The following is a 47,520-nucleotide window of genomic DNA, read 5'->3' on the forward strand; positions in this document are numbered from 1 at the left end:
CATCGATTTCAATCAGGCGCGTGACCAGGCGTCCGTCTTCTTCCAGGGTGAGGATGCGGCAGTACACCACCTGTAACAAACTGAGGCTGTGCCTGGCTATGGTTTTGAGAATCGTATCCAGCCGGTTGGTCTGATTCAACAGACGGCTGAGGTTGAAAAGGTCGGCAAAATGCTCGTTTGCCTCCGGAGCGGAGGGCGCCCCGGCAAGAACCTGATTTTGCCCGAGATACTGGTGCAATGCCATGGAAAAATCTCCCGCGATGTGCCTTTCCAACCCCACCTCGCTCCCCATCAGCGCTGTGGGTCAACCGAGAAAATGCGCAGGGCGCTCACCTGCATGGCAAAATCCGCCAGATCGCTGGCTTGAATGGCGGCAAGTTGCTGTTGTTCCTCGCCCTGCAGATGAAAAGCCTCTCCGCCGAAACCGCTGGCAATGGCTTGCGCCGGGTTGCTCAAAAGCAGTCGGCGAAACTGTGGACTGATCACCGCCGCGGTCAGCAGGCGGCTCAGTTCCTGTTCAGGATGCGTTCGAGAAGGTCCGGTCAGATTGCTTTCCTGAAATGAAGTGACCATGCCTCATCCTTCCTGAGCGGCAACCGGTGAAGCAGAAACCCGGGGAACAGCAGACGGACGGTCAGCCAGCGCCCACAAAGCGCGGATGCCCCCCAGCGCCACCAGTACATCCCCCGGGCTGAATGCCGCCCGATTCCACCCGTAATGGATAAAGAAAATATCCGAAAGAAACCACAGACGGGTTTGAAACACTGGCAGGACGATGTCTTTCCCGGTGCCCAGACGCGCCCCGATTTGCCATGAGTCGGGAGACACGTGCGGAAGCACCCGCTGAACCATCTCCGGGGAGATGGGCATCCAACCGCCGTTGAGGAGAATCACCAGCAGGTTGGATGCCAGCCCCAGTGCCAGCAGTGGAAAACCGGGCCTGGAAACATTTGCCAGGGCGAAGAGAAGCAGCCCGATCTGCGATGAAATTAAAGCCAGAGATGCCCAGAAATCCGGAATCTCGAAGCGGGTGGGAAGCACAAAAGCGAACAACTGTGGCAGGAACGCCACGAAGAGCAAGCCCATCCAGCGCACCTCGAAGGGATGCAGTTCGCGGCGCAGAATCAGCCCGCGCAGTACTGCCGCCGCCAGACCCACCGAAAACGCTCCGAGCAGGATCATGGCAATGCCCTAGTGGAAGAATCCACCTGCATCTTCCGGAGCGCCAGCGCCCAGGATGAAGAGCACCAGCATCAGGGCGAACACGACCAGCCGCACTTTGCGGCTATCAGCAAACAGGGAAACGAGCGTGGACATGGTTTACCTCCCATCAAAAAGTTCTATTTTCATCGTAGCAGGGGGGAGGCATCAAAACAGGCATCAAAACGGTCGTTAATTTGGCAAAATGGGAACTTTCTAATGTTTAATTTCTTAATTTAATTCCTATTTTTAATGGGAAACCCCCGTCTGGATCGGCAGGAAGCACAAAAAAATCCCGCAAGCCCAAGCCTGCGGGATCAATAACAAAGCAATACTTCCTCACCCTCCGGCGGATGCCGTTCCACCGGAAGTCGGGAATGCATTCGTCTAACGTCTTTTCAGGACTGGAAGAACACCTTGCGCGGTTGCCAGGCGTTTTCCTCAGGAACATACTCCAGCAAAGCCACCAGTTCGCCCAGCACGCTGACGGCGCGCACCATGTTGCCCGGCACCGGTTCTTCAGCAGGGATGCGGTGTCCATGGCGCACTTCGTTGACCTGTTCATCGGTCAGTTCCAGCGCAGGCCAGTCTGCCAGCGCCTCAGCAGCGGGGATGAGGTACTGGTACCAGGTGCCGTCCTGGAAGGCTTCGCGCAGTTTGCGCAGGGGAACGGCATCGCGCAGGGTAAAACGCCCGCTTTTGGTACGGCGCAAGCCTACCAGATGCGCACCACACCCCAGCGCCTGCCCCAGATCGTGCGCCAGCGATCGCACATACGTGCCCGATGAGCAGTAGATGTCAATCACCGCTTCGGGCGGCGCCCATTCGAGCAATTCCAGGCTGTACACCTTGATTTTACGCGGCGCCAGATCTACCTCTTCACCTTCACGCGCCATCTCATAGGCTCTCCGACCCTGCACTTTGATGGCTGAGTAGGGCGGCGGCACCTGTTCAATCTCGCCCACAAACTGCTGAAGGGCTTGCGCGAACTGCTCTTCGGTGATGCTCTCCACCGGCACCGAACCTGAACCGGTGACCCGCCCATCGGCATCGTAGGTATCGGTGCTTGAACCCAGGCGGATAATTGCCTGATAGCGCTTATCAGAAGCCGAGACATACTCGCTCAGACGCACCGCCGGACCGATGAGAACGACCAGCACACCTGAAGCGCGCGGGTCCAGCGTGCCGGTGTGCCCGGCACGGCGAATATTGGTACCTTTGCGGATAATCTGCACCACATCGTGCGAGGTCATGCCGACCGGTTTATCCACAACCAGCACCCCCGAAACCGTATTGCGAACGTCCATCGGGTTTTCCATCATGTCACTTCACTCCCCAGTTTTCAGACACCCTCTGTCCATAAATTTTTCCGCATACAGGTCAAAAAGGCACACTGTCCTTTTTATTGTCCATTCGATTTCATCATTTCTCTGGCGCTCTGGAGCAATTGCTCGGTTGCCGCCAGCACCCGCTCACAGACCTCTTCGACGGTGCCGGGAATCTCCGCTCCAGCCGCCGCCGGATGCCCGCCGCCGCCAAACTGCACCGCCAGCGCAGACACGTCAATGCCCGGGCGCGACCGCCATGAGACCTTGACCCTGCCCTCTTTCTGTTCATTGAACAGCACCACAATGTCACATTCGGTGGAAGAGAGGAAGTTGATTAAGTCGGCGTCATCGTTGCCGTTGTAGCCGGTGGCTTCGCGGTCCTGCTGATACAGCACCGTCCAGAACAGTCCGTTTTTCCGCTGTAAACGTTCCAGCCCAAAGCCCCAGAAACGCACGGCTTCAAAAGATTTAAGGAGCAGAGCCGCACGGTAAAGTTCCGGCAAGTCTGCCCCCCTGTCCATTAAATCTGCCGCCAGTCTCAACGCTTTGGATGTCGTGTTGGATGTTCGAAATCCTATTGTATCCGTAATAATTCCGGCAAGCAAGGCAGATGCGGCATCTTTTTCCAGCGGGAAACCCCAAACAGGCAGTTGCTCTGCCAGAATGGCGGCAGTTGCCACTGCGCTGGGGTCCACCCAGTTGAGGCGAGCAAAGCGGGTGTTGGTGATGTGATGATCAATGTTGACGTCCACCGGCACGCCTTCGGGCAGTCCAGCGGTGCGCGGGATGTCAGACGAATCCAGCACCACCAGCAAATCCGCCTCCTGGTCGGCTGTGCGCACAATCTGCCGGCTGCCGGGCAAAAAGCGCAGGGGTTGCGGCACGCCGTCGGGCAGGATCATCTGTACCTGTTTTCCGGCAGACTGTAAACTCAACCCCAGTCCCAGCATCGAGCCAATGGCATCGCCATCCGGGCGGATGTGGGTGAGGATGCGGACACGGTGGGCGTCATGGAGGGCTTGTGCGGGGGAGTCGCACCGGTCCAGTCCGTTCATGCCTCCTCGTCTTCATCCTCCACAGGGGGTGTGGCAGGGGCGGCAGGCGCAGGGCTTTCCTGCTCCCGCAAAGATGCCAGCAAACGCTCGATGTGATCTGCCCGTTCGGGGGTCACATCCCAGTGAAAGCGCAGGCGCGGGAAAGTGCGCAGTTCGATGTTCGCCGCCAGAGCGCTGCGCAGGAATCCAGCGGCATGGCGCAAGCCCTCCAGCACTTCCTCTTTGCGCACCTGACCTTCCACCGCCGAGACAAAAATATCGGCGTATGCCAGTTCTCGATCAACCTTCACACCGGTCACCGAAATACCCGACAGACGCGGGTCGGCGACTTCGCGCACCAGGATTTCCGATAAATCCTCGCGAATGCGGTCTTCAATCCGTTTCAAGCGAATTTTCGAGGGCATAATGACCTACCTCTATCCACAGCGCAGGAGAAAATCACGCACTCTTTTCAATGATGTAGCACTCAATGACGTCGCCGGGCTGAATATCATTGAAGTTGCGGATGCCAATCCCGCACTCGTATCCGGCGCGCACTTCGCGCACATCGTCCTTTTGAATCTTCAGCGAGGCTATCTCGCCATCGAACAACTGTTTGCCGTTGCGGAACACCCGCACCTTGCCGTTGCGGCGGATTTCGCCTTCCGTCACCCGACATCCGGCGACATTGCCCACTTTAGTAATGGTAAAAACCGCCAGCACGCTGGCTTTGCCCACCACCACCTCACGGGTTGCCGGTTCGAGCATGCCTTTGAGGGCTTTCTCCAGATCTTCGGTCAGACGGTAGATGATATCGTACAGGCGGATGGATACACCCTCGGCTTCTGCCAGACGGCGGGCGCTGGGTTCTGCCTGCACGTTGAAGCCCAGGATGATGGCTTTGGAAGCGCTCGCCAGCAGGACGTCGTTATCGGTGACGTTGCCCGCTTCGGCGTGCAGGATGTTGACTTTAATTTCACCCTTGGGCAAATCGTTGATGGAGTTAATGATCGGCTCCAGCGACCCCTGTACGTCCACCTTGAGGATGAGACGGAGTTCCTTTTCCTCGCCCGCCTGCACCCGCGAGAAGAGTTCCTCAAGGGTGGCTTTGGGCACACGGGCGGCTTTCTGCGCCGCTTCCATCTTGCGCTGTTCCACTACAGCGCGGGCTTCACGCTCACTGGCATAACGGGTGAACAGTTCACCCACCTCAGGCACCTCGCTTAAGCCCATCACCTGCACCGGCGTGGAAGGACCTGCCGAGCGAATCTTGCGCCCGCGAAAGTCGAACATGGCGCGCAGTTTACCGTAGGCTGTTCCGGCAACAATGATATCGCCCACCTCCAGCGTGCCGTTCTGCACCAGCAGGGTGGCGACCGGACCGCGGCTCTTATCCACCTGGGCTTCCACCACCGTGCCAATCACCTTGCCTTTGGGGTTGGCGCGGATATCAATCCCCTCGGCAGTAAGCAGGATGGCTTCCATCAGATCTTCCAGTCCAATGCGCTGTTTGGCAGAAACAGGCACGACCAGGGTATTGCCACCCCACTCGTCAGGGACGAGATCCAGTTCGGCTAACTGGCGTTTGACAAAGTCGGGGTTGGCATCGGGACGATCAATCTTGTTGAGCGCCACCACAATGGGCACCCGCGCGGCGCGGGCATGGGCAATGGCTTCACGGGTCTGCGGCATCACGCCGTCGTTGGCGGCAACCACCAGAATGACAATATCGGCGCCCTGCGCGCCGCGTGCCCGCATGGCGGTAAAGGCGGCGTGACCGGGGGTATCCAGAAAGGTAATCAGGCGCCCTTTATGCTCCACCTGATAAGCGCCAATGTGCTGGGTAATGCCACCGGCTTCGCCTTCGGCAACGTTGGTGTTGCGGATGGCATCCAGCAGGGTGGTTTTACCGTGATCCACGTGACCCAGGATGGTGACCACCGGAGGGCGAGGAATGAGGTTTTCGGGCTTTTCGGCGAGGATAGTGCGCCGCCACAGAGGAATTTCGCCGGTTTCGGTTTTTTCCTCTTCAACCATGCTCTCGGCAACGACTTCAAAGCCCAGTTCCGAGACCACGATGGCGGCAGTGTCGAAATCAATCTGCTGGTTGATGTTTGCCATCACCCCGTTGGACATCAGGATCTTGATCACCTGAATAGGGCTGGATTCGGTACGCTGTGCCAGTTCACGCACGGTAATGCTCATGGGAAGTTCGATCTTCTTGCGCCCGTTGTCACTCATGTTCACCTCCTTGATAATCACACTCAATCCCCATTTGCGGGGCTTACACACTGCGGCGTTGTCCGGGAGGCAACCTGTATGCAGGACGCACAGGAAGATCAAACCTTCATGGCATCATGTCATTCCCCTGTTGTCCTGGATGGCTTTCGGAGGATTCTTCCTCCTGCGGGAGTTGCGCCACATATGCCAGCAACTGCTCCCGGTCTTCACCGCTCAATTCGGTTTTCAGGGCATGTGCCAGCGCCCCTTTGAGAGCGCGTTCCCAGCACGAGCGTAAGGCGTGAACGTAAGCCCCCCGTCCCGCCGCTTTTCCGGTGGGATCGAGGCGCACCCCCTGCGCCGTGCGGACTACCCGTACCAGTTCCCGCTTGGCGAGAACCTGCCGGCACCCCACACAGGTGCGCTGAGGCACATGCTTTACCCGTTGAACCGTTTTCTTTGTCACCTCTACGTTCTTCTTTTCATCGGGCTGGTCTCCCAGCCCGGAAAATCCGAATTACTCCCAGTCCCAGTCTTCCCCGCGCTTGTGCTTCTTGCGGATGAAGGACACATCGCGATCGGGGTCGTACTCCACAAAGCGGGAGCCTTTTTTCTTCTTCTTGGATTTCTTGCCCTTCTTATCGGTAGATGTCTCTTCTTCCTCTTCATCTACCACGTCCACAGGCACATCCGCACGCAGGGTGAAGAGTTCATCAAAGGAGAGTTCCTCCGTTTCCTCTTCCGCCACCGGTGCCGCCGCCATCTCCGGCTGGCTGACCGCCTCGACCGTTTCCACTGGCAAAGCCATTTCCGGCTCCGCCACGGTTTCATCCGTCACAGGTTCAACAGCCATCTGGACGGGTGCTACCTCTGCAGATGGGGCAACCGCTTCGGGTTCTTCCTGAGGCTGTGCCGTGACCACGGTACGCTCAACCAGGGCAGTGATCTCGCTCATCGCCTTTGGACCAATTCCCTGCAGTTTGAGGATTTGATCGGGGTCGAGTTTCATCTGCATGACTACTTCGCCCACGGTGGAGAAGCCGCCTTCCTGCAAGAGGTAAGCGACATGCTCGGGCAGACCGCTGTCGAGGATGCTGGTCTGGAAGGCTTCGGCAGGGATGGAAGCGCGGATGGACTGAACGCGGTTGTCTTCCTCTGCCTTTTTCTCCATGGCGCGGCGGCTGGCACGGCGCTGGACGCGATCCACAAACTGCGCCATGCGGTCGTATTCTTCGGAAGAGAGCGGACGCCCTTCGGCTTTGCGCGCCAGCAGTCCGCTGACGGCTTCTGCGGCTTCGCGTTCCACTTCGGCAATCTGCGCGTATTCGGGGTCGGTCTGCAGGCGATGCAGGGCTTCAGCAGCGGCTTCGGTCAGGCTCTTGATGTCAATGCGCCAGCCGGTAAGTTTGGCGGCAAGGCGGGCATTCTGACCATCGCGCCCGATGGCAAGGCTCAACTGATCCTCGGGGACAACCACCGTGGCAGTCTTGCTAACCGAGGACCTGTCGTCCAGATACACGCCGGTTACCCGCGCCGGGCTGAGCGCTTTGGCGATGTACACCGCCGGGTCGGCGTTCCATTCAATCACATCAATTTTCTCATCATGCAATTCGCGCACAATGGCCTGGATGCGCACACCGCGGATGCCCACGCAGGCACCCACAGGGTCAATGCCGGGCTGAGTGGCAGAGACAGCAACCTTGGCGCGCTCGCCGGGTTCACGGGCGATAGAACGAATCTCCACAATGCCGTGGTAAATTTCGGGCACTTCGGTCTCCAGCAGGCGGCGCAGGAAATTGCGGTGCGTGCGCGAGAGGATGATTTGCGGACCGCGCGGCGAGTCTTTCACCTCGGCAATCAACGCACGGACGCGGTCATGCACGCGGAAACGCTCACCGGGGATCATCTCTTTGCGCGGCATCGTGCCTTCGGCGCGCATCTCCAGCCCGATGGTCAAGCCCTGGGCATTGACCGCCTGTACCACGCCGCTGACGATCTCGCCAACCTGTCTGGCGTAGTGATTCAACTGCATCTGGCGTTCGGCATCGCGAATGCGCTGCTGGATGACCTGACGGGCAGTCTGCGCAGCCACACGACCGAAATCGCGCGGGGTGCTTTCCACCACAATCATATCGCCCAACTGCACGTTGGGGTTATAGCGGCGGGCTTCTTCGAGGCTGACTTCGGTCAGCGGCTCGCGTACCTGCTCGACGACTTCCTTCTCCGCGTAGATGGTCACCTTACCTGTATCCAGATCGACTTTGGCTTCCACCTGCTGCGCATTCGAGGCATTGACCGCCCGGCGGTACGCCGAAACCATCGCCGACTCCAGCGCTTTGAGAATCACATCGCGCGGCAGTTGCTTTTCTTCCAGCACTTCATTGAAAGCCAGTACAAACTCGTTCTTCATCGCTCTTACTCTTACTCCAAAATGAACCGGTTACAACAAGAAAAGTGGGGGTTGCCCACTTTTCAACGATGCCAATATGGGTGCGACTTGCGTTCTCATTTTAACACACTCTTTTTGGGGATGCAAGTCTTTCATCGCGGGTTGTCAGCCCAAAGTTAAAATGTGTCCCTTTTTTCGTGCTACAATCTTGAACATGAAAGGGAAGTGGAAATACACCCGTGCGGTCAACCCACGTCTGTTGCGGGATGAACCCATGCGCCGCTGTACCCTGGGTGAGTGCCGCGCAGCCTGCTGTCTCCATGGGGTGTGGCTGGCAGTGGAAGAACGCGATGACCTTCTGGAACATGCCGCGCTGATTGCTCCGCACATGCCAACCACTCTGCAAGACCCGGTGGTGTGGTTCCGCGGCGAGGAAAGCATCGACCCTTACGCCCCTTCCGGAAGGGTGATTCACAGCAACGTCTTACCCATGCCGGAGCATTACGGCGGCACGGCTTGCGTGTTTCTGCGCGAGGATCACCGATGCGCCCTGCAGGTGGCGGGCGAGGCGGCAGGCTTTCACCCCTGGCGTTTCAAACCTTTTTATTGCATTCTGCACCCGCTGGACCTGGACGAACAGGGACGCATCACCCTGGACGAGACCCCCGCCATGCTGGCAGAAGAAGGCTCGTGCCTGCGCCCCGCCGAAACGCTCATCCCGCTGACACAGACCTTTGAACCCGAACTGACCCATTTACTGGGCGAACTGCCCTCACACAACTCATCTGTATAATGGAGGTGAAACCATGCCCGTGTTATACACCACGCTGGGAACGCTTTCCGCCCCGCCGGAGGGCATCATCCTGCCCCATGAGCATATTTTTGTCGATTTGCGGCCGCTGGACACTCCCGACCACGGTCAGGCAAAGACCGAAGACGTGGTAGCCCTGATGGCGCCCGAACTGGAGCGCGCCCGCGCCGCCGGAATCGCCGTGCTGGTAGAGTGCACCCCCGAAGGCGTTGGCAGGCATGTGGAGCATGTTCTGGCGGTTTCGCAGGCAGTGAATTTTCCCATTCTGGTTCCCACCGGCATCTACCGGGAGCCGTGGGTGCCGGCGTGGGCGCATCACGCCGATGAAGGCATCCTGCAATCCTGGATGATGGGCGATCTGGAGGTTGGCGTGGGCAACACCGGTGTGCGCGCCGCCTTCATCAAGTTGAGCATGGGGGACGACGGCATCACGCCGGTGGAGCGCAAGATTCTGCGCGCCGCCGCGCGGGCAGGCGCAAAGACCGGAGCCGCCATTGGCAGTCACACCATCCGCGGGCGGGTGGTGCTGGAGCAAATGGACGAACTGGAAGCCTGCGGCTTCGACCCGCACCGCTTCATCTCCATCCATGCTCAGGCAGAACCCGATTTCTCCCTCAACCTGGAGGTAGCCCGCCGCGGTGCGTGGATCGAATACGACGGCATCGGCTGGAGCGAGGACGAGGCGTACATCCGCCGCATCCTCGACATGCTGGATGCGGGCTTCGAGTCGCAGATTCTGCTCAGCATGGATCGCGGGTGGTACGACTGCGCCCAACCCGGCGGCGGCACGCCTCATCCGTTCACCTATCTGGTGGAGGAGTTCCTGCCCAGACTGCGTACCGCCGGGGTAGATGAAGCCACCCTGCGCCGGTTGACGGTGGACAATCCCTTCCGCGCCTTTGCCCGATAAGCCCTGCGCCAGCAAGGCATTCCGGCAAACCAGCCGGTTGTGCACAGGGCTCCTCCTTGCGAATCAATACGCTCCCGATGGATCAATTAAATGAAAACCCATTGGGAGCGTGGTTTATGGCTCTCTTCACCTTGAACATCAGCCTTCACCGCTCATCCGGCAACGTTTCAGAAAAGCGTAGAGGGCGTTTTCCTGAGTCAAAAAACCGGGGTCTCCAAAAGGCTAAAAATCGCGCAGTAACACCGCTTCCGGTCCGCGTTTAATTTCCCACGGATAGACAATGTATGCATCGGTGATGGCGGCGTAGTAGTCGGGGCGTAAAGTGCCGAACAGACTGCGGTAAGGGTTGAAGTGCAGGACACAGGTATAGGCAATGCCCCCGCTGGCGGTGACGCGGTTCTTCACCGCCGTCATGGTGCGTCCCGAACCCCAAACATCATCCACCACCAGAATGCGCCGCTCGCGCAGGAGACTTTCATCGGGGAACTGTAAGAACTTGGGCCATGCCAGCAAACGCGCCCGTTCGCGCTGTTTTTCGGCTTCCAGTTCATTGGGAAAATCCACCGCGGCAATGAAGATGTCGTTCACCTTCAGGGCTTCTGCCAGCATCCCCCCGGGCACCAGCCCGCCGTGTGTGATGAGCAGAAGTGCGTGAAACTCCACTTCAAATTGAGGGATAAGATGGTCAATCAGTTGATCAACGTCGTTCCAGGTAAGAATCTCGCGGCGCATGCCATCAGCCTGTCAGATAAATTCGGTTCTTCAATTATATAGCAAAAGCGGCTCAAACGAGCCTTTCTGCGAACCTTCTCTCGCAGGAAAAGTATAATGAAAAAGGAAACCACAGGGTCAGGGGAGCCACCCCCCTGTCGGTAGCGGGAGGAACCCATGAGCGAACTGCATCCGTATGCGCTGTTTTCCCTGCAGGAGAAGGTTGCGGTGATTACCGGCGGAGCGGGCGGGCTGGGAAGCGCCATGGTGCGGGTACTGGCGCGCGCCGGCGCCCGGGTAATCATCCTCAACCGTACGCTGGAGAAAGCCGAGCGTCTTGCCAGAGACGTGCGCAAAGAAGGCGGCAAGGCACTGGCGCTGCGCTGTGACGCGCTGCGCCCCGAAGTGCTGCGGGTGGCGCGCCAGCGCATTGTGGAGACCTTCGGGCGGGTGGATATCCTCATCAACGCCGTCGGGGGTAACCGCCCTGCCGCCACCACCGCCCCCGATCAGCCCTTCTTCCGCCTCTCGCCTGCGGCGATGAAAGCCGTCCTTGACCTGAACCTGCTGGGCACCATTTACCCCTGTCAGGTGTTCGGCGAACGTATGGCAGAACAGGGAAGCGGGGTCATCCTCAACATCACCTCGATGGCGGCGCTGCGTCCGCTGACCCGCGTGGTGGCATATTCTGCCGCCAAAGCCGCGGTGGCAAACTTCACCCAGTGGCTGGCTGTGACCATGGCGCGGGAGTACTCCCCCGCCATCCGCGTCAATGCGCTGGCACCGGGCTTTTTCGTCACCGGGCAGAACCGCTTTCTGCTGGTAGACGAAAACGGCGAACCCACCCCGCGCGGCAGGGATGTGCTGGCGCACACCCCCATGGGACGCTTTGGCGAACCGGAAGACCTCGCCGGAGCGGTGCTCTTTCTCGTCTCCGATGCCTCGCGCTTCGTCACCGGCACAGTGGTGACGGTAGATGGGGGCTTCAGCGCTTTCGCCGGAGTGTAAAACGGGTATAATCAACCCGAAAAGAAAGTACACTGGGAGGCTGTATATGACTCTGGCAAATATTGGTGTGATTGGACTGGGCGTGATGGGACGCAACCTTGTGCTGAACATGGAGCGCAACGGTTTCACCGTGGCAGTCTTTAACAAAACCACTTCCAGAATGCACGAGTTCCTTCAGGGCGATGCCGCCGGTAAGCGCATTGTGGGGTATGAAACCATTGCCGACCTGGTGAAAGGGCTGGAGCGCCCGCGGCGCATCCTGCTGATGGTGACGGCAGGTGCGCCGGTGGACGCCATGATTGCCGAACTCAAACCCCTGCTCGAACCCGGCGATATCCTCATTGACGGAGGCAACTCCTACTTTCTGGATACCGAACGGCGCAGCCGCGAACTGGAGTCCAGCGGATTGTGGTTTGTGGGCATGGGCGTCTCCGGCGGCGAAGAGGGCGCCCTGTGGGGACCCTCCATCATGCCCGGCGGATCGGCAGAAGCCTGGCAAGCCCTGGCACCCATCCTGCAAGCCATCGCCGCCCGCGCCGAAGACGGCGCGCCCTGCGTGACGCACATCGGTCCCGGCGGGGCAGGACACTATGTGAAAATGGTGCACAACGGCATCGAATACGCCGACATGCAGTTGATTGCCGAAATTTACGACCTGCTCTCACGCGGGGCTGGCATGAGCGCTGACGAACTGGCGGATGTATTTGCGGCATGGAATGAGGGCGAACTCAAGTCCTATCTCATCGAAATCACCTCCCACGTCCTGCGCCGCAAGGATGAATGGACCGGCAAGCCGCTGGTGGATGTCATCCTCGATGAAGCCCAGCAGAAAGGCACCGGCAAGTGGACGGGGCAGAACGCGCTGGATCTGGGGGCGCCGGTTCCCACCATTCAGGCGGCTGTAGAAAGCCGCTCGCTTTCGGCAATGAAGGAACGGCGCGTGCTTGCCAGCCGCGTGTTGGGCGGACCCAGACCCATGTACCAGGGCGAGACCCAGCCGCTGGTGGAAGCCGCCCGGCAAGCCCTGTACGCCGCCAAAGTGATCGCCTATGCGCAAGGCTTTGAATTAATGAGCATTGCCTCACAGGAATATCACTACAACCTGCAACTGGCGGAACTGGCGCGCATCTGGCGGGCAGGGTGCATCATCCGCGCGGCACTGCTGGAGGAAATCACCTCCGCCTACCGGCGCGATCCGGCGCTTCCCAACCTGTTGCTCGATCCGGCATTTGCTCAAGCCGTTGCCGAACGGCAAACTAACTGGCGCTGGTTGATGCAAACCGCCATCGGCATGGGCATTCCCACTCTGGCGCTCTCCAGCGCACTGGCGTACTACGACGCTTACCGCAGTGAACGGTTGCCCGCCAACCTGATTCAGGCACAGCGGGATTACTTCGGAGCGCACACCTACCGGCGCATTGACCGCGAAGGCGTCTTCCACACCCGCTGGAACGAGTAAGCCATTCTCCACAGAATCCACGCAGGGTGGGGTGGCTTCAGAAGAATGAAGGTCCCGTTAAACCAGCAGCACACCCGCAAAGGTGTGCTGTTTTGTTTCATTCAGATTTCACCCCTCCTCAGGCAGAGGGTTCTGCATCCTCCGAAGGGAGCAAGCCCAGTTTGCGGGCTTCCTCAAACGAGAGCGAATCGGGGTTGACCTTTACTTCGCCCTTTTCTTCCACCACCGCATCCCAGAACGAATCGGCATCCACCGGTGGGAGCACCTCTTCGGGTTTGGCAAGCAGTTCTTCCAGTCCTTTCAAATCCACCGGCGCTTCTTCCCCCAGCACCTCTTCCATGGGCATTTCCAGACCCGGCATACCTGCAGGCGCAGGCGCTTCCTCCAGAGGCGGGGTCAGCACACTGGTAACGGGCTTGACCAGAATTCCCATGCGCTCCAGCGTCTGGGCAATCTGCGTCTGCGCGGCAAGAATTTCCTCCACTGCCAGCGCCAGCCTGAGCGTGCCAGCGCCATTGCGCAGGTACACCACCAGCGTAAAGCGCCCGATCGGCGCCGCCGCCACCTGAAACTGCGCCCCCTGCACAAAGAGGGCATTGGCGGCATGACCATCCAGCACCTGCCTGCCCAGTTTCTCCACGGCATTGACCGCCGCCAGCACTGCCGGGATGATGTGTTCCTCCGGTTGCGGGGGCATCCAGTCGCCCGCGCGGGCAGTGGCATGCCCGGCATCATCCAGCAGAACCACCGAGTAGGCGCCCAGCGAGCCGCGCAGGTTTGCCAGAACCTCCGAGAGAGATGGAGATGGGGCTTCAGGTACTTCCACCTCCGGCAGAGGAATTTGTTCTGCGGGGGGCAGTTCACCGCTTTTCGCCTTGCGCGGAGTGGTCTTGCGTTCTTTTGCCGCAGGCAGAGCGGATGCCGGGGATTTCTCTCCAACAACCTCCTCCACGGCGCTCAGCAAATCGGCAATGCTGATGGGCTTGGAGAGCAAACGCGCCGCCCCCACTTCAGCGCTCATGCGCTTGAGTTCTTCGTCCGGGCTTAAGCCGGTAATCATGATCACCTGCATGTCCGGCTGGCGGGCGCGCACCCGCCGCACCAGATCAAACCCCGACATGCCCGGCAGGCGGATATCCACAATCATCAAATCCACTGCCATGGTGGACGTTTCCAGCATGGCTTCCTCGGCGGATGGCGCATACACCACCGGAACCCCCCTGTACGCCGAACGCAAGGCTTCCTGCACCATTCTGCCCACATCGCGGGCGTCATCCACAACCAGGATGCGTCTCACTGTCATGCCATTCCCTCCGAAAGTCTTCTTTATTGTATATCAATTTCGTTGCAATCCACTTTGCAAAAGTGTGAGGGACGGTTTAAAAGCACAGAGAGCGCCCGGTAGCGCTCTCTGTGCCAGAGCAGGGTTGCCCCTGCGAAGACCGTTTAACCGGGTTAGCCCACCCGCCAGCAAGCCACCCAGTGCATGGGGCTGACTTCTTTGAAGGGCGGTTCTTCCACCTTGCAGTGATCCATTGCCACCGGACAACGCGGATTGAAGCGGCAGCCGGAAGGCGGATTGAGCGGGCTGGGCACATCGCCCTTGAGGATAATGCGCTCACGTTTAATGTTGGGATCGGGAATGGGAATGGCGGACATCAACGCCTGCGTGTAGGGGTGCAGAGGGTTGCGGAAGAGTTCATCACGATCCGCCAGTTCCACCATCTTGCCCAGGTACATCACCGCCACACGCTGAGAGATGTGCTCCACCACGCTCAGGTTGTGGGCAATGAACAGGTAGGTCAGACCAAATTCCTGCTGCAAATCCTTGAGGATGTTAAGCACCTGCGATTGAATGGAGACATCCAGCGCCGAGACCGGCTCATCGCAGACAATGAACTTGGGGCGCAGTGCCAGTGCGCGGGCAATGCCAATGCGCTGACGCTGACCACCGGAGAACTCATGCGGATAGCGGCGGGCATGGTAATCTTCCAGTCCCACCTTGCGCAGAGTGTCAATGGCAATATCAAAGCGCTCTTTGGGGTTGCCGATGTTGTGAATCTTCAGCCCTTCCATCACCGATTCGCCGATAGGCATGCGCGGATCAAGCGAGGCATACGGATCCTGGAAGATTATCTGAATGTTGCGGCGCATGGCTTTGAGGTCGCGCCCCTTGAGTTTGAAGATGTCTGTACCCTCGTAGAACACCGATCCAGCCGTCGGTTCGGTCAGGCGAAGCATGGTGCGCCCCACGGTGGTTTTTCCGCAACCCGATTCGCCTACCAGACCCAGACACTCACCCTCTTTGATGGAAAAAGACACATCATCCACGGCTTTGACCTGCGCCACCACGCGCTGGAACACCCCCGCGCGAACCGGGAAGTATTTCTTCAGGTTCTTGACGACGATCAAATCTTTGCTGTTCATACTTGAATTGCTCATCAGGCACCTCACTCCCTCTTGATTCAGGCTACCGACAAAGGCGCCCGGTGGTCATCTTTATCTGCATACAGCCAGCAACGCACCTTGTGACCGGGTTTGACTTCCACCAGTTCGGGCTCGTCGCGGGTGCAAATTTCCAGTCCGTACTGCTCGCGCAGGCGGCAACGCGGGGCAAAACGGCAGCCCGGTGGCAGGTTAATCAGGTTTGGCACGCTCCCCGGAATCACCTCCAGCCGGTCGGTCACCTTGCCCAGAATGGGGATGGAAGCGATCAAGCCTTTGGTGTAGGGGTGCAGGGGGTTTTCGAAGAGTTCTTTGACGCTGGCTTCTTCCACAATGCGCCCGGCATACATCACCGCTACCCGGTGCGCCATCTCGGCAATGATGCCCAGGTCGTGGGTGATCAAAATCACCGAGGTGCCCAGTTTCTCGCGCATTTCCTGAATCAGGTCGAGGATTTGCGCCTGAATGGTCACATCCAGCGCGGTAGTGGGTTCATCGGCGATAAGCAGTTCGGGAGACAGCGCCAGCGCCATGGCAATCATCACACGCTGAGCCTGTCCACCGGACATCTCATGCGGGAAGGCTTTGGCTTTGCGTGCCGGGTCAGGGATACCCACCATGGCGAGAAGTTCCACGGCGCGGTTCCAGGCAGCTTCCTTGCCCATATTCTGGTGGATCATCAGCACTTCCGCCACCTGATCACCCACGGTAAAGACCGGATTCAGGCTGGACTGCGGCTGCTGGAAGATCATGGACATACGGTTGCCGCGCATCTTGACCATTTCGGACTCGGGCAGTTTGAGCAAGTCCTGACCGGCAAAGTAAATTTCGCCATCCACCACCTTGCCAGGCACACCCAGCAGGCGCATGATGGAGAGCGAGGTCACGCTTTTGCCACAACCCGATTCGCCAACCAGACCCAGTACCTCACCCTGATTGACGTGGAAATCCACGCCATCTACGGCTTTGACCACGCCGTCTTCGGTGAAGAAGTAGGTCTTGAGGTTTTTGACCTCGAGCAAAGGTTTATTTTGAGTGGATTCGTTCACGGTACTGCTCCTCCAACGGGTGGTTTTATTGTTTCAGGCGCGGATCCAGCGCATCCCGCAAGCCATCGCCGATATAGTTGAACGCCAGCGAGCACAGGAAGATGGGCAGACCGGGAATCAGCGGAAGCCACGGGCGGTCGTACATGTAAGTCTGCGTGGCAGAAAGCATATTTCCCCAGGTGGGAATGGGATCCTGAATACCGAAGCCCAGGAAAGACAGCGAAGCCTCCGCCACGATATAACCCGCCAGAGCCAGCGAGGCATCCACGATGATGGGCGCCAGCGCGTTGGGAATCATGTGCACAAAGATGATGCGCGCGTTGGAAGCCCCCAGTGAACGCGCCGCCTCCACAAAGGTCTGTTCCCGCAGGGTGAGGATCATGCCGCGCATTAACTGCGCCGCAGTCAGCCAGCCCAGACCTGCCAGCACGATGACAATAAGCACCGCCTGACGGGCATCGCTGGGACGCAAAAGCATGACTTTGCCCAGTACATTCAACACTGCATCCGGAATGGGAATAAGATCCGGGTTGCGGATGAGCATCGAAGAAACGATGAGCAGAAGCGGCAAACTGGGGATGGTGAGCAGGAACTCCACAAAGCGCATTAAGACCGAGTCGATCCAACCGCCGTAGAAACCGGCAATGGAACCGACAATGATTCCGATGAGTTCAGAAACCAGCACCGAGAGCACCGCCACGGTGAGAGAGATGCGCCCGGCGTAGAGCAGACGAGAAAAGTAATCGCGCCCGATGTTATCCGTGCCAAGCAGATGCAGTTTCCCATCCACTGTGGTTCCGGGAGCCACAAAGCGGGCATTCACATCCACCTCATCCGGCTCAAAGGGGGCAATCTGCTGAGCAAAGACCGATATTACGAAGATAAAAATCATCACCCCCAGCGAAACCATGGCTAAATGGTGCTTTCGGAAACGCCGCATGACAATGGCAAAAGGAGTTTCCTCTTTGACCGTGCGCATCGATTCGGAACTGACTGTTGCTGCTTTCGTAGCCATTTTCGGGTTTCCTCCTACGAGAATCGGATGCGCGGGTCAACAATGGTGTAGAGGATGTCGCGCAGTAAGGTCGCGATGACCGTCAACACCGCTGTCAGGAAGAGGATCGCCATGGCGGTCGGGTAGTCCGAGTCCCCCAGCGCGAGGAAGTACAGACGCCCCATACCGGGCCAGGAGAAAATCGTCTCGGTGATGATGGCACCTCCGATCAACCCCGGCAGGGTAAAGACCACAATGGTTACAAAGGGGATCAAGCCATTGCGCAGGGCGTGCTTCATAATCACCACCCGTTCGACCAACCCTTTGGCGCGGGCTGTGCGCACGTAATCCTGGCGCAACACTTCCAGCATGCTTCCGCGGATGAAACGGCTCCACCCGGCAATGCTGACGATGGTCAGCACAAACACCGGCAGAACCAGATGCAACCCCTGATCCAGCCCGGAACCGGCTTTCACCGTACCCAGCAGGGGGATGGTGTAATCGCGCACAGCAGTAGCGCTCCCCGCAGGCAGGTAAAACCACCCCAGACGATTGGGCACAATGGAGAAGATCATGATGGAGAGGATGCCGAAGAAGAAGGTCGGCATGGCAGACCCCATGAACGCCAGCGAGGTGAAGATGTAATCAAAGCGGCTGTACTGCTTGACCGCCGAATACACCCCCAGCGGCAGACCAATCACCAGCGCCAGCAGGGTGGAAATGCCCATCAGTTTGACTGTATTGGGGATGCGGCTCACCAGCAAATCCACCACCGGGCGATCGCGGTTTAACCGCCACGAATTGCCAAAATCGCCGCGCAGGACGCCTTTGCTCACGCGACGCCCTTCCAGGTCCTTCAAGTACACGTACTCTTTACACCCAATGGTGCGCACACTGAAGTTGCCTTTGGCGTCCTGGAAGGTCGCCTGAATCTCTTTGTAACACCCCACAGGTACATTGGCAAAGAGTTCCTGTCCGAAGATTTTGACCGGACCGCTGGGGAAGCCAATCAACCAGCGGCTGAAGCGCACCGGCAGGTAAAGATCGAGTTCAAAGTAAGCCCGGATGCGCGCAAAATCTTCCTCGGTAATACGAAAACGACTGTTCTGTTGCATTTGTCGCAAACCGGTAAGCGGCCCGCCTGGAGCAAGGTTGAGCAGTGCGTAGGAGGCTGCCGCCGAAACCAGAATCACGATGATCATCTGGAACAGCCGGCGGATCAGGTATGAGGTCATACAAACTCCCCAATCTCAAGATTTTTCAAGAAGAATGGGCAGATGAGCCCCCATGGGAGAGAGCACCATCTGCCCATTCGAGTCTCCCAGAGTGGGATTTTACTTCACCCAGAGGTTGAAGTCAATATGCTCCCAGGTGGCGCCGGCGATCACGTAGTTCTTGACTTTGCCTTCCTTTTCAGCATTGACTAACTGTTCAGTCAGGCCAGCCAGAGTTTCGGAACCGAGCAGGTCCACCGCGCCGGTGAGCAGTTGCGCTTCGGCGTTTTCGGGGGTCAAGAAGGCGATCACCAGGTTCTTGGTCTTGACCGGGCGATAGTAATTGGGGTTGGCTTCGAAGACCATCTTCTCGCCCTTCACCCATTCCTTGATCACGTACGGACCATAGGACCACCGTTTCTCAGCCACCTCGGGCAGGGTCGCCCAATCTTTGGCGGGGACGTCCTTCAGGGTCTTGCCCTTGTAAGGACCTTCGCTCTCGATGGGCTGGTTGCTCGGGTAGAAGCCGTAGGGCGCCAGGAAGTACAGCGGATCCTGAACGCCGGGCAGCCACGTCACCGTGTAGGACAGACCGTTGAATTCAATCGCCTGAGTCTTGTCGCAGGTGATGAAGGTGGTGGCGCCAGATTCGCGGTCGCAGGCGATCTTGTAACCCAGTTCGAAGTCTGCCTGGGTAACCGGAGAACCATCCTGCCACTTCAAATCATCGCGGAACTCATACTTGACCACCAGTTGTTTCATCTTCACCGGAGTGCCGTCGAATTCGACTTCCTGGCCCTCGGAGTTGATGACTTTCACGCCCTTCTCCAGTTTGACGGGGTTGCCGGAGGCATCCAGCACCATATCGCCTTCTTTGACTTCCACGTCATTGTTCTGCGCCAGACCATTCTCGATGGTGGAGAGTTGCTTCATGGTTTCGGGCTGGAAGTCGTAGTTCAGGCTGGTGTAGGAGCGGAAGCCCATCAGACCGGCGGCGAGGTTCGCCACCATGGCGGATTCAACCAGGGTGAACAGCGAGGCAGGTTCCTGCGTGAAGCCGATCACGATGGTGTCTTTTCCGGGGATCTCCCAGTCATAGACGTTGTAGGTGTAGTACTCTTCACCCGGGGTGGGGGCGAAGCCCTGCAGGGTAGACACAGCCGAGAAGGTCTCGGTGCGGTTGAACAGCGGGATAGCGGGAACGTCCTTGGCGTACTCTTCCTGGACGACCTTGTACCACTTGATGCGCTCTTCTTTGATCAGGGTGTTGTTGGCTTTCTTGATGGCTTCATCAGCCTTGGGATTGCACCAACCCATGTAGTTCTGACCCTGCCAGTTGTTCTCGGGCAGCGGGATCTGATCGCAAGCCCACAGCGTCTGGCCACCGGGGTCAGCCTGACCAACCCACGCAAAGGCGCCGATTTCGAAATCGCGCACCTGCAGACCGGTGGTATCACCAAACCACCAGGAAGCCGGGACGTGGTTGCGCAGGATCTGGATGCCGCAGGCAGCCATTTGCTTTTCCCACACAGCCGCCCATGCCTGGCGGAACGCCGCGGTGGTGGTGTAGAACTTCAGAGCCAGCACCGTGCCGTCATCCTTCTGGCGAACGTTAGCGCCCTCGGGGAGCTTCCAGCCAGCTTCCTCGAGCAGGGCTTTCCCTTTTTCGGGGTCAAACGGATACTGCTGCACCGCGCCTTCACCCGCATAAGCCCAGTGGTTCTTGGGGATGAAGGTATCCATGATCAGTTTGGCGGCGTCTTCATCGCTGATCAGCGGGTAGCCCGCCTTCACCAGATCCAGTTTGTTGGTGCAGTGATACATGGCCTGGCGAACCTTAAGGTCGCTCAGGATGGGATGCGGGGTGGTGAAGGCTTTGCGCTCCACCTCGACGACCTGGGTCTTCTCGACAACCTGTGTCTCTACCACCTTGACCTCTTTGGTCACCTCGACGGTCTTAACAATCGTCTGAGGCTGGCAGGCGGCGAGGACAAGGCTGGCGATAACAACCAGAGCGAGAACCAGCATTGACTTTTGCTTCATGTCCTATCTCCTCCTACAGGATTTGGATTGAAAGATTTTTTCGGGCTTCAAGCCGCCCGATAGCGGAAAAATGGTTGCGCAACACCATGCTGGACTGGCTGCCAACCATCTTCTCCCAAAAGAATGTTGAACTGAACGACTTTCTGGAAAGTTTCCATAAAGGGTGAGATTTTTATACCATCAACCTTTCTGAAAGTCAAGCGATACCCCGCTTGGAAACTTGAAGGCAGAAAAGGCGGGGTGTAGATACCCAATTTATTATACGTGATTCTTGCCCGGCTATCACATGACAGCATGACCCAAAAAGGCGATAAACGTCACAATTCCTGCCTGCCAGCCAGCGCCCGCAGAAGGGTGTTCTGATCGGCGTATTCCAGATCGCCGCCCATGGGCAAGCCGCGCGCCAGCCGGGTAATGCGCACGCCCAGCGGGGCTAACTGCTGGCGCAGGTACAGGGCAGTGGCGTCGCCTTCCATGCTGGGGTTGGTGGCAATGATCACCTCGCGCACCCTGCCTTCCTGCACCCGTTCGATGAGCGGGCGGATGCGCAACTGCTCCGGTCCAATGCCTTCAATGGGGTTCAGCACGCCCTGCAGAACGTGATACCGCCCCAAAAAGCCGCCGGTGCGCTCGATCACCAGCACATCCAGCGGGTCTTCCACCACGCATAACTGCGACTCATCGCGGCGCGGGTCAGCGCAAATCTGACAGCGTTCCTGCCCCGCCAGCATGATGTTAAAACACACCGGGCAGTTTGCCGTCTGACTTTTCACTGCCAGCAGGGCTTCGGCTAACTGCTGAGCCACTTCATCTGGCTGGCGCAGGATAAAAAACGCCAGCCGCGATGCCGTCTTGGGACCGATACCCGGCAAACGCTCAAACGCGGTAATCAGGGCTTCCAGTGGTGCCGGTAAACCAGCCATTTAGAAACCCAGTCCTCCCAGACCACCCAGTCCACCCGCCAGGGGTCCAAGCATTTCTTCTTGTTTCTGGCGGGAAAGTTCCAGCGCCTGATTGATTGCCGCCAGAAGCATATCCTGAAGCATATCGGCGTCGACTTCCTGAAGCAGTTCCGGGGCGATTTCTACCGCTTTGCAGTGCTGATCGCCAGTCATCACAACTTTGATGGCGCCGCCGCCCGAAGTACCGGTGACGGTTTCTTCCGCAAGGCGCGCCTGCGCCTGCTCCATCTGTTCCTGCAGTTTTTTCAACTGTGCCATCATGTTGCCGCCCCCGCCCACCGGCGGGCGATTGAATCCTTTTGCCATGTTCAACCTCCACTCTAAAATGTACCCGATTCCTCCGCGTCGGGGAAGGGGTGTTCGCGTTTATCCACCAGTTCCCCGCCCAGTGAGCGCGCCACATGCACCATGCTGTTGTCCGAACCGCTCTCGCTTTCATCCGGAAGGGTTCCCCTGGGGCTGACCACACAGCGCACTGGCACGTCCACACCCAGCACCTGCTTCAATGCGGTACGCAGCAGGGCAAGGTTATCCTCTGTTTCCATCTTTTTCTTCAAGACCTCGGTCTGATACACCAGCACCAGCACCCCGTCTTTCAACGCATAGGTGCGGCAGGAATTGAGCGCCGCCGCAGTCAAACTGTTGCGCCCCCGCACCAGCGCGCGCACTTTGTCCCAGTTCTGGCGCAGATGTTCCTGTGTCAAACCGGCAGACGTTCCAGGAGAGACAGGCGCCCGGTCGGCAGAAGCCGGGGCAGATTTTGGGACGGATGCACCTGCCGCGGGCTTTGCTGACGGAGCCGGACTGACCTTTGCCCGCTCTGCTCTGGCAGGGGCAGAAGAGACAGCAGGGGACTCAGCCGGGGCGGGCATCTGCGGCGAATCCGCCACAGGGCGGTTCATCCCCGGCGCCTCGGGGGACGTTCTGTCCAGCGTGGCTTCCACCAGCGCCAGTTCCAGCCCCAGCCCGGGGTGCACTGCCGTGCGTGCCTCGACGGCGGCAGTGTGAAACAGGCGAATGACCTCCACCAGTTGCTCCACCTCAAAGCGTCCTGCCTGCGCCGCCATTTGAGCGCGGTTTTCCGGGGTGGCATCCACCAGCGCAGCGTTGTTCATGCGCACCAGCAACAGCCCGCGCAGGTAATCCACCACCTGACGGGCAAACTGGCGCGGATCGGCGCCGCCGTCCAGCGTCTGCTGGATGATTTGCAAGCCCCGGGCGGCATCGCGGGCAAGAATGGCATCCACCAGTTGCCGGATGGGTTCGCCCGCCGCGGTGCCCAGTACACTCTGCACCATCTCCAGAGACACCCGCTCGCCAGTGGACGACAACTGATCGAGAATGGAAATGGCATCGCGGAAACTGCCGGTGGCTTGCCGGGCGATCATCACCAGCGCATCCTCATCCACCGCCAGACCGTCCTCGGTGGCTTTCTGGCGCAGGAGCGCGGCAATCTGCTGAACCGGAACGCGCCGAAACTCATGGCGTTGACAGCGCGACAGCACCGTAGCAGGGATTTTGTGTACCTCGGTGGTGGCTAAAATGAAAATAGCATGCGGGGGAGGTTCTTCCAGCGTCTTCAGCAGGGCGTTGAACGCCGCTGTGGAGAGCATGTGCACTTCGTCAATGATATACACCTTGTAGCGCCCCTGCGAGGGGGCAAAGTTGATTTTGTCGCGCAGGTCGCGCACATCTTCCACGCTGGTATTGGATGCCGCGTCAATCTCGATGAGGTCCAGAAAGCGCCCTTCGTTGACCGCCACGCAGTGCGCGCAGTGATCGCAGGGGCGGTTTGCCGGGTCTTCGTCCAGACAGTTCACCGCTTTGGCGAGCAGGCGCGCGGTGGTAGTTTTGCCCGTGCCGCGCGGGCCGGCAAAGAGATAGGCATGTCCTACCCTGCCGGTGCGCACCGCGTTGCGCAGCGTTTGAATGATGTGGTCCTGCCCCACCACCTGTTCCCACAGGCGGGGGCGCCATTTGCGGTACAGGGCTTGCGCCATGGAATGCCCTCCTTGCGTGTTTGCGGGATGATTTTACTCGAAACCTGCCCCAAAAGCCATATGCCGCACTCAGGGCACCGTGTAGGTGGCATGCACCTGTCCGGCGGGGTCCACCAGTGTGACCACCTCGCCCGGACGCCACACGGCTTCGGAGCGGTTCCAGTACAGTTCCGAGACGGTATCGGTTCCCGTGCGGGTGTAGATGAGCAATCCGCCGTTGGGGAAGAGCGTCAAGCCGGGGGGGAAGCGCAGTTCATTGCCGTCTTCATCGCGCAATACCCAGCCGTCCATGTTCAAATCCCCCTCTCCAACCCGTTTGAGCACCACGTATTCCTGCTGTGGGTCGGTTGCGCCAATCACCGCGACAATCTGCACCAGCGGCTCACCGGTGTAAGGGGTGGGCGAAGGCGCCGCCTCAACCGGCGGCGGAGGAGCAGTGGGCGTGACGGTTGCCTGCGCCGCTACCGGGGTGGGGAACACCGGCAGGATGCTCTGGGCACGTCCATGGGTGCGCTCCCAGGCATACAGCACCGCCAGCATGGTCGCGGCGGACACGAGGACGTTCAAAAGCAGGTAAAGCCATAAAGAGGTACGTGGTCGTCTCATCGTTTCTGAATCATAGCATAAAAGCGGGGTAAAATGAACCTGTGAAATACCTGATTGACGGGCACAACCTCATCCCCCACCTGCCGGGTCTGAACCTTGCCCAGATTGAGGACGAAGAACGGCTCCTTGCGCTGTTGCAGGAGTTTGCCCGTCTGCGACGCTGCACCATCGAGGTGTTTTTTGACAAAGCCCCGCCGGGACGTGCCGGAGAGCGCCGGGTGGGCAATATCACCACCCACTGGGTGGCAGAAGGAAAAACCGCCGACAGTGCCATCATCGCCACCCTGCAAAGGCTGGGAAAGCGTTCCGTCGAAGTCACTGTAGTCACCTCTGACCGCCAAATCCTTGCCGAAGCCCGCAAACTGCGGGCGCGCACCCTGCGCGCGGACGAATTCGCCCGACAATTACAGAGCGCCCGCGCCCCCAAACCCGCTCCCGGTGCCGAAAAGCCCGAGAGGGTCTCCGAAGAGGAAGTAGAGAAATACCTGAATCTCTTCCGCAAAAATAGAAATAAATAAGGTAATTTTTCTCATGTTTTTCTAATGCAATCTCTAAAAAAATATGCTATATGATGAATGGAGATGCCAAAAAACTTTTACTGGTAGGGGCGTCTCCCCCCAATCGATGTTCAGCCCGTCCCCCCCGGGTTGAACCGGAATGCTGGTGGCATTCCCTCCCTGAAGATTGTCCGGTATGTCCCCCCCATACCGGACAATCGCTGTGAATCCCAAAAATGAGCGCTCTCTTCCGAACCAGCATAAACCTTTCCCTGAATACCCGGGGCGTGCTGAAATCCCCCAACTTGACGTCCCCCCTCCATGCCATTATACTTTCCTGCAACCTTTGATTGTGGGAGCAAGAAATGTACGTAGATCCGGGAACAGGGAGTGTCCTTCTGCAAATCATTCTGGGAGCCGTCCTCGGCGGCGGGGTGTTGATTAAAGTCTTCTGGAAGAAAATCACTGCCCTGTTTGGCAAAAAAGATTCGCATGACCCTCAACCCTGAGCCAGCGTCAGGTCTGGAAGTTCATCGCGCCTCATTTCGGGATCCCAGTGGTTTTGTTTTTCGCCGCGGAGGACGCCTGTACCGGCAGGTCAATTCCATTTATGCGCGCGAATACGACCACCTGATGCGCTCCGGGTTGTATCAGCGCCTGATAGACAGAGGCTGGCTGATTCCCCATCAAGAAGTCAACGAAGACCCGCTTGATCCCTCTACCTGCTACCGGGTGATTGAGCCAGAAGCGATTCCCTTCATCTCTTACCCCTACGAATGGTGCTTCTCCCAACTGAAGGATGCCGCTCTGCTCACGCTGGCAATCCAGAAAGAAGCCCTGCAGGCAGGCATGATTCTAAAAGATGCCAGCGCCTACAACATCCAGTTTCACCGCGGTAAACCCATCCTTATGGATACCCTGAGCTTTGCCCTGTATGAGGAAGGCGCGCCGTGGGTGGCATACCGTCAGTTCTGCCAGCATTTCCTTGCGCCGCTGGCGCTGATGAGCAGAGTGGATTTGCGCTTTGGACGGCTCTCTACCCTGTACATGGACGGCATTCCGCTGGATTTTGCCAGCCGCTTACTGCCGTTCTCCACCCGCTTTGATTTCGGACTGGTAAGCCATCTTCACCTGCACGCTCAGGCACAACAGGCGGTATCGCGGGCTGTGGAGAAACCTTCCACACCCCCCTCTCCCCTCCGGATGAGTAAACTGGGACTGATCGGGCTGATTGACAGTCTCGAATCAACGGTACGCCGCCTGCAAGTCCCCCTCCGGAAGACTGGCTGGGTGGAGTACTACCGGCACACCAATTACACCGACACCACCTTCGAGAGCAAAAAGCGCCTTGTTCAGGAAACCATCCAGCACCTCTCTCCACGGACAATCTGGGATCTGGGCGCTAACACGGGCATCTTCAGCCGCATTGCCGCTGAAATCAGCGGTGCGCTGGTGGTATCAGCCGATTTTGATCCCGAAGCCGTCGAGGTAAACTATCAGCAGGCAAAGCAGGAAAACAACCCTCATGTGCTCCCGCTGGTCATCGATTTGACCAATCCCTCGCCTGCAATTGGCTGGGACAATGCCGAACGGGAAGCCTTTTATCAACGTGCCCCCGCCGATGTGGTACTGGCGCTGGCGCTGGTCCACCATCTGGCAATTGGCAACAACGTACCTCTGGAGCGCCTTGCCGCTACCTTCTCTCGACTGGGAAAATTCCTGCTGGTCGAATTTGTACCGAAAGAAGATTCGCAGGTGCAGAAACTTCTGCGCTCCCGAGATGACATTTTCCCCGCATACCATCTGGAGGGATTTAAGACGGCATTTGCCCCTTATTTCCACCTGGAAAAAGAAATGCCCATCGAAGGCAGTCTGCGCACCCTTTTGCTTTACCGGAATTCTCAAATCTGATGTTCAAACGGTTGTCTCCATTTTCTACCCGTGAACCCGCCTGGTCAGGGCTATTTCTGATGACCTCGCTCTCTGCCCTGATTTATGCGCTGATGGAATGGCTGTTCCTGACCACCAAGCCTTCAGCCATTGCCATCCTGCCCATTTCGGAAAAGATACGCATCCTGCTGTTGAGTTTTGCCCTGCTCAACGGCGCGGCGCTTGCCCTGCTGGCAGGATTGGGAGCAGGATGGCTGCTCTTCCGGTGGCACATCTGGAAACGGCTGGGGATCCTTCTTCCCGCAGGGATTTTGAGCGGACTGACCCTTCTCCTGGTTGATAACTTCACCTATACGCTGTTCCGGTTCGGGGTTTCCACATCTGTGGGATGGAGCCGTGCCCTGTACCTGCTGGGTTTCGCCATCATCCTGTTGCTTTGGACGCGCGAGGTGAGCGGCTGGCTTGCCGCGTGGGCAAACCGATCCCAACGCCGCCGCCTGTGGATGGCGCCCGCCGCGCTGGCTGGCTTAACAGTTGCTCTGCTGGCTCTCACCTACATTCCACCGCAGGCAACGCATCCTCCGCTGTGGAGCGCCGGAGCATCCGCGCGAAAAAACCTGCCCCACATCCTGCTCATCACCGCCGATGGGCTGAACGCCAACCACCTTTCGGCGTACGGGTACGAGCGGGACACCACCCCTCGTCTGCGACAACTGGCAGAACGCTCACTGGTGGGCGAAAATGCCTATTCCAACTCCGCCAACACTGCTGGCGGGGTGGTTGCCATTCTCACCGGCAAATACCCCACCACCAATCGCTTGCTTTACCCGCCGGATACCCTCAAAGGCGAGAACGCTTTCCAGCACCTGCCCTATATCCTCAAAACGTATGGGTATACGAGTGTTCAATATTCCTTTCCCTACTTTGTGGATGCCTATACCCTTAACATCCAGTCGGGGTTCGACGTAGCCAACGGGACGGTTTTTCGACAAAGCACCTTCCTCACCCGCCTGCAAACCATCTTCGATGAAGCCAGCGCGGGCTACCTGTACGAACTCCTCAAGCGCATCGCTGACCGGCTTCGCCACATCTTCTTCCTGAAGACCATGACCAACTACCGCCTGCTTTTACCCACCAACCCGCAGGCGCTTCCATTTGAGTACCGCGATGAAGAAAACCTCAAACAGGTTCTGGATACGCTGACCACCTCAGATAAACCCGTCTTTGCCCACCTGCACTGGATGGGTACCCACCCGCTGGGACGCAAGTTTTACCCCCGCGTGCAGGTCTTTTCTCAGGGACAGAGCGTGGATCAACAGGGCGAGTTCAACCCCGATTTCTACGACGATAAAATCCTGGAATTCGATCAGGCACTGGGACAAATTCTTGACACACTGGAAGCCCATGGGCTGGCAGATCAAACCGTGCTGGTCATTGCCAGCGATCACGGCTTCATCTTCAACAATCTGGCGCGCCTGCCGTGGATTATCCACTTTCCCGAAGACGCCTATGCGCGGCGCATTCAGCAGGAAGTGCAGAACATTGACCTTGCCCCTACCCTGCTGGAGTATCTAAGCATCCCTATCCCCGAATGGATGGAAGGTCAGTCGGTTTTGCGCGCCGACCCGGGTAAGCGTCCCATTTTCGGTACCGGCGTGGGCGATACCGTGAAGACCGAAAACGGCTTTCTGGTAGAAGAGACCGTCAAGCCTCCTTTTTATAATTTCGGGTTCGTGTCGGTGGTCTCCTGTAATCAGTGGTATCGGTTAAAACTGAATTCTCGAATCTGGGAGACGGGGCAGATTCCAGATGGCACCGCGCCCTGTACGCCCATTCCAGAGGAAGAAGCCTTCCGCCTCATTGTTCAGCACTTGCAGGAACGCGGCTTCGACACCGGAACTTTGAGCAGTTTCTCTGTGGTAAAACGCCCCTGAGGGTTTTCCATCTCCACTCTATGAAGATAAAGCCGGGCACGCCTGCCCGGTTTTATCTTTTGCCCATCCGGAGAAGCAGGATATAATGACCGTATCTCATTGAGGGGATTCAAACAATGCGGTCCACACTTACCACCCCAAAACCTGCCTCGCGCATTCCCAACACTTTTCGGGCATTGCGTCATTACAACTACCGCGTCTGGTTTGCAGGACAGACCATCTCCCTCAGCGGCACATGGATGCAGACCATGGCGCAACAGGTCCTGGTGTACCGTCTCACCGGTTCGGCGGCGGCGCTGGGATTGATCAGTTTCATCGGTCTGATCCCGCTTATCCCCTTTTCGCTGTGGGGCGGCTCGCTCACCGACCGCTTTCCCAAACGGGATGTCATCCTCTGGGCACAGGTGGTCATGATGGCACAGGCGCTTCTGCTCTCGTGGCTCACCTGGAGCGGCAGGGTGCAGGTATGGCACATTTACGCCCTTTCGCTTCTGCTGGCGGCGGTGAATGCCGTGGATCTACCTGCCCGGCAAGCCTTCACTGTGGATATGGTTGAGGGCAAAGAGGACCTCACCAACGCCATTGGCTTGAACTCCGCCATGTTCAACCTTGCCCGCGCCCTGGGACCGGCACTGGCAGGGCTGGTAGTGGCGGCAATTGGCGAGGGACCTGCCTTTTTCTTCAACGCCCTCACCTTCGTGCCGGTAATTCTGGCTTTGCTCTCCATGCGCAACCTGCCGCAATCCTCTCGCCCCCCGCAGGCGCACAGCACGGTTCGTCACATCCTGGAAGGACTGCGCTATGTGATCAGCAAACCGGTGCAGTTGCTCTTGATGAGCCTGGTGGCTGTGAGCGCCTTCCTTTCCATGCCCTACAACACCCTCATGCCGGTCTTCGCTCAGGACGTGCTCAGTGCAAGCGCCCAGCCGGTAATTGCCCGGGTGTGCGAAGGACCTGCCCGCCTGTTTTCCTGTCAGTCTCCGCAAGCCCTGCCGTTAGGCATGTTGCTCACCGCTGTGGGGGTCGGTGCAGTGCTGGGGGCGCTGTTTGTGGCATCCCTGCCCGCTGAGAGTCACCGCGGGCGCTGGCTGACGCTGGGCAACCTGGGCTTTCCGCTGGCATTGCTCTTCGTGGCAGTTTCCCGTTCGTTTCTTTTTAGCCTCTTCATGATGATGGCGGCTGGCTGGATGTTCGTCCTGCAGAACGCTCTGGCGAACACCCTTATTCAAATGACCGCCCCGGACGAGGTGCGCGGACGGGTGATGGGGTTCTACACCATGACCATTCAGGCTTTCATGCGTCTGGGCGCGCTTCAGGCAGGATACGTTGCCGACTGGATCGGTGCACCGCTGGCGCTGGGCATGGGCGCTCTGCTTTCTCTGCTGTACGGCGGCTGGGTAGCCCTGTTCAAACCGGTGATTCGGAGGTTATAAGCCATGCACTGGAAGCGGGATCTCGCCAGCAAGTTCTTCGATGGCATTCTGCCGGTCATCGTCCTGTACCTATTGTGGCAGACGATTCTGCTTCCCATGGGCATCCTCTACCACCGCTCTGGCGGACCGGGGCTGATGGTGTACGCGCTGGCGCTCATCGCGGTAGCCGTGTACAGTTTTCAGCGGGGACTGAATACCCGCTCTGCTGAAACCACACGGGGATGGTACGGGATGGCAGGCGGGCTGGTCGCCTGGGCGGCAACGGAATTCGCCAGCATGCTCAGCGAGGGTAAACTCTCCGGTCTGGACACCGCCATCGCCCTGCTTCTGGCAATTCTCATCACCACCCTGATGTGGCGGCAGTATCTGCCCGTGGGAGCGCGTTTTTTCCTGACCACCTACCTCGCCAACGGGGTGGGACATATTTTGATGACCTTCTTCCGTCTGCTGGCGGGCACTTCCCCGGCGGCAATGTTGTTTTTCTTGATTCTTGGTTACGCCGCCATTGCCATAACGCTGGGCGGACTGATCTGGATAATGTTTTTCAGCGAGCGGCGGCTTCAGCGCATGTGGGCGGCGCTCATCATCCTGCTGGCAGGCAGTGCGGCAGTGTACATTTTCCGCGGCGGCTGGTTTGGCTGAGCATCTTACGCAGAATCATTCAAAACAATTTTATGAAAGACAGTATAATTTATTTCACCATATTTAAATTATTGTTTCCCATAGTCTGGAGTCAACCTTATGAATGATACATACACCGGAATTTCTCTTCCTTTGAAAGTAAAAGAAGCCCAAACTCTTTATCGAACAAAACTATCTATTGGGTATACAAGAACCTGTTCATGTCCTCCTAATCACTTAAGTTGCCTATCAGCTAAAGAATGGATCAAGTGTCAACTAGGAGTTTGGCAGTTTAATTACGAAGGGAGAGATATTCGTGATAAAAGTATTCACCCTGCAACTTTTCCAATTTCTCTCTCAAAAAAAGTGATCAGCTTATTTACCCATGAAGGAGAATTGGTTCTAGATCCGTTTGTCGGAAGTGGAACTACTTTGGTTGCAGCAAGGGATCTTAATCGAAACGCTGTAGGTTTTGACCTTCAAGAAAAATATATTGATTTATGTGCTGAGCGATTAGCAACTAATAACCTTTTCAATAACGCCCAACAGGTAGCAATTCATGATGATGCCAGAAATATTCCTAATTACCTTGAACCCGAAATGGTAAGTCTAATATGGACATCTCCCCCTTATGCAAATTTGCTGAATCGAAAACGTCTTAATAAATCGAGACGTGATAGAAAGAATGAACAGTTTGGGAAAATTGAACAATATTCCCAAGATCCTTCCGATTTAGGAACAATGCCTCTTGAGGAGTATACTAGAGCAATGGGTGAAATTTTTGAGAAGTTACTCCCTTTGTTAAAACCTAGAGGGCATTGCGTAATCAACGTTCCCGATATGTGGTGGGAAGATAAAAGAATTACCATCCACGTTTCTCTCATTGAAGAGTTAAGACAAAGAGGTTATGAGCTGAGGAATATAATCATTTGGGATCGGACAAACATTGTTAACAAAATCGGAATTTTCGGCTGGCCCAGTAATTACATCACAATGGGAACTACATTTGAATATCTGCTTGATTTCTGGAGACCTTCACAATGATAACATTTACTAAAGAAGATTTAATAGAAAAAATTCATCAAATCAGTAGAGAAGGCTGGAAAAAAAGTGTAAAACAAACTATAGAGCGAAGAAATGATGGCGCTGTAGGAAATACTTTGGAATGTTTACTGGGATTATCAGAAAACAATCTGCCAATTCCAAATGCACAAGAATGGGAGTTGAAGGGACAAAGAGAACATACATCTTCCCTAATTACTCTCAAACATTTAGAACCTTCCCCAACTGCTTTGCAAATTGTTTCATGTATATTACTTCCGAATTTTGGATGGAGACATAAAGAAGCAGGGAAAAAATACCCTAATGATGAAAAAAGTTTTCGTTCAACTACAGATGCTATTCATTACACAAATAGAGGTTTCAAATTAGTTCTAGACCGAAATGCGAGAAAACTTCGCTTTACTTTTTCTAAAGATCATATAGATGCAAGCGACCCTTCTATAAAAGAGTGGGCAAATTCGGTACCTGATTCTCTATGCCCTGAACCATACTGGGGATTTCAAGACTTAGAGTATGCAATTGGTTCTAAAATTAAGAATTGTTTCTATGTAATTGCTGAGTCAAAAATAGAAAATAGGCATGAATTTTTTCTGTACAAAAAATTGTTTGTCTTATCTGGATTCGATTTTGAAAGATTCTTAAACTGTATTGAAATGGGGTTGGTATTTGTGGACTTTGATGCTCGCACAGGACATAATCATGGAACAAAATTCCGGATAAAACAAAATTCATGGAAAAATCTTTATAAAAGCGTACAAGAAATTAATTTACTGGAAGAATAACATTCTTCATTCTTTTGAAAAGGTCTTATAATGAGTTTTGTCAGTCAATTGTTTCTGGGCGTTCTGCGCCTGTTTCCTTTCGTCCCACACAGTAACTGGAGCATTCACCAGCAAAGAGACGTTCTGGAGTTTTACGCCCGGCTTTTGCTGCACACTCCGCCCGGTGTGCGCATCGGCTTTGCCGCCGCAGGTGGTCCACGCGCCGAGTGGCTCATTCCCGAACGCAACACCCCCGATCAGGTCATTCTCTACCTGCACGGCGGGGCTTACACAGTCGGCTCCCCCCGCACCCACCGCGAGATGGCGGGCTACCTCTCCCTGTTTGCGCGCACCCGCGCCCTGGTGGTGGATTACCGCCTTGCGCCCGAGCACCCCTTCCCCGCCGCGCTGGAAGACGCCCTTGCCGCCTATCATCACCTTCAACGGCTGGGGTACCCGCCTCACAAAATCGCTTTTGCCGGTGATTCGGCAGGCGGGGGGCTGGCAATGGCAACCCTGCTGGCACTGCGCGACCGCGGCGAGCCTCTGCCCGCCGCCGCGGCGCTGATGTCGCCGTGGACGGATCTGACAGGAGTGGGCGATTCGGTCAAGACGCACGAAACCCGCGACCCGCTCATCCATCCCGGCGACCTGCCGGTTGCCGCCCGCCTGTACTTGCGCGATCTTGACCCGCGCCATCCTTACGCTTCGCCACTGTACGGCGATTTTCACGGCTTACCCCCCATCCTCGTGCATGTTGGCACCGAGGAACTGCTCTTCACCGATTCTACCCGCCTGGTTGACCGCCTGATCGAAGACGGGGTGAACGCCGAACTGGTCATCTGGGAAGGCATGTGGCACGTTTTTCAACTGTTCACCCTGCGCGTGCCGGAGTCGTGGCGCTCTCTGCGTCAGATGGGCTCCTTTCTGCACCGCCATCTCTCCCGCGCGGGTGTGGAAATCCGGTCAGAACCCGCGGAAAGCGAGAAAGCGCTCGCTTTATAAAAACAAACAACCTGCCTTGTGGGCAGGTTGTTGATGAAAAAACCGTTTTCCAGAAACGTTACGGCACAATCCAGGTACCGGTTTCGCCGCGCAGAGCGCGCCCGATGTTCTCCGGGCTGGTGATGAGGGCTTCTTTACCGCCCGCCTCCAGATAGCGGATGCAAGCCTGCACCTTGGGGAGCATGGAGCCTTTGGCAAAGTGCCCTTCCTGAATATATTGTTTGGCTTCGGCTACCGTCATGCGATCAATGAGTTTTTCGTTGGGCTTACCATAGTTCAGCGCCACCTTCTCCACCGCGGTGGAGATGATGAAGATATCCGCGTTGATTTCCTGCGCCAGCAGGCTGGAGGCATAGTCCTTGTCAATGACCGCGGCAACGCCCACATAATCGCCGTCGCCTTTGTCAATGACGGGGATGCCGCCACCGCCCACGGTGATGACGATCACACCCGCCTCAATCAGGGCTTTAATGGTATCCAGTTCCACCACCTCTTTGGGATCGGGAGACGCCACCACGCGCCGCCAGCCGCGCCCGGCATCTTCCACCACCGTCCAGCCCAGTTCTTCGGCTTTGCGTTTGGCTTCTTCCTCGGTCATGAACCCGCCAATCGGTTTGGTGGGATGCAGGAAGGCGGGGTCGTTTTTGTCCACCAGCACCTGCGTGATCACTGTGGCTACGTTCTGGTGAATCTTGCGGCGGAACAGTTCGTTCTGCAGGTTCTGCTGGAGCAGGTAGCCGATCAAGCCCTGGCTCTCGGCGCCGCACACATCCAGCGGCGTCTCGGGCAGGTTTTCCACCTTGGCGGCAACCTCCGACTGGCGCAGAATCAACCCCACCTGCGGACCATTCCCATGACCGATGGCAACGTTCCAACCCGCTTCGATCATATCAGCAATGTGGTAGCAGGTCTCTTTGGCGGCTTGATACTGATCTTCGATTTTCTGGTGGGCGTTGTCTTTAATCAACGAGTTTCCACCAATGGCAATGACTGCGGTTTTCTTTCTGGACATCTTCACTCCTCACCCATTGAAAATTTTAAGATTGAACATCTTACGACATGGTCAAAGCCATGACGGCTTTCTGAACGTGCAGGCGGTTTTCCGCCTCATCGTACACCACCGAGTGCGGACCGTCAATAACCTCATCGGTCACTTCCAGGTTGCGATCGGCGGGCAGGCAGTGCATGTAGATGCTGTCCTCTTTGGTCAGGTCCATACGGCGCTGGTCCGTAATCCAGTCGCGGTACTTTTCGATGAGCGCCTTGCCCTCGTTCTTATCGGTGGTGGTCACCAGCGGACCCCACGACTTGGGATAAACCACATCGGCATCTTTGAAGGCTTCGTCCATATCGTGGACGATTTCGAAGCCGGAGTGGTATTTGCGGGCGTTCTCGCGCGCCATCTCAACGATTTCGGGCATGAGTTTAAACTCCGGGGGATGCGCCAGCACCACATCGGCGCCGAAGCGGGTCAACTGCAGGATGAGTGACTGCGGAACAGAAATGGGCTTGCTGTAGGAAGCGGCATACGCCCACGAGACGACAATCTTGCGGCGGCGCAGGTCGCGTCCTTTTTTCTCCATGATGGTCATTAAATCAGCCAGACACTGGAAGGGATGATACACATCGCACTGCATGTTCAGCACAGGAACGCGGGAGTAGCGGGCAACCTCGTTAATGTATTGATTGCCGAACTGCCAGTCGCACTGGCGGATGGCAATGCCGTCGAAGTAACGCCCGAAAATCTCGCCGATTTCCTTAGCGGTATCGCCGTGGGCAATCTGGGTGGTGTCCGAGTCGATGAAAGCGGCGTGCCCGCCCAGTTGCGCCATACCGGCTTCAAACGAGCCGCGGGTACGCGTGCTGGTGAAGAAGAACAGCATGGCAAGAGTTTTATCGCGCAGAAGGGGATGGGGTTCTCCGAGCGCGCGCTTGCGTTTCAGATCCCATGCCACTTCCAGCACGGTTTCGACTTCCTCTTTGGAAAAATCCAGGTCTCCGATGAAGTCGCGTCCTCTTAGGTTGGTTTGCATAACAAAATCCTCCTGTGAAAAAATGAATTTACATTGTTTCTTGGATGATGCGCGGCAGAAGAGCGTAGAACTCGGTGGCTTTGACCACCTCTGCCAGCGGGACGTGCTCCGCCATGGCATGAGCCAGACGCTCATCGCCGGGACCAAAGCCAATGCTGGGAATGCCCGCCTTGCCCGCCCAGTAGATGCCATTGGTGCTGAAATCCCATTTTCCCGAAGGCGCCTCGGGCAAGCCGATGGCGGCGCGGGTCTTCTGTCCTGCCTGCACCAGAGGATGATCCTCCTCCAGCGCCCAGGCGGGGAAGTACTTATCCACCGGGAAGACAAAGCCCGTGTAGGAGGGTTCGTCGTAGAACAGTTCCTCAATGGTAATGGACTCACGGTCCTTTTCGGGGATGAGCGCGCGCACCTGTTCAATGACCTGCTCTTTGGTCTCGCCAAAGGTCATGCGCCGGTCAATGAAAATCACCGCTTCATCCGGCACGGCGTTGATGCTGGCAGTGCGCACCTTCATATCCGTCACAGTGATCTTACCGTGTCCAAGGAAGGGATGATCGCCCAGCGAAGGCTCCAGATCCCGAATACCGGCAATGACCGGAAGAAGTTTGTAGATGGCATTATCACCCAGATGGTTGGATGCGGCGTGTGCGCTCTTGCCGCGCGCCGTCACCTTGAACTCCAGGCGTCCCTTGTGCCCGCGGTACACCTTCATCATGGTGGGTTCGCCAATGACGACAAAATCGGGGCGCACGGCGGGGTCCACCTCGACGAAGGAATTGGGAGCAATGCCATCGCACCACTCTTCCATGTTGCCAAAGTAGTACACCGTCCAACCCTCCAGCAAGCCCAGATCGCGGGCAATTGCCAGCCCGTACACCATGCCGGGGGTACTGCCTTTCTCATCCACTGCACCGCGCGCGTACAGGCACCCGTTTTCAATTTTGCCCTCGAAGGGGTCATAGGGCCATTCGGCGGGGTCGCCCACGCCCACGGTGTCAATGTGCGAGTCGTACACCATCACCTTTGGACCGTTGCCGATGCGCCCAAGGATGTTGCCCATCTTATCAAAGCGCACCTCGTCAAAGCCCAGTTTGCGCATTTCTGCGCCGATGCGTTCGCCAACGGGTCCAATTTGCGATTCCATGCTCGGAATGGCGCAAATTTCGCGCAGGAAGCGGATGATCTCCTCTTCCGACTGACGCACACGTTCCTGAATGGTTTGCACAATGTGAGAGTCTACCATATCACTCCTTTGAAACGTTCAACTGCCCACCCGTCTGACCACCTGAAAGCGAAAGTAGCCGGGCAGGAAGTAACTGTAGGAAAGATCAATCATGCGCTCTTCGGCGCTGTAAAGACGGGCTTTAAACATGAGCAGGACATCACCGCGCTGAATTTCCAGCCAGCGGGCAACCTTGGCATCGGCGGCTACGGCCTGAATCTCCGCCACCGAGCGGGTGAGCATGGGCGAGCCGCGCCGCAAGAGCAAATCCAGCACCGAGCCGGTGAAACCGCGCTCCAGATCCTGCGGGGTGAGCACATCCTCCGGCAGAATATCCACCAGATAGGCAACCGGACGCCCGGCAGTATGAATGGTGCGGCGCACCTGCACCAGCGGCGTGCCCTGCGGCACGTCAAACAGGGCCGCTTCCTCCGGATTGGCGTTTACCTCGCGGATGTTCAGGTCGCCCATGGAAACATCCATCCCCATGCGGTGAGCCAGCGTCTCAATGCTTTCCAGCACTTCCAGTCCGGTCTCGATCACGGACGGCTGACCGACTACGAAAGTTCCCACGCCCTGACGGCGGCGAATCAGTCCCTGCCCTTCAAACGAGCGCATGGCTTCCCGCAGGGTAGCGCGCGAGACGTTCAACTGCTTCGCCAGTTCAGGTTCGGCAGGCAGGCGCCCACCCGGTGGGGTGGCGGCAATTAACTGTGCCAGTTGATCCTGCAGGCGCTCATACGGATGGGTGCTTTTCCCATTCTGTTCCATGATTCTTTCTCCAGTCCCCTTTTCAGTTATTCCAGCACATCAATGATCTGGAAGCGGCGCACATCTACCAGCCCCAGATCGGAAATGCGCAGTTCAGGAATGACCACCAGCCCCAGCAAACTCATCTGCATGTTGGGGTTGTTCAAACGACACCCACAGGCGCGAAAGCCCTCCAGCACACTCTCTGCCTGGCGGGCAACCTGCTCGGCAGGCGCGTTGGAGATCAGCCCGGCAATGGGCAGTTGCACCTCGCCGAGAATGTCTCCCCGCGAAATGACCACCTGCCCCCCACCGGTCTGCATCAGTCGGTTGGCGGCACGCGCCATATCCTCTTCATCTGTGCCGATGACAATCATCTGATGGCTGTCGTGTGCAACCGTTGAGGCAATACCGCACGGCTGGGTAAAGCCAAAGCCGTGCACCAGTCCCACCTGCACTTTACCGGTAGGCTGATGACGCTCCACCAGAGCCACTTTTGCCAGATCGCGGCTCATATCCACCTGAATTTCGCCGTTGACCGGTCGCACATTCATGTGCAGGTGGCGGGTTGGGGCTTGATTCTCAATGACACCGATGACGTTGGCGATGGTACGGCTGTCGTCGGCGGGCAGGCGGAAATCTGCCGCAGTAAGCGCGCGCGGCAGGTGCACGGTGCGCAATGCCCAGTCGGGGTAGTGCAGGGCAGGCGGATCAACCAGCAGTTTGCCATCCTCTGCCACCACCTGACCTCTGGCAATGACCATCTCCACGGTGAAGTTGACCAGATCGCTGACCAGCAGCATATCTGCCCAGCGTCCGGGGGCAATCATGCCAATTTCGCGGCTGACCCCAAAATGCTCGGCAGTGTTGATGGTCGCCATCTGAATGGCGGTCATGGGAGGCAAACCCTGAGCGATGGCATGGCGCAGAACGCGGTCCATGTGTCCTTCCTGGATGAGCGTGGCGGAGTGGGAATCATCGGTGCAGAGCAGGAAATAGCGCGGGTCAAGGTTCATCTCGGTGATGGCGCGCACCTGCTCTTTGACATCGTGCCACGCCGAGCCAAACCTGAGCATGGCGCGCATGCCGTTGCGCACCCTCGCCAGTGCATCCTCCAGGCGGGTGCCCTCGTGGTCGTCCATGGCGCCGCCCGCGGCGTAGGCGGCAAACTCGTGGTTGAGCAGGGGAGAGGGGTAGTGTCCGCCAATCACTTTGCCAGATTCGCGGGTGGCTTCCAGTTTGGCATGCACGTCTGAATCGCAGTACTGCACGCCGGGGTAATTCATCATCTCGCCCAGTCCGATGATTCCCTCCCACGAGAGGGCTTCGCGGATTTCCTCTGCGCCCAGAACAGCGCCCGCTGTCTCCAGTCCCGGGGCAGAAGGCACACAGGACGGCACCTGCACAAAGACATGGATGGGCTGGAGCAGGGCTTCATCCAGCATCAGACGCACCCCGCGCAAGCCCAGCACGTTGGCAATCTCATGCGGATCAATAAACATGCCGGTGGTGCCGTGCGGCAAAACGGCGCGCACGAACTGAGCCACCGAAAGCATGCCCGATTCCACGTGCATGTGAGCATCCAGCAAACCCGGCACCAGATAGCGCCCCTGCGCATCCAGCACCTGCGTATGCGGACCGATGGTCTGATGCACATCTTCGCCCACTGCGGCAATGCGCCCCTCTTTGATGGCGACTTCCGTCTGGGGCAGGATTTCGCCGCTCTGCACGCTTACCCAGCGGGCATTGCGAATGACCCGATCCGCCGGAACGCGCCCCATGGCGCAATCCACCAGCGTGCGGGTGCTGATTAAGCGAAAGGACTGACCCATTCGTTCCACCTGCCTTTCTACCCTTCTGGTTGAAAGAAACCCCAAAGGGAATGCCTTTGGGGTTTGAAAATCACGCCTCGCCGGAAACCAGTCGCCGGGCGGCGCGGTTGTGCCGCTCCACCAGCCGCGGGAGGTCCACCGTGCGCAACTGCCCATCCTCAACCACCAGATTGCCGCCCACCGAGAGGATATCCACCGTTTGCGGAGCGCAGAACGCCAGCGCGGCAACGGGGTCGTGCAATGCCCCGGCATACGGCAGGCGTTCCAGACGGATGGCGGCAAAGTCACAGCACTTTCCCGCTTCCAGCGCGCCAATATCGGTACGTCCCAGCACCGCCGCGCCGCCGCGGGTACCCAGTTCCAGCGCCTGGCGCGCAGTCATCAGCGGAGGGGCATCCTCGCCGGAGAGCGAAGCACCCTGCAAGCCTGCCGAAAGGCGCGCCAGCAGCATGGCTTGACGCACTTCTTCCAGCATGTGCGAGCCATCGTTGGACGCCGAACCATCCACGCCCAGCCCGACATGCACCCCTGCCTTCAAGTAAGACATCACCGGGGCAATACCGCTGGCAAGGCGCATGTTGGAAGAGGGACAGTGCGCCACACCGCAACCGGTGTGCGCAAAGACGTCAACCTCTGCGGGGTTGACGTGAACGGCATGGGCAAACCACACATCTTCACCCACCCAGCCGAGCGATTCCATGTACGCCACCGGGCGCATGCCGAACTTTTGCAGGCAAAACACCTCTTCATCCTGCGTCTCCGCCAGATGGGTGTGCAGATGCACCCCGTACTGACGCGCCAGCACCGCGCTCTCGCGCATCAAATCTGCGGTGACGGAGAAGGGCGAACACGGCGCCAGGACAATTTGCACCATCGAGCCCGGTCGGGGATCGTGATACTGTTCAATCAGGCGCTGAGAATCGCGCAGGATGTGCTCTTCGCTGTCCACCACACTGTCGGGGGGTAAACCGCCCTTGCTCTCGCCCAGACTCATCGAGCCGCGCGAGGCGTGCAGGCGCAAGCCCACTTCGCGCGCCGCGGCAATCTCATCATCCAGCCGCGATCCGTTGGGGTACAGGTAGAGATGATCGGAGGCGGTGGTGCATCCCGAAAGCGCCAGTTCCGCCAGCGCGGTCTGGGTGGAGATGAAAATGTCTTCAGGGGTGAGGCGCGCCCAGATGGGGTAGAGCGTCTTCAGCCAGTTAAACAGGTTGGCGTCCTGCGCCGCCGGCACCACGCGGGTGAGGGTCTGGTAGAAATGGTGATGGGTGTTGATCAGCCCGGGAAAGACAATATAACCGCTCAGATCCAGCACTCGATCAGCAGTGGCGGGCAGGTCAGCCGTTTGCCCGACCTGCTCAATGATGCCGTTGCGGGCAAACAGCGCGCCGTTGACGATTTCCCTTCGGGCATCGTCCATAGTCACGAGGAACGAGATGTTTTTTACCAGCAGGGTGGTCATAAGATTTTGAAAGATTGATTAGACAAATTCAGGATTACCTTCAGTTTAACGAGGTTTATACAAAAAGTCAATTGTCAGACAAAGTGACATCCGTCACATTTTTTCCTGTGATGGGGTTCCAGAAACCCGGGCAACGCTCCAGGCACTGTACCGGTTGCACCCTGCCAGAAGGCTCACCGGGACGCCGTTGCGCCAGCGCCCTGCTCATTTCCTGTAAGAAGCCCCCATCGAGTACGCAGAAACACCTTCCCCGACTGGCAAGACGGAGATCCTTTTACGGTGGCAGGTAAACCTCGGGGGTTGGAGTGGGCGCTCCGTTAGACGGAGTAGCGGTAGCCTGCGCCGTGGGGGTCACGGTGGGGAACAGCGGCGCAGGCGTTGGAGTTGACAGCACTCGCGGCGGGGTCACCTGCACGGGAGCGCCACCCAGCCAGGGGGTGGGTGTGGGCAGAACGCGCCGCTCCCCGGTGATGTCCTCCACGTAACCAATTGCCCCCTGACAGGCAGGATCCAGTTGAGCGGCAAGGTTCTCCCACGTCAGCGCATCGCCGTTGTTGAGCACGCGCCGCGCGGCGGTGGAGAGACAGCCCGCTCCGGCGTTGTAATTGACCAGCGTAAAACGCCACAGGTCCTCGTACCGGCTGAGGCGCCCCGGCTCCATACCGGTCAGGTTGGTCAGGATGCGCCCGGTCTGCTCACAGTTTGCCAGCAAGCCCTCCGCAAAGACGCGCACACTGTACTGCGCCCCGGAGATGTCAATGCCGGTAGGACAATCGGGACAGGAGGCGTTGACCCTGCGCACCAGCGCACCGCGCAACAGGGCTTGCTCGTTGTCTTTCAGATTACCAAAGCCCAGATCACAGGTGCTTTGATGCAGAACCAGCGGGCAGAACTGGCGGAAGAACTCCGGATTCCACAACAGGATGGTATCGGCGCCTTTTTCGGTCAACTGTCCCAGCCCGGCTTCTTTCGTGGTATGAAACACGCCGGGCCAGAGTTGACTTTCACGGGCAAAGACGTTCTTCAGCAGACGTGCAGGCACGCCGGTTTCCTGCGATGCCTGCCAGATCTCGTCATCAAAGCGGTTTTGCCATTCGGTGAGCAGAGGGCGCGCCGCTTCCACCCCGCAGGCAGAGGCAACGTTTGCCGCCGTCAACCCGCCATCCAGACAGGCGCTGGTATCCACCAGACCGTTCTGGATGAGCGCCCCGGCGAGGTAGTAAAAGCCGGTATCGGTGCGCAGGTCTTCGATGCGCGGCGGCGTGGAAAGCCACACCGGTGGTCCATTGACATCGGGGAAGGACTGCCAGGTGAAGGCGCAGGCGGCAATCTCACCCTCCGTGTACTGCGTGGAGAGGATGTCCACGTACCACATGCGGGAATCGCGCCCGCCGCCGTCCGGGTCCATGAAATCACCCCACGGCAGGACGCGCACACGGGCAGTGTAATGTTCGCTGGAATCGCCAAAGGACGAATCCGCCCAGAACTCCATCACCGCGCCGTCCTGACCGGTAGGCTGAAGCGGCAGGCGGCACTCACTGCCGGCGCAGGTGAACGCTTCGCCGTTGAAGGTGCCCTGAATGCTCAAAATGGTCTCGTTGGGCAGGGGTTCGCGCCCTTCCAGCAGAAGGGTAGGCATGCGTGTACAGGCGCGCTCGCCCGGCAGAGCCCCGCAGTCTTCCAGATGAATCCACACCGAAGGCAGGGGCAGGATGACCTCCACCTCGCGGCTGGCAGGCTCGGAGCCAATTTCCAGCGCATACAGCCCCGGACAACGCGCGGCGGGGGTCTCCGCCAGATTGCAGGGTTTGCTTTCCAGCCAGCGCTGAGCGACCTTTTTGCCGCACAGTCCTTCAATTTCGTTATAGGTGGGGATGCCCTCATGCTCCACCGCCAGGCGGCAAACCACCTCGTTGCCTTCCCATTCTGCCAGCCACCAGAAATGGCGGGTGAAATTCACAGTGAGGGTGGCTTTACGCTCCGGCTCATCGGGGGGGAATTCTTCCGCGCGGGCAGGCAGAACCGGGGCGCCTGCCATCACCAGCAGGAACACCCCAATCACTGCGTTCAACCAGCGCAGGGATTTCATCGTTATTAGTTTAGCATATTTAGGGGGGATTCGGGACAGGGAGAATGATCGCTCTCACGCCGGGCGCACGCACACCCCATCTACCCCCAGCCGTCCTTCTTCGATGATGAATCCTACCGCGCCGCCGGACAGCCGGGCATCTTCCGCCTGTAAAATCTGTACGCCATCCACCCAGGCGGTGAGGCAGTCACCTTTGGCACGCAGGGAAAGGGTGAGCGTCTGCCCCCACTCCCAGGTCAGCGGCGTCTCGGCAAGCACTTCGTCTCTGCCGTACCAGCGGCAGATCAGCCGCGCCGTGCCGGGATGCTCCAGCAACAGGGCATAGTAACGCTCCAGCCCCTGCACGCGCACCGCCAGCCCAAACGCCCGTGCCAGATGTGGGGTACAGGGCGCCTGCGCCTCGATGTTGCGCCAGTCCAGCGTGCCCTGCGCCAGCATGCCGCGCCCCTCGTCCTGAATCAGGCGCAGGGGTTCATTGCCCGTCTCCAGATGACTCACCGCGTTGACCCATGCCAGTTGCCATGCCTGACCGCGCCGCTCGGGTCGGGTAAGGCACACCTGCGGCTCACCCTGCCAGTCCAGCCAGTCGAGGTACAGTGTTCCAGCGGTGCGGGCACTGTCCAGCACTTCCAGTCCGATGCGGGCAATGGGACGTGCCTGCGTGTCGGGGATGCGCCAGGTCAGCAGACGGCGCTCGCCGGGCGCCAGACTCTCCACCCCACCGGGGATGGCGGCAAGGCGATCTTCCTCATCGTACACTTCGATAAACAGGCGCATCTGTGCCAGAGCGGGGTTGTCCTCTGCGGCGCAGACTTCAGCGGCCACCACCTGCCCCGGATACAGGGTGGGACAGCCAAAAAGGTCGTAGGTTTTCATCTGGAAAGCATCCGGACGCAGGAAGGTGGCGGTCGCCACCCGCGCCGGCACCCCCGGCGCCACATGAGCGTAGTGAATCGCCAGCGCACGCGTCCCGCGCTGACTGTGCCCGCTGACGTTCTCAACCCGCACCGGCGCGCCTTCCAGCGGGACAAAGCCCTGGACGGCGCCCGGCAGGTCAAAGGAAAACCGCACCCCGTCCTTAAGGCGGGGAGCCGGTTCGCCATGCAGGGCACAGCCAATCCCCGCCACCCACTGCGCCACCTGAAGTGCATCGGTGACGCACGAACCGCCCTCGGCGGTGGGCAGGTAGAGGGCATCGGCAACCGGGGTGCGCCAGTCGGGACCGGCATCTATGCCCGCCAGCCCGTTCTTGATGCCCATCAGACAGCCCGCATTGCCCGAATTGCAATCGGTATCCCATCCGGCGGTATTGACAATGCTCAGCGTGCGCTGGAAATCATCCCCGCCATACAGCAAGCCCAGATGAATGAGGGCATGGTTGGGAACAACATGGCAGTTGCCGCCGTAGCGGTCATAGCCGTAATGCTGAAAGATGAAGTCCAGCGTTTCGTGCCAGTCGTCGGTGCGGGCGCGCTGGTTGCGCAGGTCGGCAATCAGGCGGTAGATGAGGGAATCGGCGGAAATGAGGCGCACGGCTTCATCCAGCAGACGATTAAGGTCCGCCTCGACAAAAGCAAGTGCTTCCATCGCCGCCAGCACCTGCGCGGCAAAGACGGCTTCGCCGTCGTGGCTCACCTGTGCGGCACGGCGCGCCAGTTCTGCGGCACGGTCGGGTTCACCCGGGCAGACCATCGCCCAGCCGTCAATGAAAATCTGCGCGCCAATCTGCTCGGCAACCACTTTGCCGTTCAACGCCATGGAGCCGGAACGCGGCGCAGGAATGCCGTGTTTCAGCCGCAGGTAGGCGGTGTGCTCGGTGGAGTTGCCCATTCCACCCCACCACAGCACGGTGCGGTTCTCCACCAGATAGTTCAGCCAGGCCTGTCCAATCTGCTCCGCGGTCAGGTCAAAGGTATTGCCACAGTCGGGCAGGGCGCGCAGAAAAGTGAAGGTTCCGGAAATATCGTCATCGGTGACCACCAGTGGAACGCCCAGGCGGTCGTGTACGTAGTAGTGAATCTCGCCCAGACGGTTGAGAATCTGGTCATACGTCCAGCCCTCAAAGGGACGCCCGAGGTACACGCCGATGATCTTGCCCAGCACGCCGGCATACACCCGCTCCAGATAATCTTTGGGAAGAGCCATGCGATCCGCCTCCAGAACATCAGAAATACAGACGGGTTAATTGTGGCATAAAAACCCCGGGAATGGCAGGGGAATGCCCATCCAGAGAAAAAAACTCGCCCTCCGCGAGGGAGGGCGAGGGATCACAGCCTCCGGTTTACAGATCGGCGGCGCGGGTGGCAATCTTTTCCTGCAGCAGAGCGACAAATTCATCGGCTGAGAGAGTTTGCTGGGCGCCATCGCGCTTCCGCAGGGCAACCGCCCCGGCCTGCGCTTCGCGCTCGCCCACCACCAGCATGTAGGGGATCTTCAGCAGTTGCGCCTTACGAATCTTGGCGTTCATGCGGTCCGAGTCGAGATCGGCAGTGGCGCGCACTCCCAGCCCGCGCAGACGGCGTTCCAGTTGTTTTGCATACTCGTTTTGTCCGTCGGTGATGGGGATGATGCGCACCTGCTCCGGCGACAGCCACACCGGGAACGCCCCGGCGTAATGCTCCAGCAGGAAGCCGATCAGGCGTTCATGCGTGCTCAACGGCGCGCGGTGGATGATCAGCGGGCGCTCTTCCTCGCCTTTCTCATTGGTGAACTTCAGGTCAAAGCGCTCCGGCTGTGCAAAGTCCACCTGATTGGTTGCCAGGGTAAATTCGCGCCCGATGGCGCTCTTGACCTGCACATCAATCTTGGGACCGTAGAACGCGGCTTCATCGGCAATCTCTACGTAGGGGATGCCGTTGTTGTCCAGCGCCTTGCGCACCATGTCCTCGGTCTTGCGCCACAGTTCGGGGTTGTTGACGTATTTCTTGCCCAGTCCGCGGGGATGGTGCGTGCTCAGGCGCATCAGGTAATCCTGAATGCCAAACAGGCGGAAGTATTCCAGATACAGGTGAATGACGCTGACGAATTCCTGCTCAAACTGCTCTTCGGAGCAGTAGATGTGGGAATCGTTCATCTGCATGGAGCGCACACGCATCAGCCCGAAGAGTTCGCCGCTTTTCTCGTAGCGGTAGCAGGTGCCGTACTCTGCCAGGCGCACAGGCAGTTCGCGGTAACTGCGCGGCTTGCTGGCAAAAATTTTGTGGTGCATGGGGCAGTTCATCGGCTTGACGTAATAACGCACGCCCTCCAGTTCCATGGGGGGGTACATGCTCTCGGCGTAGTAGGGCAGGTGTCCACTGCGCAGGTAGAGGTCCTCTTTGGCAAGGTGCGGGGTGCGCACACGCTCGTAGCCGTACTTAAATTCCATCTCTTTGGCGAGTTTCTCGATTTCTTCGATGATGGCGCCGCCGCGGGGCGTCCACAGCGGCAAGCCGGGACCAATTTCATCATCAAAGAGATAGATGTCCAGTTCCTTGCCCAGTTTGCGGTGATCGCGCTTCCTGGCTTCCTCCAGCCGCCACAGGTACTGCTCCAGTTCCTCGGGCGTCTCCCATGCCGTGCCGTAAATGCGCTGGAGCATGGGGTTATGCTCATCACCGCGCCAGTAAGCGCCCGAAACCTGCATCAGTTTGACGGCTTTGGGGTTGATTTCGCGGGTATTCGCCACATGCGGACCGCGGCACAGGTCCACAAATTTATCGTGTTTGTAAATGGAGATGACCGGCTTCTCCTCCAGCGGATTGCCGTCTTCGTCTACCTCGCCCTTTTCCAGTCCGTCAATCAATTCCAGTTTATAGGGCTGATCCTTGAAAATCTGACGCGCTTCCTCGGCGGAGACTTCCTGGCGGATGAAATCATGGTTGCCCTTGATGATTTCCTTCATGCGTTTTTCGATGTGCTCCAGGTCCTCCGGGGTGAGGGTGCGGGGCAGGTCAAAGTCGTAGTAAAAGCCATCTTCAATGGCGGGACCAATGGCGTACTTGGCGCCGGGGAAAAGTTCCAGCACCGCCTGAGCCATGATGTGCGAGCAGGAATGCCGCACGCGGAAAATGTGGGTATCCTCATACCGTTCTTGCGCTTTCGAGAGCATTTCAACCTCCTTGATTGGAAACAAAACACCCGCCCCAGGTCTGGGGCGGGCAATCGTCTGCACGCGGTTCCACCCAGTTTGACCGTCAAGCCGGTCATCTCTGGTTCGCCGATAACGGGGCAATCCGTCTGGGCTTACTGGGCACTTGCCGTTCAGCCAGCCGCTCGCGGGTGGTTTTCTCCGGCTGTCCACCGCGGATGCCTCTCAGTCTGCGGGCATCCGTCCCTGTCGGGGCATTGCCGGGTACTCGTCCCGGTCAGCGCGTTCTTTCAGGTGGGCGATATAGGACTCGAACCTACGACCTTCGCGATGTCAACGCGACGCTCTAACCAACTGAGCTAACCGCCCGTTTGCGTTATCTATTATAGTCAGATTCTCGCGTTTTTGCAACGGTGATTCGTGTGTTTGTCCCAAGAATGGTTGGTGAAATAGAGAAAGGAGCAAGGTCGAATATTC

43 protein-coding genes and 1 tRNA gene (1 of these 44 running past the window's edge) are annotated in these 47,520 nt (G+C 58.1%); 13 read left to right on the forward strand and 31 right to left on the reverse strand.

The genetic code is table 11. From position 1 onward, the window contains the following. The 10 genes from LHF31_RS13715 to nusA all read right to left on the reverse strand — a co-directional run. Window positions 1–244: the beginning of an HD-GYP domain-containing protein gene (locus tag LHF31_RS13715; protein WP_298007289.1), read on the reverse strand. The gene continues 890 nt to the left of window position 1, outside the view; only the first 244 of its 1,134 coding nucleotides appear in the window; it begins with the start codon at window positions 242–244; its stop codon lies off the left edge, out of view. A gap of 47 nt (window positions 245–291) precedes the next feature. Continuing rightward, window positions 292–573: a hypothetical protein gene (locus tag LHF31_RS13720; RefSeq protein WP_298007291.1), complete on the reverse strand. Its 282-nt coding sequence runs from the start codon at window positions 571–573 to the stop codon at window positions 292–294. Between the two features lie 3 nt (window positions 574–576). Further along, window positions 577–1,182, reverse strand: a complete 606-nt coding sequence (locus LHF31_RS13725; RefSeq protein WP_298007293.1) for a DUF5317 domain-containing protein — start codon at window positions 1,180–1,182, stop codon at window positions 577–579. A gap of 9 nt (window positions 1,183–1,191) precedes the next feature. After that, the gene (locus LHF31_RS13730) at window positions 1,192–1,317 is read right to left on the reverse strand and encodes a hypothetical protein (RefSeq protein WP_013558642.1); all 126 of its coding nucleotides are present in this window, start codon (window positions 1,315–1,317) and stop codon (window positions 1,192–1,194) included. Between the two features lie 281 nt (window positions 1,318–1,598). Then, a complete protein-coding gene (gene truB / locus LHF31_RS13735; RefSeq protein ID WP_298007297.1) occupies window positions 1,599–2,522 on the reverse strand; it encodes a tRNA pseudouridine(55) synthase TruB in 924 nt (307 codons plus the stop codon). A gap of 80 nt (window positions 2,523–2,602) precedes the next feature. Beyond that, on the reverse strand, window positions 2,603–3,583 hold the full coding sequence (locus tag LHF31_RS13740) for a bifunctional oligoribonuclease/PAP phosphatase NrnA (protein WP_298007299.1): 981 nt from the start codon (window positions 3,581–3,583) through the stop codon (window positions 2,603–2,605). Beyond that, a complete protein-coding gene (gene rbfA / locus LHF31_RS13745; RefSeq protein WP_298007301.1) occupies window positions 3,580–3,987 on the reverse strand; it encodes a 30S ribosome-binding factor RbfA in 408 nt (135 codons plus the stop codon). The genes LHF31_RS13740 and rbfA overlap by 4 nt, the downstream gene beginning before the upstream one ends. 34 nt (window positions 3,988–4,021) lie before the next feature. Continuing rightward, window positions 4,022–5,803: a translation initiation factor IF-2 gene (infB, locus tag LHF31_RS13750; RefSeq protein WP_303774335.1), complete on the reverse strand. Its 1,782-nt coding sequence runs from the start codon at window positions 5,801–5,803 to the stop codon at window positions 4,022–4,024. A gap of 106 nt (window positions 5,804–5,909) precedes the next feature. Further along, window positions 5,910–6,248 (reverse strand): YlxR family protein, encoded by a 339-nt coding sequence (locus LHF31_RS13755; RefSeq protein WP_298007308.1) that lies wholly within the window; start codon window positions 6,246–6,248, stop codon window positions 5,910–5,912. A gap of 51 nt (window positions 6,249–6,299) precedes the next feature. Further along, the gene (nusA, locus tag LHF31_RS13760) at window positions 6,300–8,192 is read right to left on the reverse strand and encodes a transcription termination factor NusA (RefSeq protein ID WP_298007310.1); all 1,893 of its coding nucleotides are present in this window, start codon (window positions 8,190–8,192) and stop codon (window positions 6,300–6,302) included. Window positions 8,193–8,385: 193 nt separating this feature from the next. Here nusA and LHF31_RS13765 point away from each other — a divergent pair, with 193 nt between their 5' ends. Further along, a complete protein-coding gene (locus LHF31_RS13765; RefSeq protein WP_298007312.1) occupies window positions 8,386–8,964 on the forward strand; it encodes a hypothetical protein in 579 nt (192 codons plus the stop codon). 13 nt (window positions 8,965–8,977) lie between these two features. Further along, on the forward strand, window positions 8,978–9,892 hold the full coding sequence (locus LHF31_RS13770; protein WP_303774338.1) for a phosphotriesterase: 915 nt from the start codon (window positions 8,978–8,980) through the stop codon (window positions 9,890–9,892). Between the two features lie 222 nt (window positions 9,893–10,114). On the opposite strand, the gene LHF31_RS13775 is transcribed toward LHF31_RS13770, so the two are convergent. Beyond that, window positions 10,115–10,624, reverse strand: coding sequence for a phosphoribosyltransferase (locus LHF31_RS13775; RefSeq protein ID WP_298007386.1), 510 nt, complete (start codon window positions 10,622–10,624; stop codon window positions 10,115–10,117). A gap of 156 nt (window positions 10,625–10,780) precedes the next feature. On the opposite strand from LHF31_RS13775, the gene LHF31_RS13780 reads away from it, so the two are divergent. Both LHF31_RS13780 and gndA read left to right on the forward strand, forming a co-directional pair. Further along, on the forward strand, window positions 10,781–11,611 hold the full coding sequence (locus LHF31_RS13780) for an SDR family oxidoreductase (RefSeq protein ID WP_298007389.1): 831 nt from the start codon (window positions 10,781–10,783) through the stop codon (window positions 11,609–11,611). A 46-nt stretch (window positions 11,612–11,657) separates the two neighbouring features. Further along, window positions 11,658–13,070, forward strand: coding sequence for an NADP-dependent phosphogluconate dehydrogenase (gene gndA, locus LHF31_RS13785; protein WP_298007391.1), 1,413 nt, complete (start codon window positions 11,658–11,660; stop codon window positions 13,068–13,070). 118 nt (window positions 13,071–13,188) lie between these two features. Here gndA and LHF31_RS13790 read toward each other — a convergent pair whose 3' ends face one another. From LHF31_RS13790 to LHF31_RS13835, 10 genes are all read right to left on the reverse strand, one after another. Continuing rightward, on the reverse strand, window positions 13,189–14,373 hold the full coding sequence (locus LHF31_RS13790; protein WP_303774342.1) for a response regulator: 1,185 nt from the start codon (window positions 14,371–14,373) through the stop codon (window positions 13,189–13,191). Window positions 14,374–14,525: 152 nt separating this feature from the next. Continuing rightward, window positions 14,526–15,512, reverse strand: a complete 987-nt coding sequence (locus tag LHF31_RS13795; protein ID WP_303774345.1) for an ABC transporter ATP-binding protein — start codon at window positions 15,510–15,512, stop codon at window positions 14,526–14,528. 23 nt (window positions 15,513–15,535) lie between these two features. Next, window positions 15,536–16,564: an ABC transporter ATP-binding protein gene (locus tag LHF31_RS13800; RefSeq protein WP_303774347.1), complete on the reverse strand. Its 1,029-nt coding sequence runs from the start codon at window positions 16,562–16,564 to the stop codon at window positions 15,536–15,538. Window positions 16,565–16,589: 25 nt separating this feature from the next. Continuing rightward, window positions 16,590–17,579 (reverse strand): ABC transporter permease, encoded by a 990-nt coding sequence (locus LHF31_RS13805; RefSeq protein WP_303774349.1) that lies wholly within the window; start codon window positions 17,577–17,579, stop codon window positions 16,590–16,592. Between the two features lie 14 nt (window positions 17,580–17,593). Next, window positions 17,594–18,793 carry an ABC transporter permease gene (locus LHF31_RS13810; RefSeq protein WP_298007403.1) on the reverse strand — a complete coding sequence of 400 codons (1,200 nt, stop codon included), beginning with the start codon at window positions 18,791–18,793 and terminating at the stop codon, window positions 17,594–17,596. A 99-nt stretch (window positions 18,794–18,892) separates the two neighbouring features. Further along, window positions 18,893–20,815, reverse strand: a complete 1,923-nt coding sequence (locus tag LHF31_RS13815; RefSeq protein ID WP_303774351.1) for an ABC transporter substrate-binding protein — start codon at window positions 20,813–20,815, stop codon at window positions 18,893–18,895. Between the two features lie 317 nt (window positions 20,816–21,132). After that, a complete protein-coding gene (recR, locus tag LHF31_RS13820; RefSeq protein WP_013558568.1) occupies window positions 21,133–21,738 on the reverse strand; it encodes a recombination mediator RecR in 606 nt (201 codons plus the stop codon). Next, the gene (locus LHF31_RS13825) at window positions 21,739–22,083 is read right to left on the reverse strand and encodes a YbaB/EbfC family nucleoid-associated protein (protein ID WP_013558567.1); all 345 of its coding nucleotides are present in this window, start codon (window positions 22,081–22,083) and stop codon (window positions 21,739–21,741) included. A 14-nt stretch (window positions 22,084–22,097) separates the two neighbouring features. After that, a complete protein-coding gene (dnaX, locus tag LHF31_RS13830; RefSeq protein WP_303774355.1) occupies window positions 22,098–23,777 on the reverse strand; it encodes a DNA polymerase III subunit gamma/tau in 1,680 nt (559 codons plus the stop codon). Window positions 23,778–23,846: 69 nt separating this feature from the next. Continuing rightward, window positions 23,847–24,383, reverse strand: coding sequence for a lamin tail domain-containing protein (locus LHF31_RS13835; protein WP_303774357.1), 537 nt, complete (start codon window positions 24,381–24,383; stop codon window positions 23,847–23,849). 41 nt (window positions 24,384–24,424) lie between these two features. Between LHF31_RS13835 and LHF31_RS13840 the strand changes: the two genes are divergently transcribed. The 9 genes from LHF31_RS13840 (at window position 24,425) to LHF31_RS13880 (ending at window position 33,586) form a co-directional block, all read left to right on the forward strand. Then, a complete protein-coding gene (locus LHF31_RS13840) occupies window positions 24,425–24,901 on the forward strand; it encodes an NYN domain-containing protein (RefSeq protein WP_303774359.1) in 477 nt (158 codons plus the stop codon). 344 nt (window positions 24,902–25,245) lie between these two features. Then, entirely contained in the window at window positions 25,246–25,389 is a 144-nt protein-coding gene (locus LHF31_RS13845) for a hypothetical protein (RefSeq protein ID WP_298002562.1), read from the forward strand. Next, window positions 25,373–26,791 carry a class I SAM-dependent methyltransferase gene (locus LHF31_RS13850; protein WP_303774361.1) on the forward strand — a complete coding sequence of 473 codons (1,419 nt, stop codon included), beginning with the start codon at window positions 25,373–25,375 and terminating at the stop codon, window positions 26,789–26,791. The genes LHF31_RS13845 and LHF31_RS13850 overlap by 17 nt, the downstream gene beginning before the upstream one ends. Beyond that, window positions 26,791–28,704, forward strand: coding sequence for a sulfatase-like hydrolase/transferase (locus LHF31_RS13855; RefSeq protein WP_303774363.1), 1,914 nt, complete (start codon window positions 26,791–26,793; stop codon window positions 28,702–28,704). The genes LHF31_RS13850 and LHF31_RS13855 overlap by 1 nt, the downstream gene beginning before the upstream one ends. Window positions 28,705–28,820: 116 nt before the next feature. Then, the gene (locus LHF31_RS13860; protein WP_303774365.1) at window positions 28,821–30,137 is read left to right on the forward strand and encodes an MFS transporter; all 1,317 of its coding nucleotides are present in this window, start codon (window positions 28,821–28,823) and stop codon (window positions 30,135–30,137) included. A 3-nt stretch (window positions 30,138–30,140) separates the two neighbouring features. Next, window positions 30,141–30,779, forward strand: coding sequence for a hypothetical protein (locus tag LHF31_RS13865; protein WP_013558562.1), 639 nt, complete (start codon window positions 30,141–30,143; stop codon window positions 30,777–30,779). Between the two features lie 99 nt (window positions 30,780–30,878). Beyond that, window positions 30,879–31,802 carry a DNA methyltransferase gene (locus LHF31_RS13870; protein WP_013558561.1) on the forward strand — a complete coding sequence of 308 codons (924 nt, stop codon included), beginning with the start codon at window positions 30,879–30,881 and terminating at the stop codon, window positions 31,800–31,802. Then, window positions 31,799–32,602: an MvaI/BcnI restriction endonuclease family protein gene (locus tag LHF31_RS13875; protein WP_013558560.1), complete on the forward strand. Its 804-nt coding sequence runs from the start codon at window positions 31,799–31,801 to the stop codon at window positions 32,600–32,602. Before LHF31_RS13870 ends, LHF31_RS13875 begins: the two co-directional genes overlap by 4 nt. A gap of 30 nt (window positions 32,603–32,632) precedes the next feature. Next, window positions 32,633–33,586 (forward strand): alpha/beta hydrolase, encoded by a 954-nt coding sequence (locus LHF31_RS13880; protein ID WP_303774369.1) that lies wholly within the window; start codon window positions 32,633–32,635, stop codon window positions 33,584–33,586. Window positions 33,587–33,644: 58 nt separating this feature from the next. Here the strand turns inward: LHF31_RS13880 and arcC are convergent, their stop codons facing one another. From arcC to LHF31_RS13930, 10 genes are all read right to left on the reverse strand, one after another. After that, complete coding sequence (gene arcC / locus LHF31_RS13885) at window positions 33,645–34,598, reverse strand: carbamate kinase (protein ID WP_298009167.1); 954 nt, start codon at window positions 34,596–34,598, stop codon at window positions 33,645–33,647. A gap of 40 nt (window positions 34,599–34,638) precedes the next feature. Next, window positions 34,639–35,619, reverse strand: a complete 981-nt coding sequence (locus LHF31_RS13890) for an ornithine carbamoyltransferase (RefSeq protein WP_298009169.1) — start codon at window positions 35,617–35,619, stop codon at window positions 34,639–34,641. Between the two features lie 28 nt (window positions 35,620–35,647). After that, complete coding sequence (locus tag LHF31_RS13895) at window positions 35,648–36,862, reverse strand: YgeY family selenium metabolism-linked hydrolase (protein WP_298009172.1); 1,215 nt, start codon at window positions 36,860–36,862, stop codon at window positions 35,648–35,650. A gap of 18 nt (window positions 36,863–36,880) precedes the next feature. Next, a complete protein-coding gene (locus tag LHF31_RS13900) occupies window positions 36,881–37,612 on the reverse strand; it encodes a GntR family transcriptional regulator (RefSeq protein WP_298009174.1) in 732 nt (243 codons plus the stop codon). Window positions 37,613–37,638: 26 nt separating this feature from the next. Continuing rightward, a complete protein-coding gene (ade, locus tag LHF31_RS13905) occupies window positions 37,639–39,423 on the reverse strand; it encodes an adenine deaminase (protein ID WP_298009177.1) in 1,785 nt (594 codons plus the stop codon). Between the two features lie 70 nt (window positions 39,424–39,493). Next, window positions 39,494–40,885 (reverse strand): 8-oxoguanine deaminase, encoded by a 1,392-nt coding sequence (locus LHF31_RS13910; protein WP_298009180.1) that lies wholly within the window; start codon window positions 40,883–40,885, stop codon window positions 39,494–39,496. 274 nt (window positions 40,886–41,159) lie between these two features. Next, the gene (locus tag LHF31_RS13915) at window positions 41,160–42,974 is read right to left on the reverse strand and encodes a hypothetical protein (protein WP_298009183.1); all 1,815 of its coding nucleotides are present in this window, start codon (window positions 42,972–42,974) and stop codon (window positions 41,160–41,162) included. A gap of 54 nt (window positions 42,975–43,028) precedes the next feature. Continuing rightward, on the reverse strand, window positions 43,029–45,119 hold the full coding sequence (locus tag LHF31_RS13920) for an ADP-ribosylglycohydrolase family protein (RefSeq protein WP_298009187.1): 2,091 nt from the start codon (window positions 45,117–45,119) through the stop codon (window positions 43,029–43,031). Window positions 45,120–45,255: 136 nt separating this feature from the next. Then, entirely contained in the window at window positions 45,256–47,064 is a 1,809-nt protein-coding gene (gene thrS, locus LHF31_RS13925; RefSeq protein ID WP_298009190.1) for a threonine--tRNA ligase, read from the reverse strand. Window positions 47,065–47,338: 274 nt separating this feature from the next. Beyond that, window positions 47,339–47,412: transfer RNA gene (locus LHF31_RS13930), tRNA-Val, on the reverse strand. Between the last annotated feature and the right edge of the window lie 108 nt (window positions 47,413–47,520).

Origin of the sequence: Anaerolinea thermophila (assembly GCF_020723905.1) — a bacterium.
Taxonomy (GTDB): domain Bacteria; phylum Chloroflexota; class Anaerolineae; order Anaerolineales; family Anaerolineaceae; genus Anaerolinea; species Anaerolinea thermophila_A.

Bases quoted from the DNA above. Each gene is read 5' to 3' on its own strand.
- infB (WP_303774335.1), bottom strand. From the start codon at position 5,803: ATGAGTGACAACGGGCGCAAGAAGATCGAACTTCCCATGAGCATTACC.
- truB (WP_298007297.1), bottom strand. From the start codon at position 2,522: ATGATGGAAAACCCGATGGACGTTCGCAATACGGTTTCGGGGGTGCTG.
- recR (WP_013558568.1), bottom strand. From the start codon at position 21,738: ATGGCTGGTTTACCGGCACCACTGGAAGCCCTGATTACCGCGTTTGAG.
- LHF31_RS13795 (WP_303774345.1), bottom strand. From the start codon at position 15,512: ATGAGCAATTCAAGTATGAACAGCAAAGATTTGATCGTCGTCAAGAAC.
- LHF31_RS13780 (WP_298007389.1), top strand. From the start codon at position 10,781: ATGAGCGAACTGCATCCGTATGCGCTGTTTTCCCTGCAGGAGAAGGTT.
- nusA (WP_298007310.1), bottom strand. From the start codon at position 8,192: ATGAAGAACGAGTTTGTACTGGCTTTCAATGAAGTGCTGGAAGAAAAG.
- LHF31_RS13765 (WP_298007312.1), top strand. From the start codon at position 8,386: ATGAAAGGGAAGTGGAAATACACCCGTGCGGTCAACCCACGTCTGTTG.
- LHF31_RS13890 (WP_298009169.1), bottom strand. From the start codon at position 35,619: ATGCAAACCAACCTAAGAGGACGCGACTTCATCGGAGACCTGGATTTT.
- rbfA (WP_298007301.1), bottom strand. From the start codon at position 3,987: ATGCCCTCGAAAATTCGCTTGAAACGGATTGAAGACCGCATTCGCGAG.
- LHF31_RS13810 (WP_298007403.1), bottom strand. From the start codon at position 18,793: ATGACCTCATACCTGATCCGCCGGCTGTTCCAGATGATCATCGTGATT.
- LHF31_RS13850 (WP_303774361.1), top strand. From the start codon at position 25,373: ATGACCCTCAACCCTGAGCCAGCGTCAGGTCTGGAAGTTCATCGCGCC.
- LHF31_RS13845 (WP_298002562.1), top strand. From the start codon at position 25,246: ATGTACGTAGATCCGGGAACAGGGAGTGTCCTTCTGCAAATCATTCTG.
- LHF31_RS13770 (WP_303774338.1), top strand. From the start codon at position 8,978: ATGCCCGTGTTATACACCACGCTGGGAACGCTTTCCGCCCCGCCGGAG.
- LHF31_RS13870 (WP_013558561.1), top strand. From the start codon at position 30,879: ATGAATGATACATACACCGGAATTTCTCTTCCTTTGAAAGTAAAAGAA.
- ade (WP_298009177.1), bottom strand. From the start codon at position 39,423: ATGGGTCAGTCCTTTCGCTTAATCAGCACCCGCACGCTGGTGGATTGC.
- dnaX (WP_303774355.1), bottom strand. From the start codon at position 23,777: ATGGCGCAAGCCCTGTACCGCAAATGGCGCCCCCGCCTGTGGGAACAG.
- arcC (WP_298009167.1), bottom strand. From the start codon at position 34,598: ATGTCCAGAAAGAAAACCGCAGTCATTGCCATTGGTGGAAACTCGTTG.
- LHF31_RS13825 (WP_013558567.1), bottom strand. From the start codon at position 22,083: ATGGCAAAAGGATTCAATCGCCCGCCGGTGGGCGGGGGCGGCAACATG.
- LHF31_RS13895 (WP_298009172.1), bottom strand. From the start codon at position 36,862: ATGGTAGACTCTCACATTGTGCAAACCATTCAGGAACGTGTGCGTCAG.
- LHF31_RS13730 (WP_013558642.1), bottom strand. From the start codon at position 1,317: ATGTCCACGCTCGTTTCCCTGTTTGCTGATAGCCGCAAAGTGCGGCTG.
- LHF31_RS13740 (WP_298007299.1), bottom strand. From the start codon at position 3,583: ATGAACGGACTGGACCGGTGCGACTCCCCCGCACAAGCCCTCCATGAC.
- LHF31_RS13875 (WP_013558560.1), top strand. From the start codon at position 31,799: ATGATAACATTTACTAAAGAAGATTTAATAGAAAAAATTCATCAAATC.
- gndA (WP_298007391.1), top strand. From the start codon at position 11,658: ATGACTCTGGCAAATATTGGTGTGATTGGACTGGGCGTGATGGGACGC.
- LHF31_RS13815 (WP_303774351.1), bottom strand. From the start codon at position 20,815: ATGAAGCAAAAGTCAATGCTGGTTCTCGCTCTGGTTGTTATCGCCAGC.
- LHF31_RS13880 (WP_303774369.1), top strand. From the start codon at position 32,633: ATGAGTTTTGTCAGTCAATTGTTTCTGGGCGTTCTGCGCCTGTTTCCT.
- thrS (WP_298009190.1), bottom strand. From the start codon at position 47,064: ATGCTCTCGAAAGCGCAAGAACGGTATGAGGATACCCACATTTTCCGC.
- LHF31_RS13920 (WP_298009187.1), bottom strand. From the start codon at position 45,119: ATGGCTCTTCCCAAAGATTATCTGGAGCGGGTGTATGCCGGCGTGCTG.
- LHF31_RS13915 (WP_298009183.1), bottom strand. From the start codon at position 42,974: ATGAAATCCCTGCGCTGGTTGAACGCAGTGATTGGGGTGTTCCTGCTG.
- LHF31_RS13865 (WP_013558562.1), top strand. From the start codon at position 30,141: ATGCACTGGAAGCGGGATCTCGCCAGCAAGTTCTTCGATGGCATTCTG.
- LHF31_RS13860 (WP_303774365.1), top strand. From the start codon at position 28,821: ATGCGGTCCACACTTACCACCCCAAAACCTGCCTCGCGCATTCCCAAC.
- LHF31_RS13910 (WP_298009180.1), bottom strand. From the start codon at position 40,885: ATGACCACCCTGCTGGTAAAAAACATCTCGTTCCTCGTGACTATGGAC.
- LHF31_RS13900 (WP_298009174.1), bottom strand. From the start codon at position 37,612: ATGGAACAGAATGGGAAAAGCACCCATCCGTATGAGCGCCTGCAGGAT.
- LHF31_RS13725 (WP_298007293.1), bottom strand. From the start codon at position 1,182: ATGATCCTGCTCGGAGCGTTTTCGGTGGGTCTGGCGGCGGCAGTACTG.
- LHF31_RS13805 (WP_303774349.1), bottom strand. From the start codon at position 17,579: ATGGCTACGAAAGCAGCAACAGTCAGTTCCGAATCGATGCGCACGGTC.
- LHF31_RS13855 (WP_303774363.1), top strand. From the start codon at position 26,791: ATGTTCAAACGGTTGTCTCCATTTTCTACCCGTGAACCCGCCTGGTCA.
- LHF31_RS13775 (WP_298007386.1), bottom strand. From the start codon at position 10,624: ATGCGCCGCGAGATTCTTACCTGGAACGACGTTGATCAACTGATTGAC.
- LHF31_RS13835 (WP_303774357.1), bottom strand. From the start codon at position 24,383: ATGAGACGACCACGTACCTCTTTATGGCTTTACCTGCTTTTGAACGTC.
- LHF31_RS13790 (WP_303774342.1), bottom strand. From the start codon at position 14,373: ATGACAGTGAGACGCATCCTGGTTGTGGATGACGCCCGCGATGTGGGC.
- LHF31_RS13720 (WP_298007291.1), bottom strand. From the start codon at position 573: ATGGTCACTTCATTTCAGGAAAGCAATCTGACCGGACCTTCTCGAACG.